This window comes from Pseudarthrobacter sp. NPDC092419 (assembly GCF_044755045.1).
Taxonomy (GTDB): Bacteria; Actinomycetota; Actinomycetes; order Actinomycetales; family Micrococcaceae; genus Arthrobacter.
The window spans coordinates 332,045-387,260 of sequence record NZ_JBIVQF010000002.1; the positions used below are offsets into that span (position 1 = coordinate 332,045).

52 protein-coding genes, 1 tRNA gene and 1 other RNA gene (2 of these 54 cut by a window edge) are annotated in these 55,216 nt (G+C 66.7%); 25 read left to right on the plus strand and 29 right to left on the minus strand.

What is annotated here, in order from left to right:
- Positions 1-5, minus strand: the 5' end (the start) of a protein-coding gene (locus ACIQC0_RS04955; protein ID WP_400533036.1) for a hypothetical protein. It extends 619 nt beyond the left edge of the window; 5 of the gene's 624 nt are visible here — the first part of the coding sequence; its start codon is at positions 3-5; its stop codon lies beyond the left edge, outside the window.
- A gap of 14 nt (positions 6-19) precedes the next feature.
- Positions 20-544 (minus strand): DUF1990 family protein, encoded by a 525-nt coding sequence (locus ACIQC0_RS04960; RefSeq protein ID WP_400533038.1) that lies wholly within the window; start codon positions 542-544, stop codon positions 20-22.
- A 75-nt stretch (positions 545-619) separates the two neighbouring features.
- Here ACIQC0_RS04960 and ACIQC0_RS04965 point away from each other — a divergent pair, with 75 nt between their 5' ends.
- Both ACIQC0_RS04965 and ACIQC0_RS04970 read left to right on the plus strand, forming a co-directional pair.
- Positions 620-1,654, plus strand: a complete 1,035-nt coding sequence (locus ACIQC0_RS04965) for an isopenicillin N synthase family dioxygenase (RefSeq protein WP_400533040.1) — start codon at positions 620-622, stop codon at positions 1,652-1,654.
- Between the two features lie 13 nt (positions 1,655-1,667).
- On the plus strand, positions 1,668-1,961 hold the full coding sequence (locus tag ACIQC0_RS04970) for a DUF503 domain-containing protein (protein ID WP_400533042.1): 294 nt from the start codon (positions 1,668-1,670) through the stop codon (positions 1,959-1,961).
- A gap of 93 nt (positions 1,962-2,054) precedes the next feature.
- On the opposite strand, the gene purL is transcribed toward ACIQC0_RS04970, so the two are convergent.
- The 3 genes from purL to purS are packed head-to-tail and all read right to left on the minus strand — an operon-like array spanning position 2,055 to position 5,387.
- Positions 2,055-4,364: a phosphoribosylformylglycinamidine synthase subunit PurL gene (gene purL / locus ACIQC0_RS04975; protein WP_400533044.1), complete on the minus strand. Its 2,310-nt coding sequence runs from the start codon at positions 4,362-4,364 to the stop codon at positions 2,055-2,057.
- The gene (purQ, locus tag ACIQC0_RS04980) at positions 4,361-5,134 is read right to left on the minus strand and encodes a phosphoribosylformylglycinamidine synthase subunit PurQ (RefSeq protein WP_400533046.1); all 774 of its coding nucleotides are present in this window, start codon (positions 5,132-5,134) and stop codon (positions 4,361-4,363) included. Before purQ ends, purL begins: the two co-directional genes overlap by 4 nt.
- 1 nt (position 5,135) lies before the next feature.
- Complete coding sequence (gene purS, locus ACIQC0_RS04985; RefSeq protein ID WP_045730009.1) at positions 5,136-5,387, minus strand: phosphoribosylformylglycinamidine synthase subunit PurS; 252 nt, start codon at positions 5,385-5,387, stop codon at positions 5,136-5,138.
- Positions 5,388-5,598: 211 nt separating this feature from the next.
- On the opposite strand from purS, the gene ACIQC0_RS04990 reads away from it, so the two are divergent.
- Together ACIQC0_RS04990 and ACIQC0_RS04995 are read left to right on the plus strand one after the other, a co-directional pair.
- The gene (locus tag ACIQC0_RS04990; protein ID WP_377216859.1) at positions 5,599-5,784 is read left to right on the plus strand and encodes a hypothetical protein; all 186 of its coding nucleotides are present in this window, start codon (positions 5,599-5,601) and stop codon (positions 5,782-5,784) included.
- A gap of 283 nt (positions 5,785-6,067) precedes the next feature.
- The gene (locus ACIQC0_RS04995; protein ID WP_400533282.1) at positions 6,068-9,100 is read left to right on the plus strand and encodes a S8 family serine peptidase; all 3,033 of its coding nucleotides are present in this window, start codon (positions 6,068-6,070) and stop codon (positions 9,098-9,100) included.
- Between the two features lie 99 nt (positions 9,101-9,199).
- On the opposite strand, the gene ACIQC0_RS05000 is transcribed toward ACIQC0_RS04995, so the two are convergent.
- From ACIQC0_RS05000 to ACIQC0_RS05010, 3 genes are read right to left on the minus strand one after another with little or no spacing between them, the layout of a single operon-like run.
- Complete coding sequence (locus ACIQC0_RS05000) at positions 9,200-10,108, minus strand: 3-methyladenine DNA glycosylase (protein ID WP_400533284.1); 909 nt, start codon at positions 10,106-10,108, stop codon at positions 9,200-9,202.
- Positions 10,095-10,670 (minus strand): SSI family serine proteinase inhibitor, encoded by a 576-nt coding sequence (locus ACIQC0_RS05005; protein ID WP_400533048.1) that lies wholly within the window; start codon positions 10,668-10,670, stop codon positions 10,095-10,097. Before ACIQC0_RS05005 ends, ACIQC0_RS05000 begins: the two co-directional genes overlap by 14 nt.
- Before the next feature lie 50 nt (positions 10,671-10,720).
- Complete coding sequence (locus ACIQC0_RS05010; protein WP_377216863.1) at positions 10,721-11,173, minus strand: MarR family winged helix-turn-helix transcriptional regulator; 453 nt, start codon at positions 11,171-11,173, stop codon at positions 10,721-10,723.
- Between the two features lie 78 nt (positions 11,174-11,251).
- Between ACIQC0_RS05010 and ACIQC0_RS05015 the strand changes: the two genes are divergently transcribed.
- Together ACIQC0_RS05015 and ACIQC0_RS05020 are read left to right on the plus strand one after the other, a co-directional pair.
- Positions 11,252-11,494, plus strand: coding sequence for a hypothetical protein (locus tag ACIQC0_RS05015; protein ID WP_400533050.1), 243 nt, complete (start codon positions 11,252-11,254; stop codon positions 11,492-11,494).
- A gap of 149 nt (positions 11,495-11,643) precedes the next feature.
- Positions 11,644-11,859 carry a hypothetical protein gene (locus tag ACIQC0_RS05020; RefSeq protein ID WP_377216865.1) on the plus strand — a complete coding sequence of 72 codons (216 nt, stop codon included), beginning with the start codon at positions 11,644-11,646 and terminating at the stop codon, positions 11,857-11,859.
- Positions 11,860-11,953: 94 nt separating this feature from the next.
- Here ACIQC0_RS05020 and ACIQC0_RS05025 read toward each other — a convergent pair whose 3' ends face one another.
- Positions 11,954-13,306 carry an aspartate kinase gene (locus tag ACIQC0_RS05025; RefSeq protein WP_400533052.1) on the minus strand — a complete coding sequence of 451 codons (1,353 nt, stop codon included), beginning with the start codon at positions 13,304-13,306 and terminating at the stop codon, positions 11,954-11,956.
- Positions 13,307-13,913: 607 nt separating this feature from the next.
- On the opposite strand from ACIQC0_RS05025, the gene ACIQC0_RS05030 reads away from it, so the two are divergent.
- On the plus strand, positions 13,914-14,657 hold the full coding sequence (locus tag ACIQC0_RS05030) for a hypothetical protein (RefSeq protein ID WP_400533054.1): 744 nt from the start codon (positions 13,914-13,916) through the stop codon (positions 14,655-14,657).
- Here the strand turns inward: ACIQC0_RS05030 and recR are convergent.
- The 4 genes from recR to ACIQC0_RS05050 all read right to left on the minus strand — a co-directional run bounded on the left by recR (position 14,650) and on the right by ACIQC0_RS05050 (position 18,895).
- Positions 14,650-15,249 carry a recombination mediator RecR gene (gene recR, locus ACIQC0_RS05035; RefSeq protein WP_400533056.1) on the minus strand — a complete coding sequence of 200 codons (600 nt, stop codon included), beginning with the start codon at positions 15,247-15,249 and terminating at the stop codon, positions 14,650-14,652. The genes ACIQC0_RS05030 and recR overlap by 8 nt on opposite strands.
- A gap of 54 nt (positions 15,250-15,303) precedes the next feature.
- Entirely contained in the window at positions 15,304-18,357 is a 3,054-nt protein-coding gene (locus tag ACIQC0_RS05040) for a DNA polymerase III subunit gamma and tau (protein WP_400533058.1), read from the minus strand.
- Between the two features lie 50 nt (positions 18,358-18,407).
- Positions 18,408-18,504: signal recognition particle sRNA small type (gene ffs / locus ACIQC0_RS05045), an RNA gene on the minus strand.
- 64 nt (positions 18,505-18,568) lie between these two features.
- Positions 18,569-18,895, minus strand: coding sequence for a hypothetical protein (locus ACIQC0_RS05050; protein ID WP_377216870.1), 327 nt, complete (start codon positions 18,893-18,895; stop codon positions 18,569-18,571).
- A 299-nt stretch (positions 18,896-19,194) separates the two neighbouring features.
- On the opposite strand from ACIQC0_RS05050, the gene ACIQC0_RS05055 reads away from it, so the two are divergent.
- A tRNA-Ser gene (locus tag ACIQC0_RS05055) sits at positions 19,195-19,279 on the plus strand.
- A 269-nt stretch (positions 19,280-19,548) separates the two neighbouring features.
- On the plus strand, positions 19,549-19,923 hold the full coding sequence (locus tag ACIQC0_RS05060; protein ID WP_400533060.1) for a VOC family protein: 375 nt from the start codon (positions 19,549-19,551) through the stop codon (positions 19,921-19,923).
- 57 nt (positions 19,924-19,980) lie between these two features.
- Here the strand turns inward: ACIQC0_RS05060 and ACIQC0_RS05065 are convergent, their stop codons facing one another.
- Positions 19,981-20,901: an oxygenase MpaB family protein gene (locus ACIQC0_RS05065; protein ID WP_377216613.1), complete on the minus strand. Its 921-nt coding sequence runs from the start codon at positions 20,899-20,901 to the stop codon at positions 19,981-19,983.
- 179 nt (positions 20,902-21,080) lie between these two features.
- Here ACIQC0_RS05065 and ACIQC0_RS05070 point away from each other — a divergent pair, with 179 nt between their 5' ends.
- From ACIQC0_RS05070 to ACIQC0_RS05080, 3 genes are all read left to right on the plus strand, one after another.
- Positions 21,081-22,460: a M23 family metallopeptidase gene (locus ACIQC0_RS05070; protein ID WP_400533063.1), complete on the plus strand. Its 1,380-nt coding sequence runs from the start codon at positions 21,081-21,083 to the stop codon at positions 22,458-22,460.
- Entirely contained in the window at positions 22,423-22,905 is a 483-nt protein-coding gene (locus ACIQC0_RS05075) for a glutathione peroxidase (RefSeq protein ID WP_400533065.1), read from the plus strand. Before ACIQC0_RS05070 ends, ACIQC0_RS05075 begins: the two co-directional genes overlap by 38 nt.
- 115 nt (positions 22,906-23,020) lie before the next feature.
- Positions 23,021-23,944: a phosphodiesterase gene (locus ACIQC0_RS05080; RefSeq protein WP_400533067.1), complete on the plus strand. Its 924-nt coding sequence runs from the start codon at positions 23,021-23,023 to the stop codon at positions 23,942-23,944.
- Between the two features lie 70 nt (positions 23,945-24,014).
- On the opposite strand, the gene ACIQC0_RS05085 is transcribed toward ACIQC0_RS05080, so the two are convergent.
- Together ACIQC0_RS05085 and ACIQC0_RS05090 are read right to left on the minus strand one after the other, a co-directional pair.
- Positions 24,015-25,430: a stealth family protein gene (locus tag ACIQC0_RS05085; RefSeq protein WP_377216744.1), complete on the minus strand. Its 1,416-nt coding sequence runs from the start codon at positions 25,428-25,430 to the stop codon at positions 24,015-24,017.
- 244 nt (positions 25,431-25,674) lie between these two features.
- On the minus strand, positions 25,675-26,601 hold the full coding sequence (locus tag ACIQC0_RS05090; protein ID WP_400533069.1) for a hypothetical protein: 927 nt from the start codon (positions 26,599-26,601) through the stop codon (positions 25,675-25,677).
- A 146-nt stretch (positions 26,602-26,747) separates the two neighbouring features.
- Between ACIQC0_RS05090 and ACIQC0_RS05095 the strand changes: the two genes are divergently transcribed.
- The gene (locus ACIQC0_RS05095; RefSeq protein ID WP_377216618.1) at positions 26,748-27,047 is read left to right on the plus strand and encodes a type II toxin-antitoxin system VapB family antitoxin; all 300 of its coding nucleotides are present in this window, start codon (positions 26,748-26,750) and stop codon (positions 27,045-27,047) included.
- Complete coding sequence (locus ACIQC0_RS05100; RefSeq protein WP_400533071.1) at positions 27,040-27,705, plus strand: LytR C-terminal domain-containing protein; 666 nt, start codon at positions 27,040-27,042, stop codon at positions 27,703-27,705. Before ACIQC0_RS05095 ends, ACIQC0_RS05100 begins: the two co-directional genes overlap by 8 nt.
- A gap of 66 nt (positions 27,706-27,771) precedes the next feature.
- Here ACIQC0_RS05100 and ACIQC0_RS05105 read toward each other — a convergent pair whose 3' ends face one another.
- Positions 27,772-28,419 carry a TetR/AcrR family transcriptional regulator gene (locus ACIQC0_RS05105; protein WP_377216620.1) on the minus strand — a complete coding sequence of 216 codons (648 nt, stop codon included), beginning with the start codon at positions 28,417-28,419 and terminating at the stop codon, positions 27,772-27,774.
- A gap of 39 nt (positions 28,420-28,458) precedes the next feature.
- Positions 28,459-29,151: a DsbA family oxidoreductase gene (locus ACIQC0_RS05110; protein ID WP_400533073.1), complete on the minus strand. Its 693-nt coding sequence runs from the start codon at positions 29,149-29,151 to the stop codon at positions 28,459-28,461.
- Positions 29,152-29,331: 180 nt separating this feature from the next.
- On the opposite strand from ACIQC0_RS05110, the gene ACIQC0_RS05115 reads away from it, so the two are divergent.
- Together ACIQC0_RS05115 and ACIQC0_RS05120 are read left to right on the plus strand one after the other, a co-directional pair.
- Positions 29,332-30,393 (plus strand): glycosyltransferase family 4 protein, encoded by a 1,062-nt coding sequence (locus tag ACIQC0_RS05115; protein ID WP_400533075.1) that lies wholly within the window; start codon positions 29,332-29,334, stop codon positions 30,391-30,393.
- Positions 30,394-30,447: 54 nt separating this feature from the next.
- Positions 30,448-32,610, plus strand: coding sequence for a glycogen debranching N-terminal domain-containing protein (locus tag ACIQC0_RS05120; RefSeq protein WP_400533077.1), 2,163 nt, complete (start codon positions 30,448-30,450; stop codon positions 32,608-32,610).
- A gap of 31 nt (positions 32,611-32,641) precedes the next feature.
- Here ACIQC0_RS05120 and ACIQC0_RS05125 read toward each other — a convergent pair whose 3' ends face one another.
- The 5 genes from ACIQC0_RS05125 to ACIQC0_RS05145 are packed head-to-tail and all read right to left on the minus strand — an operon-like array spanning position 32,642 to position 37,308.
- Complete coding sequence (locus tag ACIQC0_RS05125; RefSeq protein ID WP_400533079.1) at positions 32,642-33,175, minus strand: GNAT family N-acetyltransferase; 534 nt, start codon at positions 33,173-33,175, stop codon at positions 32,642-32,644.
- Positions 33,176-33,209: 34 nt separating this feature from the next.
- Entirely contained in the window at positions 33,210-34,211 is a 1,002-nt protein-coding gene (locus ACIQC0_RS05130) for a sugar phosphate isomerase/epimerase family protein (RefSeq protein WP_400533081.1), read from the minus strand.
- Between the two features lies 1 nt (position 34,212).
- Complete coding sequence (locus ACIQC0_RS05135) at positions 34,213-35,424, minus strand: Gfo/Idh/MocA family protein (protein ID WP_400533083.1); 1,212 nt, start codon at positions 35,422-35,424, stop codon at positions 34,213-34,215.
- Positions 35,425-35,434: 10 nt separating this feature from the next.
- Positions 35,435-36,565, minus strand: coding sequence for a Gfo/Idh/MocA family protein (locus ACIQC0_RS05140; RefSeq protein ID WP_400533085.1), 1,131 nt, complete (start codon positions 36,563-36,565; stop codon positions 35,435-35,437).
- On the minus strand, positions 36,562-37,308 hold the full coding sequence (locus ACIQC0_RS05145; protein WP_400533087.1) for a sugar phosphate isomerase/epimerase family protein: 747 nt from the start codon (positions 37,306-37,308) through the stop codon (positions 36,562-36,564). Before ACIQC0_RS05145 ends, ACIQC0_RS05140 begins: the two co-directional genes overlap by 4 nt.
- Positions 37,309-37,456: 148 nt before the next feature.
- Between ACIQC0_RS05145 and ACIQC0_RS05150 the strand changes: the two genes are divergently transcribed.
- The 7 genes from ACIQC0_RS05150 to ACIQC0_RS05180 all read left to right on the plus strand — a co-directional run bounded on the left by ACIQC0_RS05150 (position 37,457) and on the right by ACIQC0_RS05180 (position 45,260).
- A complete protein-coding gene (locus tag ACIQC0_RS05150) occupies positions 37,457-38,677 on the plus strand; it encodes an ROK family protein (protein WP_400533089.1) in 1,221 nt (406 codons plus the stop codon).
- A 297-nt stretch (positions 38,678-38,974) separates the two neighbouring features.
- Positions 38,975-40,264, plus strand: coding sequence for an ABC transporter substrate-binding protein (locus ACIQC0_RS05155; protein ID WP_400533091.1), 1,290 nt, complete (start codon positions 38,975-38,977; stop codon positions 40,262-40,264).
- Between the two features lie 2 nt (positions 40,265-40,266).
- Complete coding sequence (locus ACIQC0_RS05160) at positions 40,267-41,199, plus strand: carbohydrate ABC transporter permease (RefSeq protein ID WP_400533093.1); 933 nt, start codon at positions 40,267-40,269, stop codon at positions 41,197-41,199.
- Entirely contained in the window at positions 41,199-42,098 is a 900-nt protein-coding gene (locus ACIQC0_RS05165) for a carbohydrate ABC transporter permease (protein ID WP_377216632.1), read from the plus strand. The genes ACIQC0_RS05160 and ACIQC0_RS05165 overlap by 1 nt, the downstream gene beginning before the upstream one ends.
- Positions 42,099-42,159: 61 nt before the next feature.
- Positions 42,160-43,254: a Gfo/Idh/MocA family protein gene (locus ACIQC0_RS05170; protein WP_377216633.1), complete on the plus strand. Its 1,095-nt coding sequence runs from the start codon at positions 42,160-42,162 to the stop codon at positions 43,252-43,254.
- A 1-nt stretch (position 43,255) separates the two neighbouring features.
- Positions 43,256-44,005 carry a ThuA domain-containing protein gene (locus tag ACIQC0_RS05175; RefSeq protein ID WP_377216634.1) on the plus strand — a complete coding sequence of 250 codons (750 nt, stop codon included), beginning with the start codon at positions 43,256-43,258 and terminating at the stop codon, positions 44,003-44,005.
- Between the two features lie 61 nt (positions 44,006-44,066).
- The gene (locus tag ACIQC0_RS05180) at positions 44,067-45,260 is read left to right on the plus strand and encodes a CynX/NimT family MFS transporter (protein WP_377216635.1); all 1,194 of its coding nucleotides are present in this window, start codon (positions 44,067-44,069) and stop codon (positions 45,258-45,260) included.
- Between the two features lie 245 nt (positions 45,261-45,505).
- Here the strand turns inward: ACIQC0_RS05180 and aceB are convergent, their stop codons facing one another.
- On the minus strand, positions 45,506-47,158 hold the full coding sequence (aceB, locus tag ACIQC0_RS05185; protein ID WP_400533096.1) for a malate synthase A: 1,653 nt from the start codon (positions 47,156-47,158) through the stop codon (positions 45,506-45,508).
- 97 nt (positions 47,159-47,255) lie between these two features.
- Complete coding sequence (aceA, locus tag ACIQC0_RS05190) at positions 47,256-48,572, minus strand: isocitrate lyase (protein WP_377216637.1); 1,317 nt, start codon at positions 48,570-48,572, stop codon at positions 47,256-47,258.
- 176 nt (positions 48,573-48,748) lie between these two features.
- Here aceA and ACIQC0_RS05195 point away from each other — a divergent pair, with 176 nt between their 5' ends.
- Together ACIQC0_RS05195 and ACIQC0_RS05200 are read left to right on the plus strand one after the other, a co-directional pair.
- Positions 48,749-50,236, plus strand: coding sequence for a helix-turn-helix domain-containing protein (locus tag ACIQC0_RS05195; RefSeq protein ID WP_400533099.1), 1,488 nt, complete (start codon positions 48,749-48,751; stop codon positions 50,234-50,236).
- A gap of 218 nt (positions 50,237-50,454) precedes the next feature.
- Positions 50,455-51,483: an ornithine cyclodeaminase gene (locus ACIQC0_RS05200; protein ID WP_400533101.1), complete on the plus strand. Its 1,029-nt coding sequence runs from the start codon at positions 50,455-50,457 to the stop codon at positions 51,481-51,483.
- A 13-nt stretch (positions 51,484-51,496) separates the two neighbouring features.
- Here ACIQC0_RS05200 and tgt read toward each other — a convergent pair whose 3' ends face one another.
- The 4 genes from tgt to ACIQC0_RS05220 all read right to left on the minus strand — a co-directional run.
- The gene (gene tgt, locus ACIQC0_RS05205; protein WP_377216640.1) at positions 51,497-52,783 is read right to left on the minus strand and encodes a tRNA guanosine(34) transglycosylase Tgt; all 1,287 of its coding nucleotides are present in this window, start codon (positions 52,781-52,783) and stop codon (positions 51,497-51,499) included.
- Positions 52,784-52,811: 28 nt separating this feature from the next.
- Positions 52,812-53,549: an SRPBCC domain-containing protein gene (locus ACIQC0_RS05210; RefSeq protein ID WP_400533103.1), complete on the minus strand. Its 738-nt coding sequence runs from the start codon at positions 53,547-53,549 to the stop codon at positions 52,812-52,814.
- A gap of 48 nt (positions 53,550-53,597) precedes the next feature.
- The gene (locus ACIQC0_RS05215; RefSeq protein WP_377216642.1) at positions 53,598-54,671 is read right to left on the minus strand and encodes a DUF6707 family protein; all 1,074 of its coding nucleotides are present in this window, start codon (positions 54,669-54,671) and stop codon (positions 53,598-53,600) included.
- Positions 54,672-54,759: 88 nt separating this feature from the next.
- On the minus strand, positions 54,760-55,216 hold the 3' portion of the coding sequence (locus ACIQC0_RS05220) for an NUDIX hydrolase family protein (protein ID WP_400533105.1). The gene runs 83 nt beyond the window's last position; the window shows 457 of its 540 coding nt (coding positions 84-540); its start codon lies off the right edge, out of view; its stop codon occupies positions 54,760-54,762.

Here is a 55,216-nt window from a genome sequence, read left to right on the forward strand (position 1 = left end):
AGCATGTACCTTCTCCTGATCAGCTTTCACCTGCGGCGAGTGTGCGTGCCCCTTCAATGTACCGGGAGGTCACGTAGCGCTGCGCCGCGCGGGTGGCCAGCGTGCCCGCAGCGTAGAACCAGTTGGCCGGTCTGCTGAACGCGGTGATCTTCAGGACTACCGTCCCGGCGGCGTCGATCGCCACCTCGAATGCCTCCTCGCCCCGGGCCGGGTGCCCGGGCAGGGTCCCGTATCCGAAGCCCGCCGACTGGGCCCCTTCTGACGCGGCCGGGTGGTGCACCCACACCACCTCGCACGGCGCGTCCAGGCGAAAAGGGCCGACGCCGAAGCCGCTCACCACGCGCGCTCCGGGGGTGGCGACGGCCGCATCAGCACGGACCCGCAGTCCCGCGCGCCGTTGGAGTTCCCAGCCCAGGATGCCGCGGACGACGCGGAGGTAGACGTCCCTGCCCTCGCCCAGGTACGCCTCGCGGACCACGCACGGGTATCCCTCCGGCACGCGTCCGTCTTCGGTGAAACCGATGCCCGGATAGTTGAGCTGCATGTGCCTGGTCTTCCTTCCGGGCTGCCTCATCCTGCGAGCCTACAAAGGCACCCTGCTCGATGCTAGTCTGCCAAGATGCCACACGATCAGGGGACCATACCTGTCCTGGACCTTAGTACAGCACGCCGGGCCGACGGGTCCTTCAATCCAGATTTCATCGAGCAACTTCGCTACGCCACGCACAACGTGGGATTCTTCCAAGTGACGGGCTACGGCGCCGCGCCCGGACAGGCCGAACACCTCCTGGAGGTGATCCGCCGTTTCTTCGCGCTGCCCCTGGAGCAGCGGATGAAGCTTGACAACAGGCTCTCGCCCCACTTCCGCGGCTACACCCGAATGGGCACGGAAGTCACCCAGGGCCGGGCGGACGCACGGGAACAGATTGACTATTCGCCGGAGCGCGCACCCGTTCCGGGCTACCCCGCGGACCAGCCCTTCTGGCTGCTCCAGGGCCCCAACCTCTGGCCGGACGAGTTCTTCCCCGAACTCAAGCCCGCCGCCATGGAGTGGGCGGAGCTGATGTCTTCCGTGGGCATGGAACTGATGCGGGCCATCGCGGTCACGTTGCGTCTGCCGGAGGACTACTTCGACGAGCCGTTCCAGGGCACCCCGGCCTGGATGGGCAAGCTGGTGCACTACGTGGGAGGCGTGGTGGAGGCCGCCGGCGACCAGGGCGTGGGCTCGCACGCGGACTACGGCTTCGTGACCCTGCTGCTGCAGGACGACGTCGGAGGCCTGGAGGTGCTGCCCCCCGGCGCCACTGAATGGGCTCCGGTGGAACCCATCGAGGGCGCCTTGGTGGTGAACCTCGGCGAAATGCTGGAGGTAGCCACCGAGGGCTACCTGGCCGCCACCATCCACCGGGTGCAGGCTCCGCCGCCGGGGGTGGACCGCTATTCTGTGCCGTTCTTTTGGTCGCCGCGGCTCGATGCGGTGATCGATCCCGTGCCGCTGGATCCGGAGCTTAAGGCCGCGGCCCGGGGCATCACGGACGATCCCGCAAACCCGCTGCTGTCCTCCTTTGGCATGAACATGCTCAAGGGCAGGATGCGCGCGCACCCGGACGTGACAGAGCGGCACTACCCGGACCTGGTGCTGCCGGGACGGTAAAGGGCCGCGGAACATGTGGATCGGCTGGATCGAGTTCGACATTCTCCTCGGCGATGTGCACAGCCTGAAGGAGAAGCGGTCCGTGGTGCGCCCCTTGCTGGCAGAGATGAAGCGCCGGTTTGAGGTTTCCGTGGCCGAGGTGGGCGGCCAGGAGCAGTACCGCAGGGCCCGGCTGGGCGTTGGTTTGGTGGCTGGAGACCGTGCGCACCTCGCCGAGGTGCTGGCCGCCGTCGAACGCTTCGTTGCCGCCCGCCCCGAAATTGAACTCCTGAACGCCCGCCAGCGCGAACTCCACAGCGAGGACTAATGGCTTAACGGAAAATCCGCGCCGGTTCCGGACATCCGCGCCCCGGGTCAGGGGTGCGCTTGTCCGGAACCGCCGCGGATTCCTGATGGAGGGTTAGCCGAAGTACTTCGGCAGGGTCCCTTCGTGGGCCTCGCGGAGGGCGTCCAGGGACAGGCCCTCCACGCCGTTGATCTCCAGCTTGCCGCTGGCCGCATCCACCACGCCGATGCGGGTGTGGGCGAAGCCGCGGGCGGTGCACATGTCCGTGAAGCGGACCTCCTCCGAGCGCGGCACGCCCACGACGGCGCGCGCCTGGGACTCGGAGAACAGTGCGGTGAACAGGTCGACGCCGTCGCGGTCCATAACGTCCTGCAGCGCGATCCGGGCGCCCACGCCGTAACGCAGCGAGGACTCCACCAGGGCAGCTGCAAGGCCGCCCTCGGAAAGGTCGTGCGCAGAGTCGATCATGCCATCGCGGGAAGCGTTGATCAGGATCTCGCCCAAGGCTCGTTCGGCCTCCAGGTCAACCTTCGGCGGCTGTCCGCCCAGGTGCCCGCGCATGTTCGCCCACTCGGAACCGTCGAGCTCTGCAGCGGTGGTGCCGAGCAGGTAGATGGCCTGGCCATCCTCACGCCAGCCCGACGGCGTACGGCGGGCAACGTCGTCGAGCTTGCCCAGGACTGCCACCACGGGGGAGGGGTGGATGGGGGTGGTGCCCGTCTGGTTGTACAGCGAGACGTTGCCGCCGGTGACCGGGATGCCCAGCACCATGCAGGCGTCGGACAGGCCGCGGATGGCCTCGGCCAGCTGCCACATGACGTCCGGGTCCTCGGGGGAGCCGAAGTTCAGGCAATCGCTGACGGCCATGGGCACCGCGCCGGAGGTGGCAACGTTGCGGTAGGCCTCAGCCAGCGCCAGCTGTGCGCCGTGGTACGGGTCCAGGTAGGTGTAGCGTCCGTTGGCGTCGGTGGCCAGCGCCACGCCCAGGCCCGTTTCCTCGTCCACGCGCACCACGCCGGCGTCGTCCGGGAACGCCATGGCGGTGTTGCCACCCACGTACCGGTCGTACTGGTTGGTGATCCAGGACTTGGAGCACATGTTCGGCGATGCCACGAGCTCAGTCACGGCGGCAGCCAGCGAGGCCGGGCTTTCCGGGCGGCCGGCGTCCTGCACGGAACCGGTGAAGGTGTCCGCCTGGACGGCGTCCTGCCACACCGGGCGGGCGTACGGACGGTCATAGACCGGTCCGTCGTGCGCCACCGTGCGGGGATCGACGTCGACGATCACGTCGCCTTCCCAGGTGATGATCAGGCGGCCGGTGTCCGTGACTTCGCCGAGCCAGGAGTACTCCACGGCCCACTTGTCCATCACGGCCTCGAACGCTTCCACGTTCTCGGGGGTGACCACGGCCATCATGCGTTCCTGCGACTCGGACATCAGGATCTCGCCCGGAGTCAGCGTGGGGTCGCGCAGCAGGACTGAGGTCAGCTCAACCTGCATGCCGCCGTCGCCGTTGGAGGCAAGCTCGGAGGTGGCGCAGGAGATGCCGGCGGCGCCGAGGTCCTGGATGCCTTCCACCAAGGATCCCTTGAACAGCTCCAGGCAGCATTCGATCAGGACCTTCTCGGCGAAGGGGTCGCCCACCTGGACGGCGGGGCGCTTGGACGGCTTGGTGTCGTCGAAGGACTCGGAGGCCAGCACGGAGGCGCCGCCGATGCCGTCGCCGCCGGTGCGCGCACCGAACAGGACCACCTTGTTGCCCTTGCCGGAGGCGTTGGCCAGGCGGATGTCCTCGTGGCGCATGACGCCAACGGCGAGGGCGTTGACCAGCGGGTTGCCCTGGTAGACGGAGTCGAACACCATTTCGCCGCCGATGTTCGGCAGGCCCAGAGAGTTGCCGTAGCCGCCGATGCCGGCCACGGCACCGTGCATGACGCGCGCCGTGTCCGGGTGGTCGATCGCGCCGAAGCGCAGGGGGTCCATGACGGCCACCGGGCGGGCGCCCATGGAGATGATGTCGCGGACAATGCCGCCGATGCCGGTCGCGGCGCCCTGGTAAGGCTCAACGAACGACGGCGAGTTGTGCGATTCGATCTTGAAGGTCACGGCCCAGCCGTCCCCCAGGTTGGTGACGCCGGCGTTTTCGCCGATGCCCACCAGCATGTCCTTCTTCATTTCCTCGGTGACCTTCTGGCCGAACTGGCGCAGGTGGTTCTTGGAGGACTTGTAGGAGCAGTGCTCGCTCCACATGACCGAGTACATGGCCAGTTCCGCGCCGGTGGGGCGGCGGCCCAGGACCTTGACGATCTCGTCGAACTCGTTCCGCTTCAGGCCCAGCTCGGCCCAGGGCAGTTCGGTGTCCGGAGTCTTCGCGGCGTGCTCGACGGTGTCGATGTTGAACTTCTTGGTGGTTTCCGTGGTCACTTGTCGCCTCCCACAATCTTGGTCAGTACGGAGGTGAAGAATCCGAGCCCGTCGGTGTCGGACCCGCCGATGCCATCAAGGGACTCGGGGCCGAAGCCGGGCTCCACGGCGTGCTCGGGGTGCGGCATGAGGCCCACCACGTTGCCGGAGGCGTTGGAGATGCCGGCAATGTCGCGGCGCGAGCCGTTCGGGTTGAAGCCTACGTAGCGGAACACCACGCGGCCCTCGGCCTCAAGGGCGTCCAGGGTCTTCTCGTCCGCGATGTACTGGCCGTCCTGGTTCTTCAGCGGAATGGTGATCTCCTGGCCCGCCTGGTAGTCCACAGTCCACGCCGTGTTGCTGTTTTCAACGCGCAGCACCTGGTCGCGGCACAGGAACTTCAGGTGGTCGTTCTTGATCATCGAACCGGGCAGCAGGTGCGACTCGGTGAGGATCTGGAAACCATTGCAGATGCCCAGCACCGGCAGCTTGGCGTCGCTGTTGGCGGCGTCGATGATCTTCGACATCAGCGGTGCGAAGCGGGCGATGGCGCCGGCGCGCAGGTAGTCGCCGTAGGAGAAGCCGCCCGGGATGATGACGGCGTCCACGTCGCCAAGCTGGGAGTCGCCGTGCCAGAGTTCGACGGCGGTGCCGCCCGCCAGGCGGACGGCGCGGGCGGCGTCGCGGTCGTCAAGGGTGCCGGGGAAGGTGACGACGCCGATCCGGGCACCGGCGAGGCGGGGTTCCGCCGCGACGGCGACGGCCTCGCCGATCAGGGGAAGTTCAGTCATGTCAGGCCTCGACGACCTCGACGTTGACGACGTCCTCGATCACGGGGTTGGAGAGGAGCGTCTCGGCGGCATTGCGGGCCTGTGCCAGGATTTCCTCGGTCACCTCGCCGTCAACGGTCAGTTCAAAGCGCTTGCCCTGACGGACAGAGCTGAAGCTGGTGAAGCCCAGCCGGGGGAGGGCCCCGACGATCGCCTTCCCCTGCGGGTCCAGAATTTCGGGCTTGGGCATGACGTCAACAACGATCCGGGGCATCCGGTAACTCCTGTGCGTGAGCTTGGGTAAGGGCGCAGCGGAGTGGTGCCGTCTTACGCCGTACCGACTGTCGGGGACCTTCAGGGTGAACAGTGTGGACGGGCGCTCCGCGAGCTTGCTCCATTATTCTACCGGCCGCGGCGCGCTCTCTGTATTCGGGCTGCCCCCGGATGCTCTGGAGTAGTAGCGGGCGGCTCACTAGGATTACCGGATGGCTGAGAACTCCAAATCTGTGCTGTTGCCCGTGGTTGCCGCGGCAGTGTTCGCCGGGTTGGGCCGGATGGTCCTGCAGAAGATCAAGGCGGACAGGCTGGCCCGCAACAACCGCACCGCCGGACCTGTTGACGAGAAGACCCGGCAGTGGATCAGTGAGGTGGTTCGCACGCCGCGGGAGTAGCCGTCGGAGCAGGATGTGACAAGCAACAAATTTCAAAGTGTGCTCTATGTCATATTTGGCTCTCACTATGTACTGTGTGAATCGACCGGTCGCATGGGATTACAAAATCTGTAATGCCTGATGTATGCCGGTCGATTTTCCGGCCCCCGCTCGTGGCTGGGCCGGGTACATCGTGAAAGGGTCGCATGTGAAATCACCTAGAAAGAGCCCCGTCCGGGGCGGGGGACTCCGGAAGGCGGCCACGCTGGCCGTTGGGGTACCGCTTCTCCTCTCGTCGCTGTCCATGTTGCCCGCCAGCGCGGCACCGGACAGATCCGAGGGAGAAGCCGTGGCATCCGCCCAGGGAACACCCCAGTACGAGGACGGACGCTACATCGTTGTCCTGACGGGTGCCGCAGCCGCGGCTTACGAGGGACAGACGGCAGGGTTGGACGCAACGAAGCCCCGGGAAGGCCGAAAACTGGACGCCCGAAGCGCCAACTACAAGGCGTACGACGCGCACCTGCGCCGACAACAGCAGGCCGTGGCGGCAGACCAGGGTGTGACGCTGCAGAAGCAGTTCACCGCCGCGCTCAACGGGTTCAGCGCCGAACTGACCGCCGCGCAGGCAGCAGCGCTCGCCAAAGACAGCCGTGTGCTGGCCGTGGAAAAGGACGTTGAGAACGCTCCGGACTACACAACCACCGACTTCCTCAAGCTCACCGGCCCCCAGGGGGTCTGGGCCACGCAGTTCGGCGGCGAAGCGAACGCAGGCAAGGGCGCAGTGGTCGGCGTCATCGATACCGGCTACGCGCCGGACAACCCCTTCCTCCAGGGTGAGCCAGTCAAACCGCTGGAAGGCGCCCCGCAGGTGGGCGTTCCCTACCTGACCGGCGAGGGCCGGATCGCCATGCTCAAGACGGACGGCACCACGTTCGAAGGCGAATGCCAGCCGGGCCAGGGCACCGGCGCGGAGTTCGACGGTTCTGAGTGCAACTCCAAGGTGATCGGCGCCCGCTACTTCGCGGACACGTTCCTGCAATACGTGCCGGAAGCGAACCGGGCTCCCGAGGAGCTCATCTCCCCGGTGGACGTGGGCAGCCACGGCACGCACACTGCCAGTACCGCGGCCGGCAACGCCAATGTCCAGCAGGTCATTGATGGCGCGGACTTCGGCAAGAGCTCCGGCGTTGCACCGGCGGCCAAGGTCTCCGTGTACAAGGTTTGCTGGGAGGACACCAACCCCAACACCGGCGGCTGCTACAGTTCCGCCTCGGTGGAAGCCATCGAAGCAGCCATCAAGGACGGCGTGGATGTCCTGAATTACTCCATCTCCGGGAACAACAACAGCACCACCGATCCCGTGGCGCTCTCCTTCCTGAATGCCGCCTCCGCGGGTGTCTTCGTCTCGGCCTCGGCCGGGAACTCGGGCCCCACTGCCTCTACGGTGAACCATGCATCGCCGTGGCTCGCCTCCGTAGCAGCATCTACGTTCCCCAGTGACCTGCTGGGCACCGTGAAGGTGTCCGACGGATCGCTGTACCGGGGCGCGTCCATCATGAAGACCGAAGTGGCCAACGCATCCGTGGTGATCGCAGCCGACGCCGCAGCCGCCGGCGCGGCGGACGCCAACCTTTGCGTAGCCGGATCCCTGGACGCCGGCAAGGTGGCCGGCAAGGTAGTGGTCTGCGACCGTGGAGTGGTGGCCCGGACAGAAAAGAGCCAGGAAGTCCTCGACAAGGGCGGCGTGGGCATGGTCCTGCTGAATCTCACCAGCAGCTCTGAGGACGCAGACAACCACGTGGTCCCCACCGTCCACGTGAATGCGCCCAAGAGTGTGGAACTGAAGTCCAAGCTCCAGGCCGATCCGGCCCTGACGGTGAGCCTGCTCAAGGGCGATCTGACCGGAGAGGCTCCGGCACCTGCCCCGCAGATCGCCGGGTTCTCCTCGCGCGGACCCACCCTCGCCGCAGGCGGAGACCTGCTGAAACCCGATATCGCCGCACCGGGTGTCAACGTCCTGGCCGGCGTCTCCACCATCGGCAACGCCGGCGAGCAGTTCGGCTTCATGTCCGGTACGTCCATGGCGGCACCGCACATCGCTGGCTTCGGGGCCCTGGCCCTGGCCAAGCAGCCCAAGTGGACCCCCGCCATGGTCAAGTCGGCCATGATGACCACTGCGTACCCGCTGGTGAACGCTGACGGCTCAGCCAACAGGGACCCGTTCCAGGGCGGTGCCGGGCATATCGATGCCAGCCGGTTCACGGACCCCGGCCTGGTGTATAACTCAGGTGTCAAGGACTGGCTGGCCTACCTCAACGGCCAGGGCGTGGCAACGGGTGCACCGCAGGCAGGCACCATCGCAGCACGTGACCTGAACCTGCCCTCCATTGCCCTCGGCAGCCTGGTGGGAGAAGTACAGGTCAAGCGTCAACTGACGGCGCTTGTCCCGGGGCTTTACCGCGCCGAGGCCAGCGTCCCGGGCGTCAGTATCGATGTTGAACCGAAGGTGTTGAACTTCTCCAAGGCCGGCCAGACGCGCGAGGTCACCCTAACCATCCGCAACACCAGCGCCCCCATGGGCAAGTTCGCCACCGGAGCCGTGACCTGGAAGGGGCCGCGGACCGTCAGCTCGCCCATCGCGGTCCGTCCGGTTGATGCACAGATCGCCCCGTCCTTCTCCTTCACCTCGGATGCCGGGACCGGCAGCGGAACCATGCCGCTGGTCTCCGGTTCGGACAGCCCCATTGGTGTGGCCGTTGAGGGACTCGCTCCGCTGAATCAGACCGCGATCAGCAAGACTCCCGGACCGTACGCGCCGACGAACGATGCCCACAACGCGCTGCTGCGGGTCACAGTGCCGGAAGGCACCACGTTTGCCCGGATGGGTGTGCAGGCAGAGTCCGAGGATGTGGACTGGGATCTGGTGGTTTACGTCCCCAACGGCTCCGGCGGGCTGACCCCTGTCCAGCGTGCCACCGCCGCGGCCAGCGAATTCCTGGACCTGGAGTCGCCCCGCGCCGGAACGTACTACGTGGTGGTCAACCTGTACTCCACGCCGGACGGCGGTGCGGCGAACGCAGCAGTTCAGGCCGTGACCTTCAATGGTGACGCCGGAAACCTCGTGGTCGATCCGAACCCCATCGTGGCTCCGAATGGGTCGGCCACCTCGGCCACGCTGAACTGGTCGGGCCTGTCCGAAGGGTCCTACCTGTCCCGCCTGAACCTGGGCGAGAACGGGATCAAGACCTGGGTCAATGTCCGGGTGGGCGGCGGAACGGCCGCTCCCGCCGGGGCTCCCGAGCTGGCACCGGCACAGGCCATCCCTGCGGACTGACGCCGGATAACAGTGGGAACCAGGATCCCCGGGCGGCCACGCTGCCCGGGGATCCTGTCTGTCCGCCCCTCCAGTCTGTCCGGCCAGTGGCCGCGCATTTCAGCGGACAGCGTCCAGCGCATTGGCCAGGCGTTCGCGGAGGCCGGCGGCCTCTGCGGCGAACGACCTTTGGTGCTCCACATAGGCGGCCTTGCCCTGCGCCGTTTCGATGGCGATCGGCGGGTAGCCCCAGGCTTCCAGATCGTAAGGGGACGCCTGCATGTCCATGGCGCGGATCCGCCAGGACAACTCGAAGCAGTCCATGACCAGCCCGCTGGGCAGCGCAGGCAACAGCTTGTACGCCCACTTGTAGAGGTCCATGTTGGCATGCAGGCAGCCCGGCTGCTCCATGGTCCGCTGCAGTTCCCGGGTGGGCTGCAGTTCGTTCAGCGGCAGGGCATCCGGCGTGTAGAAACGGAACGCGTCGAAGTGCGTGCACCGGATCCGGTTCTCCTCCACGACCCGGTCCGTGCCGGAGGAGCCGAGACGCAGCTGCAGGTACTCGTGCCGCCGGTCGAACCGGTCCTGGCGGTAGACCATCGCCCATTCGTGCAGGCCAAAGCAGCCGAACTGTGCCGGACGTGCAGCCGTGCCGCGCAGGATGATTCCCGCGAAATCCACCGCATCCTTGCGGTCGGCCAGGAACGCGGCCTGGTCAAAGGTGACCGCGGTGCTACCCGAAGGCAGGCCCAGGGAGGTGAGTTCGCCGTCGTCGAGCGCCCTGTAGTGTTTCCACCCCAGGCGGTCCGCGGCCTCCGGCCCGGCCAGGACGGCGCCGGCGCCGGGGTGCCAGCGGCGCAGCTGGCCGGGCTTCTGCGTGTAGTAGGTGAAGAGGAAATCCTCAACCGGATGCTTGCGGCCGGCGGCGCGGCGGGCAAGATAGGGGTCTGCGTAGCGGCTGACGCGCCGGTGGTGGGCACCTTCCAGGGCCCGCCACTCGTTCGCCGCCAGGACGCTAAACTGCTCCACCGGCAGGGCCCAGGACAGCTTTGGCGGCGTCCCAGGCTGAGATTTCACAGCCGTCCGTGCGGCTGAAGGACGTTTCCACCGGGACGCCGTCCACCACGCCGGAGACCGTTGCTTTCTGCGGCCCTCCATACTGCTGAGTGCAGGCGCGGTCGGGGCTCTTGGCTGGCGGTGCGAGCAGGGCGGCGTTGGCTTTGAGGGCGGCGCAGGCGGCGGCCGCGGAGGGGTGCTGGCTTTCGGCCGCGGGTTCCCCGTCCTGGCAGACCAGGGTGTAGTTCACGGCCGGCTGGCCCTCGTCCGGGACCACGGAAATGGCCAGTTCGGCGTTGCCCTTGCCCGGGCCGGACGGGAGTGCGGAAGGAGTCTCAGGCGACGGGGCCGGGACGGTACTTTCAGCGTCGGGGGCGGGCCCTGTGGGGGGCGGGGATGTGGTGCCGGGGGAGGAGGAAGCACCCGACGGCGGCGCGGAGGGGGATGCGGAACCGTCACCGGGAGAGCCGGTGCAGGACGTCAGGAGCAGCACTGCCAGTGCCGCGAACGCCAGGTGCAGCCGTAGAGTACGCATCACGCCGAGGCCTCCTTCATTCCTTCGATTCTAGCCCCCGCAGGAGGGTTCTACTCAGTGGTGGCGGCGATCAGGGCCATCATGGACGCATGCAGTTCGGCGACCTGGCTGCGCGTCAGGCCCAGCCGCTCCATCATGGTTCCCGGAACTTTCAGGGCCTCCTGGCGCAGGGCGGCACCTGCCGGGGTGAGTTCGACGGCGAGTGCCCGCTCATTTCCCTCGACCCGGCGCCGAGTGAGGTAGCCGGCCGCCTCGAGGCGCCGCAGCAGCGGGGAGATGGTGGCAGGTTCCTGGGCTAGGGCCTGGCTGATGTTGCGGACCGTCCGGGGGCTTTCCTCCCACAGGCTCAGCATGACCAGGTATTGCGGATGGGTGAGGTTGAGTCGTTCGAGCACCGGCTTGTACGCGCCCACCACGCTGCGTGCCGCGACGGTAAGCGCGAAGCAGAGCTGGTGTTCCAGGAGGAGGTCGTCCTCCCGGGTTTCGCTGGACGTGGCAGTCATGGGTCCCTCCGATTGTTAGTGCACTAACAATTAGCGTACACTCCAAGCAGGAAAAGGCATGGATGGAAGGAACGGTTCATGGGCAGGGCGGGCTCGGCTGGCAAGGAAAACGCGGCGCAGCGGTTCATGCGGGCCACGGGCAGGCTCCGGGCGGTTTTTGGCCCGGCCAACAGTTCCGCGCTGGGCCACGACATGACCGAAGAAAACCGCCGGCTGCTGGAACAGCGCCAGGCCGAAACCCAGCAGTGGGAAACCGTGACCCGGCCCGACGGCAGCACCTACGTGGTCCCGAAGAACCCGGGGGACAAGTCGCTGCGCTGATCCCATCGCGTCATGGCGCGCCGGTTTCGGAATGCGCCGAGTTCCGCCCGGGCCGGGTCCTTTCCCGGGCCCCGGGCGTAAAATGGGCTCACTGGCCGCCTGCGGAGGCGGCCGCACTTTCCCCGATGCACGGGAAGGAGGTGGAAACAGTGGCACATGTACTCAGCGGCTTCATGAGCCTTACGGACAGGCTCCGCTTCCTGTTCGGACCTGCCACCCGGCTGGACGCCGATACGCCGGTGGTGCACAAACACGACGAATTTGAACAGGCTTCGGAAGAGGACCTCTCGCACTTCATCGTGGAAAGCGATTCCTCCGGCCACCATTACGCGGTGCGCCGCGAAGACCTCGAGAAACTGGCCTAGGAGCCGTAGGCATGCAAAAGGCGCCCGGGGAATCCCGGGCGCCTTTGCTGTGGCCGCGCGGTTCGGCTGAAGAACCGGGCAGATGCAAACCTGGCTACCGGCCCGTGCCGCCGTACACCGTGGCTTCCGCTTCGCCGTCGAGCTCGAACGCGTTGTGGATCACGCGGACGGCCTCGTCCAGCAGGTCGGCGTGCGTCACCACGGAGATGCGGATCTCGGAGGTGGAGATCATGTTGATGTTGATGCCGGCATCGGACAGGGCCTTGAAGAACGTGGCGGAAACACCGGGGTGCGAGCGCATGCCGGCGCCCACCAGGGAGAGCTTGCCGATTTTCTCGTTGTATTCGATGCTCTCGAAGCCGATCTGGTCCTGCGCCGCATGCAGGGCAGCCAGGGCGTCAGCGCCTTCCACGATGGGCAGCGTGAACGAGATGTCCGTCCGGCCGGTCCCGTGCGTGGAGACGTTCTGCACGATCATGTCGATGTTCGAGTGCGCATCCGCGATGACTTGGAAGATCGCGGCGGCCTTGCCGGGAATGTCCGGGACGCCCACCACGGTGACCTTGGCTTCGGAACGGTCATGTGCAACGCCGGAGATGATGGGCTGTTCCAAGGCGACTCCCTCTTGTGTGGTGATCTTGTCTTCGGCGCTGGGGATGACCCAGGTGCCTTCGTGGTGGCTGAATGAGGACCGGACGTGCAGCGGGACCCCGAAACGGCGGGCGTACTCGACGCACCGCAGGTGCAGGATCTTGGCGCCGGACGCGGCGAGCTCCAGCATCTCCTCACTGGAGATCTTTGAGACCTTCTGCGCGGAAGGAACCACGCGCGGGTCTGCGGTGTAGATGCCGTCAACGTCCGTGTAGATCTCGCAGACGTCCGCCTCAAGCGCCGCGGCCAGCGCAACCGCCGTGGTGTCCGAGCCGCCGCGGCCCAGCGTGGTGATTTCGTTCGTGGAGCGGCTCATGCCCTGGAAGCCAGCCACAATGGCGATATTGCCCTTGTCCAGGGCAGTGCGGATCCGGTGCGGGTCGACGTCGATAATCCGCGCCTTGCCGTGGATGCCGTCGGTGATCATGCCTGCCTGCGATCCGGTGAAGGATTGCGCAGAGGCGCCGAGCTTGTTAATGGCCATGGCCAGCAGCGCCATGGAGATGCGTTCCCCGGCCGAGAGCAGCATGTCCATTTCGCGGGCGGGCGCCGAATCGGTGACCTGCGCGGCAAGGTCCAGGAGTTCGTCGGTGGTGTCGCCCATGGCGGAAACCACCACCACCACCTCGTTGCCGGAACGCTGGGCGGCCACCACGCGTGCGGCAACGCGTTTGATGCCGTCCGCGTCGGCCACAGAGGAACCGCCGAACTTCTGCACGATGAGCTGTTTAATCACCGCACGGCCCGCGGGCAGCTCCTGCGTTGCGTTGTGCACTTCGGTAGTGGGCGTACTCATGCGCGTACCTTCACTGGGTCATTGGGGGTTCTGGCGGCCGGGCAGCCTGACGCCTAAGGCGGCGGGACTTCTCCGGACAGTTTATCGCCGCCCACTGCCGGGCGCTGAATTGTGACCGAATCCCGGCCTCGGGATCGTCGGGGATGCTGATCCGCATCACGTCTGGACAGCCGCGGGTAGCGGGACCACCATGGAGGCAAGGCGGGGCTGGGGCCTGTGCGTGGAAAGGCGGGCGGCCCGTGGCCAGCAACCAGAAGCCATCCCAGGATCCCGTCTGGGAGGACTACTTTGAGCCGATTGGTGCCGGGATCGAGCCCATATCCGGGCCGGTGAAGGAGTACGACGGCGGCGAGCACCGGCGCGCTCCCATCGTCCGGGTGGCGGTGCTTGGGGGAGAGCCCGCTGGGTGGGAAGCCTGGGCAGCTTCCGGTTTTGGGCGACGGCCCTGGGGATGCTTTGTGCCACGTGGGCAGGTGCGGCCGGCCTGGTGATATTGGCAGGACAGGGCGGGGACGCCACCGCGTGGCTGGCGCCGCCTGTGCTTACGTATCTGCTCGCGTGTTCACTCCTGCCAGGGGCTGCAGCCGTTGCTGCTACGCACTGGGGGATGTCCGCCTACCGACTCCCCATGCCTGGCGGCCGCGCGGGCGTACGCATTCTTGGCGCAGCCGTGACGGCAGGGCTGCAGGGGCTGGTCCTCGCCCTGCTCATCCTGGTGACCCTGCTGGTGGAGGCCGGCGCTGCCCGCCAGCCGGGTGCTGTGGCCGCGGTCTCAGCGTTCGTCGCGGCCGGGGAGGGCTTCGTCTTTGGCGGTATGGGTGCTGCCGTTGCGGCAATCGGACGGACCCCCGTCCTGAAGCGTATCGTCGGATGGGCGCTTGCGCTGTTCCTCGTCGCGGGCACCGTGGCTGCAGCGGCGGCACTGGCCCCGGCGACGCGCAGTGATGAGCCGGTGACGGTGGCACTCAACGTGAAGCATGCACCGGACGGGATCTCCGTCTCCTACCAGTGCTCGAGCGTTGCCGCCGGCCTCAGGGAGGTCTACCATACGGACCGCATCATGTGGCTGCCGGCAGCCAGCCCGAGTGTGCTGTTTGTGATGCTGGCCGGACAGTCCTACGGCAATGAAGGTCTCCTTGGCTGGCTTTCCGGAACGCTGCAGGAGGCGGCGGACGGGACCGCGGTTCCCTGTGTCAACGGCGAACCCCGGAGCGGGGACGCCCTCGGAATGCCGGTGGCCGCCGTCGGACTCCTTCTGCAGGCAGGCATTGCAGCCGGGCTGATCGGCTGGGCGCACGCCCTCTCCGGAAGGCGCGCGGAACCCGCACCGCCTGATGGTGCTGCTAGCTGAGGGCGTTGCGGCGGCCTTCGAAGGCCCGGCCGAGGGTGACCTCGTCGGCGTATTCAAGGTCACCGCCCACGGGCAGGCCTGAGGCGAGGCGTGTGACGGTGATGCCAATCGTCTTGAGCATGCGGGCCAGGTAGGTTGCCGTCGCTTCGCCCTCAAGGTTCGGGTCCGTGGCGATGATGACTTCCTGGATGGCGCCGTCGTTCAGTCTTGTCAGCAGTTCCCGGATGCGCAGCTGTTCCGGTCCTACGCCCGCAATGGGATTGATTGCGCCGCCCAGCACGTGGTAGCGGCCGCGGAAGCTGCGCGTACGCTCCACCGCGAGCACGTCCTTGGACTCCTCCACCACGCAGATCACTGCCGGGTCGCGCCGCGGGTCGCGGCAGATGTTGCAGAGTTCTTGCTCCGTGACGTTGCCGCAAACCGTGCAGAATTTCACGCGGTCCTTAACAGTGGTGATCGCATCGACCAGCCGCTTCATGTCCTGCGGATCCGCTTCGAGGATGTGGAACGCCAGCCGCTGGGCGGATTTCGGGCCCACGCCGGGAAGGCGTCCGAGCTCGTCGATCAGCTCCTGGACAGCACCTTCGTACACAATTTCCTCTTTAGCTTGGTGTGGATGGGCGGAACCGGGTCAGTGGGCGGCGCATCAGTAGCGGCGTGCGACCGGGCTGCCGTCGGCGGACCGTTCCTCAATCAGTTTCCCGCCCAGAATACGCTCCACCGCGGCCCGGCCGAACACGCCCGACTCCTCGATGGTTTCGTCATCCGCGCTGGGGACGTCCTGGACGAACGTGGCGGCCGCGGCGACTGCACGGGCCGGAGCCTTGGCCCGGCCCGCTTCGGCTTCGGGGCTGTTGGACAGCCGCTGGTACAGGCTTTGCCGGGTCTGGTGCCGCGCCTCGGACTGGGACGGGGGAGACATGACGGTGGAGGTCGCAGGAGCTGTTGCAGTCAGCGTCGCCGTTGACGGGCCAGGCGCCATGCCGGGTGCCGACGCCATCGCGTATTCCCTGGCAGGTTCAGCCGAAGGGTTCACCGGAATGGACGGCGGGACCTGGGCAGTCGCTGGCTCGTAGTGGGGTGCCGGCGCCGGGTCTTTCGTGGCCGGAACGTTCGACGGCGGCTGCTTGCCTACGTTACTGGCCTCACCGACCACCCACACACCTGGAGCTTGTTCCACGGCATGCGTCCAGGGATCGGCTTCCGGACCGTTGCTGGCCGCACCCGGCCGGGACGGGGTTGTTTGGGCGCCCGATGTGTCCTCGGCGCGCTGCCGTGAAGAGGGCACCCAGTCCATGGGCGGCTCTTCCTCGAGCGGGGGTGCGTCCTCGTCCCGCGGCGGACCCCAGTCGTCATCCGAATAGGAGTAGTCGCCAGCCAAGGACGCCGGCTGCGCAGCGGGAGCCGGGCCGGACTCCGGCGCTGGCGTCGCTGCCGCCCGTGGGGCCGTTGCCGGTGTGTGCGGCACTGATGCCGCTTCCCGTGCCGGTTCCGCTTCCGTTTTCGGCGCAGCCGCAGGCGCAGGCGAAAGCGAGGGTTCGGGTGCGGGTGCGGGTCTAGGTGACTGGGCGGCAGGAGAAGCGACGGGATCGGTGGTGACCCGAGTGCTGTCCAGCGGTGCCGACGCGCCGGCAGGTGTCTGGACGGGAACTTTGGCAGGGGCGGGAGCCAGTCCCCACGCGACGTCAGCCGAAGTAGGCGTCGCCGTCTGACCGGCGGACGCCGCCGGACTGGCCGCCACTTTTGGGTTTGGCTCAGAGCTCGCCCGGCCCGCGACAGCGCTCCCTGCAGCACCGTTCCCGGCAGCCGCGTTGATCTGGCAGTCGATTCCCGTCGTCTTGTGGATGGCTTGCCTGAGGTTCTCCGAGTGGTCGGCCCGGCCAAAGGCACCGGCCAGTCCAGGCGTCGCGAAGGCGAGGGTGAGGACCTGGCCGTCGAATGCGCTGACCTGGGCGTTCGGTTCCACCAGAGCCCACGTGCTGCGTTTGATGCCGGCAAGGGTCTGCAGCACGTCCGGCCATGCCCGGCGCAGCACCTCCACGTCGCCCGACGGGCCTGCTGGAGTAGGCGTAGCGGGCTGTGTGGGCTGCGCGGGCTGCACGGGCTGTGCGGCCGGCGCGGTGGGCTGCGTGGGAGCCGCCCCTTGCGGGTCGGGTTCACGGGGCTGTGTCTGGGCGGCCGGCGCAGCCGCAGCGGCGGGCTGGTCCACGGGCCAGTCATTGGTGCTGACGCGCGGAGGAGTCAGGGGAGCCCTGCCACCTGCCTGCGGGGTCTCCGGTGCCGGCTGTACGGCAGGTTCCCCAGCCGGGGTAGCCTTCGGTGCAGGTGCAGGTGCAGGTGCAGGTGCAGGTGCAGGTGCAGGTGCAGGTGCAGGTGCAGGTGCAGGTGCAGGTGCAGGTGCCGCAGGTGCAGGTGCAGCCTGCGTCGGTGCAGCAGGCGCGGATGCCTGTGGCCCGGGCGTGTGCGGCGCCTGCCCGTCACCTGCCTCGGCGCTGGCACCTTGGGCGGCGGGAGCGCCGACGTCGTTCCCTCCGTAGCTCAGCCGGCGCTCGACGCGGTCAATCCGCGCGGCGATGCCGCGTTCGTTCTGTTCCGAGCTGGGCAGGAGGATACGTGCGCACAACAATTCAAGGTGCAGACGGGGAGACGTGGCTCCGGTCATTTCCGTCAGGGCGGTATTGGTGACGTCCGCCGCGCGGGAAAGCTCCGCGGACCCCAGATTGTGCGCTTGGTTCTGGAGCCGGGCGATCTGGTCGGCGGGCATGCCGCGCAGGATGGTCTGGGCGCTCTCCGGCATGGCCTTGACGATGATCAGATCGCGGAAGCGTTCCAGCAGGTCCTCCACGAAGCGGCGGGGATCGTGCCCGGTCTGGATGACCCGGTCCACCGCCCGGAACACCGTGGCGGCATCCGAAGCGGCGACCGCTTCCACGACGTCGTCCAGCAGCGAGGCGTGGGTGTACCCGAGGAGCGCGACGGCGAGCTCGTAGTCCAGGCCGTTGGGACCGGCCCCGGCCATGAGCTGGTCCAACACGGACAGCGAATCACGGACGGAGCCGCCGCCCGCGCGGATGACGAGCGAGAGGACGCCGGGCGCAACGGGCACGTTCTCCTGGTTGCAGAGGAGCTCCAGGTACGCCATCAGCGGTTCCGGCGGCACCAGCCGGAACGGGTAATGGTGCGTGCGGGAGCGGATGGTCCCGATGACCTTGTCCGGTTCCGTGGTGGCGAAGATGAACTTGATGTGTTCCGGCGGCTCTTCGACGATTTTCAGCAAGGCGTTGAATCCCGCCGAAGTCACCATGTGGGCTTCGTCGATGATGAAGATCTTGTACCGGTCGCGGACCGGGGCGTACGTGGCGCGCTCGCGGAGATCCCGGGCGTCATCGACGCCGCCGTGGCTCGCGGCATCGATCTCGATGACGTCCAGGGAACCAGAACCGCCGCGGGCCAGTTCAACGCAGCTGGGGCATGTGCCGCAGGGGGTGTCTGTGGGACCCTGGGCGCAGTTGAGGCAGCGGGCCAGAATGCGGGCTGAAGTGGTCTTTCCGCAGCCCCTGGGACCGGAGAAAAGATATGCGTGGTTGACCCGGTTTTTCCGCAGAGCCGTCATCAGCGGCTCCGTGACGTGTTCCTGCCCGATAACGTCGGCGAAGGAGTCCGGACGGTATCTGCGGTAGAGGGCGGTAGTAACGGTCACAGAGAAACCCTACCAATCCGGGCTGACAACCTGCCGCCCTGTGGGGGAATAGTAAAGACCCCCCATGCACCCGCCAGAGCCCATTTACCCTTGCTACCTTCCGGTCCTGGGGGAGTTCAACAGGATGACGCCACATGAGGGGCCGTCAGATACTTTACCCGAGATCCGGGTGTGACTCGAATCGGATTGGCCCGTGGTGCTCCGCCGCACTTCAACGGCGCCAGCCGTCTACCGGCCAGGTCATGAATGCCGGTTCCTCGTAGGGGTGGACTGCCCGCAGCGCGGCCACTACCGCCGCGAGCAGGGGTTGCTCCACGACGCACTCCACCCTGTCCTCGGACACCGTTTCGGGGCTGCCCACCCTGCCCAAATAGGGGTCCGCTCCTTCCAGCGGTGTGAAGCGGCCGGTTCCCGGGGTGACGAAGGAGCAGTGCGAGTAATCACCGATCCGTCCCGCTCCGGCGTCTCCGACAGCGGCCAGGATCCGTTCAGTGTGGGAAGCAGGGACATAGATCACCAGTGCATGCAGCTCCGTCATGGCTTCCATCGTGCAACATCGCGTTCCACGAATCACCGCATTCCGGGATAAATCGTTGCTTATCCCGCTAACACCACTGATCATGGGTATGTACACCGAATGGGGCAATCTCAAGGTTGTGAGCCGCAGGGCCTGGAAGGCGGGGGCGGACCCGGCAGCTCAACGGTGTGCCGCGAAGTGGGCGCATTGGGGGCGTCCATTTCCGCGTTAAGGACCACCGCAACGGCCTCTGGCCCCTCAATTGGGCGATGCGGGAATCTTCAGGTACTCTAGTATCTGCTTTTGATTCAGAAGCAACTGGAGAATTCGCCTAGCGGCCTATGGCGCACGCCTGGAACGCGTGTTGGGTTAACGCCCTCGGGGGTTCAAATCCCCCATTCTCCGCCCATGTGATGAGTCGAGACATCCTTCACGGATGAGTCGGGTCATCGGTTACACCCCCGGTCTTCGGACCGGGGGTGTTCTTGTTGTCCGGGCCCTTTCAAAGTCCGTCCTGTTTTCGACGCGCATATTCAAGGGCGCTGCGCATGTCCCCTGACGCGCCCCATATGTGGGCGTCGACAGCGAGGATGCGCCTCGGCCACAAGTTTGCGCGTCGAAACCCGACGCCGCAGGACCTGTTTCCCGGCTTGCGGGCTCCGTACACTGGGCCCATGTCATGCCGAATCAGCGAACTTGTCCTCGACTGCTCCGACCCCGAACTGCTCGCCCGCTTCTGGAGCGACGTCCTTGGCTATGTGGAGCTTGGCCGGGAAGGGGGTGCCATCGAGATTGGACCGCCGGAGGGATTCGGCGGCCTGCAGCCCACGATCATCCTGAGCCCCAGCATCGATCCGCGGACGGGGAAGCTGCCGCTGCACATTGACGTCAACCCTGTGGACCGGGACCAGGCTGCGGAGCTGGACCGGCTGCTGGCCTTGGGCGCCCGGCCGGCCGATGTGGGACAGACCGGTGACGAGCAATGGCACGTCCTCGCCGACCCCGAGGGCAACGAGTTCTGCCTCCTCCGCAAGCGATTGGACGCCTGAGCCCGCCTCTACCCTGAAACCCCGCCCCATTCTGGGACCGCGTCGTGCGCAGCGCTCTCAGGCGTCGGCTGCGGGCACTCCGAGGCGGCGGAGCCGTTCCCGGGCGGCCAGTTCACTGGGGCCCCTCGGTCCGAGCATGAGACGGACGACGCCGAGGACTGCCCGGGTGCCAAGCCGCACCGGAAGCGGGAACGGGCCAAGCCGCGGCGGAGTCAGCCCCAGCATCCGCTGGAACCTGGGCTCCAGGCTGTACACCGCGCCTGCGAACAGGACCCGGTAGCCCGGCCGCAGCAGGGGATGCAGGGGCGGGTTCCGGATGAACTCCACGGTTTCGGCCACGCGGGCGTCCGCCCGGAGCTCGCCGCTGCGGTACCAGTCATCCAGCTGCCGGCGCAGCTCCGCCTCGCTCATCGGCGGACCAGCGACGCCCATGAGCCTGCCGGCCTGCGACCACTCCCGGACGTAAGCGTCGGGTCCGCCGGGAATCGGTTTCCCCCAGATCCTGTGTGCCGCCAGGAACCCGTCCGTGAACGCCAGGTGGATCCACGCCCCGAGCACGGGATCGTTGGCGCTGTAGTCCCGAAGGCTCCCGTCATTCCCGCGGTAACTGCCCTGCACCGGCCCATGCAGCACGCGGACCCGGCGGGAAGCCTCTTCCGCAGCGGCCCGGGAGCCGTAGGTCACGGTGAAGATCCAGCGGATGGTGGCGGCCAGCCGCGCCAGCGGATCCGCGCGGAAGTCGGAATGCTCGTGGACGCCTGCCAGTGCCCCGGGGTGCAGGGACTGCATGAGGAGGGTGCGGATTCCGGCGACGATCGTGGACATGGAGCCATGCACGGCCCACACCGCTGAGCCCGGCAGGTGATAGCCGGCGTCGTCCCCGTCGGCCAGCCGCAGCGCCCACTCGGGCGGGGTGTCCGATTTGCCTGTGAACGTCTTCCTCAGTTCGTCCCGCCAGATCCGAAACAGTCCTCGCATACATCATTGTGGTCAGGCGGGAGCGCGGATATCCACATGATTCCCGAAGGGGTTCCCACGGCGCCGAAGCGTGTGGTCCCATGGAAATTACCGTCGAGACAGCGTGCGGGCCGACACGTCCTGGAGTCAATCGGTTGGGCAAGGTACGGGGTCACAACAGAGCCGAAAAGGGCCGGCAGTTGCCGGGGAATGCCGCGCGCATTCCGGAAGCGGTGCGTGCCGTCGCCCGTGCCGGCGCAGCCGGTGCACTGTCCCTTGCCCTGGGCATGTTGATCCTGCCGGGCGGGAACGGCAACGGGCCGGCGCCCCAGCCAGGCGTGCCGGCCGTCGTGGCCGGGACCGGACGGCACGCCGCCGGCGTGGTGGGTGCCGGAATGCTGCCTGCCGCCCTCACCGCAGACCACCGTGCGGCGCTTGACTTCCCGCGCACGGCGGTGGCTGCCGACGGAATTCCGTTGCGGGATTCAAAAGCCCGGGGCCCGGACGCCCGGAACGCACGGAACCCGAGTGGGCTCACGGTCATGCCGGCCGGAACGGTCAGGCTGCCTGCCGGCTACCTGCTGGCCCCGCTGGAGGTCTTGGTGCCAACGTCCCCGTTCGGTCTCCGGGCGAGCCCGATCAGCGGCCTGCCCGGAGATTTCCACCTCGGCCAGGACTATGCGGCCGCGTGCGGCACGCCGGTCTACGCCGCCGATTCGGGCTTGGTGCGCGCCGCCGGCTGGCATCCCTGGGGCGGCGGGAACCGGGTGGAGGTGGACCACGGCAACGGGCTCATCACCACCTACAACCATCTGGATTCGAGCACTGTCCGTGCCGGCGACGTGGTGCGGGCCGGGCAGGCCATCGCCCGCGTCGGCTCCACGGGGTGGTCCACGGGCTGCCACCTGCACTTCGAAACCATCCTCAACGGGCGCCACGTCAGCCCCCTGTCCTGGATACTCCTGCCGCTGTCGGCGCTCGCCGGCCTGCCGCCGGCCAGGCCGGGCGGACCATCTTGGGACGATCATCCCGGGGTCAGCACAGCGGGTTACGCACCTTGGGGCGTGCCGCCCCTACCTGGAAGTACGACGACGGCGCCCGCCCCTCCGGCGGCATCGCCACCATCGGCGGCGCCTCCACCAAACGCATCCGCGCCGCTATCGGCTGCCCCGTCACCAACAGCAGAACCCGCACCTGTGCCATCCTCTGCACCTGACTTGCCTCCGGCGGAACCCGACCCTGCCCCCGCGGCCCCTGCCCAGCCGGAACCCACCGAACCCTCGGAGCCAGCTCCGGCAGAGTCACCCCCGGGAGAGTCACCCCCGGCAGAGTCACCCCCGGTAGAACCGGCCCCCGCGGAACCGCTGCCCCCCGAGCCATCACCCAAGCCGGGCGTCGCAGGGAAGGGGGCGCCGCCGTCGTCCGCTGCCCGTGAGACAACTGCCCCCTCGAAGTGCGGTCAGGGAATTCCCAGCCGGGACCAGTACGCTGGACTGCCAGTTACGAACCATGAGTATGGACAACTTCGTGAGGACGCAGCCTGTGACATCCCTGTACCAGATACCCCTGACGCTGAATGACGGAACCGGCACGGATTTCAGCCGGTTCCGGGGGAAAGTCGTGATGGTGGTAAACGTCGCCTCCCAATGCGGGTTTACTCCGCAATACACGGGACTTGAAGCGCTCTACGAAAAGTTCCAGGACCGCGGGTTCGAAATCCTGGGGGTGCCGTGCAACCAGTTCGCAGGGCAGGAACCGGGCAGTGACAGTGAAATTGCGGAGTTCTGCCAGCGCAATTTCGGTGTGACCTTTACCCTTACGGCCAAGGCCGACGTCCGGGGCAGGGCCCAGCATCCGCTCTACGCGGAACTGACCAAATTCAAGAACGGACCGCTGCCAGGCCTGGTGAAGTGGAACTTCGAAAAGTTCCTGGTGGGCAGGGACGGAAGGGTGGCTGCCCGGTTCGCACCCACCGTCGAACCCGATTCGGCCCAGGTCATCGACGCCATAGAGGCACTGCTTTAACTTTTTTCCACAAAGGAAGCCGCAATTTGCCCAAAATTTACCGAATGTCTGATTGGATAAACCTTACTGAAGGGTACAAGGGAAGAGCGGCTTCCCACCGACCACAGAGGTAGCAATGGAGCACATCGAGGCCGAACATCCCCGGCCACGCCACTTCCTACTCCACCTGAGCGATCCCCATCTGGTAGGCGGGCCCGAGCCCCTCTACGGCGCTGTTGACAGCGAAGCCCGGCTCATCCAGCTCTTTGAAGAAGTTAAAGAGTCAGGCGCGCGTCCCGAGGCCGTTATCTTTACCGGTGACCTGGCAGACAAGGGCGACCCGGAAGCCTATGCCAAGCTGCGCGCCATCGTGGAACCGGCCTGCGAAGAACTGGGCGCGGATGTCATCTGGGCCATGGGCAACCACGACAACCGGGCCAACTTCCGCAAGGGACTGCTGGACCAGCCCGGGACGGACGCTCCCGTGGACCACAGTTACTTCATCAACGGCCTGCGCATCATCACCATGGACACCTCGGTCCCCGGCTACCACCACGGCGAACTCAGCGCCGCGCAGCTCGAATGGCTCGCCGCTGAACTGGCCACCCCAGCCCCGGATGGCACCATCCTGGCCCTGCACCACCCGCCCGTGCCGTCCGTGCTGGACCTGTCCGTCCTGGTGGAGCTCCGGGACCAGGGCTCCCTCGCCGCAGTGGTACGCGATTCCGATGTCCGCACCATCCTGGCCGGCCACCTGCACTACTCGACCACCGCCACGTTCGCCGGAATTCCTGTCTCCGTCGCTTCGGCCAGCTGCTACACCCAGGACCTGAACGTGCCGGTGGGCGGAACCCGCGGCCGGGACGGCGGGCAGGCATTCAATCTGGTCCACGTCTATGAGCACACCATCGTCCACTCCGTGGTTCCAATGGGAAGCTCGGCAACCGTGGGGGAGTACGTGACCCCGGCCGAGACGGCGCGGCGTCTCGAGGCTGCAGGCATCCGCATTCCGGAGACCGCCAAGCAGCGCCACACGGCCACCGTCCCGTCGCCGCGCTAGCTCGGGAGCCGCGGCAGCGGCGGGAGCAGGATCGCTGGCCCCGTGAGCGCGGACGACGGCGGTCGTGCGGCTACTTCTCCCAGGGCGCCTTGATGGGGTAGTACTTCTCCAGGAAGTCCGTGACCAGCGCGGCGCGTTCATCGGAGTCCACTTCGGGAAAGCTGCCGTCGTTCAGGCAGAACATGTCCATGTTCCGTTTGGCCAGCAGCTTGGGCAGGTAGTTCAGCCCGGACCGCATGGTGGTGTCCACATAGCGGACCTTTGCCGCTGTCTGGGTCACGGCACGGCCGGTCAGCAGCGCGTAGTAGTGGTAGAAGGAATTGGTGACGGAGATGTTGTCCGCGGCCCGGAAGCGGCTGGCCGCCGTCTTCCGGAACTCCTCCGGGAACTCCTGCTCCATGGTCTCCACGACGCTCCGGCGCAGCGGGGCGGCAGTGTGCTCCAGGTGCCGGGTGGTGATCCGGCCGAAGCGGTTCCACAGCAGCTTGCGGTTGACGCGTGCCGCGTTCTCGAAGCCGCTGCGCTCCGCCGCGTTCTCGCCGAGCCCGATCCTGGTCTCGGCCTCAATGAACTTGGTGATGCCGCCGGGGGTGAAGAACAGGTCCGGGCTGACGGGGCGGCCGAAGAACATGTCGTCGTTCGAGTACAGGAAGTGCTCGGACAGGCCCTCGATGTGGTGCAGCTGGCACTCGACGGCCTGCGAGTTGTGCGTGGGCAGCACGGAAGGATCGGCGAAGAACTCCTCGCTGCGCACGATGGTCACGGCGGGGTGGTCGGCCAGCCACTCCGGCGCCGGAGAGTCGGTGGCGATGAAGACCCGCCGGATCCAGGGCGCGAACATGTACACGGACCGCAGCGCGTACTTGAGTTCGTTGATCTGCCGGAAACGGGCTTCGTGGTCGTCGCCCTCGCCCAGGACCGCGTCCTTTTGCTGGGCTCGGCGGGCCGCGATGTACTCCGGTGAACTGCCGTCCACCCAGGAGAACACCAGGTCGATGTCGAAGCTGATGTCGCTGGCGTGGTCCGCGAACATGTTCTCGATGGTGGGCCACGTGTGCCCGTACCGCTCCACGGTGCCGCGGACCGCATCCTGCCGCAGGAGGGTCCGGCGGGTCAGCGAGTTCTCAATGGGGAGGATCAGTTCTTCACCTTCGAACGACCACAGCTCGATCTGCACACCAGCAGACGCGCCGAACTCGAAGCCGCCCTCCGGCTCCACCCGGGGCCGGTAGATGCGGAAGATACGGGCCTGCCTGCTCGGGGAGAGCTCGCCGTCCGCCACCAGTACCGAGGTCTTTTTCTTGGCGTCCACGGTCATGGAGTAGAACGGCTCGTCGAGGCACGCCTCCACCATGGCGGCCCGGAGCTTCTTCCGGTCCTTCCAGTCCAGGGCGATGACCGGCCGGTCGTTGTTGCCTCGAACCAAGAGGTATGCCAGCCCGGCGTTCGCCAGCACGTTACGCAGGAACAGCAGGTCCTCCACCATCGCCTGGTAGGGCGTCCGGTTGTGGTTGATCAGGGCATAGCGTCCCTTGTGGCGGATCACATCGGGGCGGGGTTTGAGGCGTTTCTCCGCTGCCGCCGACGTGATTTCGTCATGGAATGGCTCCGCCACTGACGCCTGGGCGCCGTAGTAGACCTCGTCCTGGACCGCTGCTTCTGTAATGGTGGGCTCCGTGCTGTGAGGGGTAAATGTTCTTACTTGGATGATAGTCCTGTCCGGAAGGGGCTCAGATGCCCAGCGCCTCCCGCCAGCTGCGCAGGAAGGCCGCGCCGGCGTCGTCGTGGATCACCGTGTCCGGCAGCCCCAGGTCGGCGGCGGTGAGAATGGTGTAGGGCTTGACCGGGACCCCGTCGGCCGGGCGGACGTCCACGTGTTTGACCGGGTGGTCGTTGTGGTGGAGCCAGTCGGCCATGGCGTAATCGGTGCGGGAATCTCCCACCGTCCGCCACGCCTGCGGGGTGATGTGCTGGGCGGCGAGCAGTTCCACCGCGCGGCTGGCACCAAGATCCTTGCCCAGCCGCACCGACTCGATGTCTGTGGAAATAATGGTGGGATCCACGCGGTAGTCCACCTCGTCGTCGGAATTGGGCGCATGGTGATCCAGCCGCACCACGCCCAGGCCGTGGCGGACCATCAGCTCCATGGCCTCGGCGTCGAACAGTGCCTGCTCTGCCAGATAGTCGGCGTTGGGGACCTCGATGTGCTGCTCTACGGAGACCATGGCGCGCTTGGTCTCGTCGAAGAACATGTGCGCTGCGTAGTCCTCGGCCACCAGCCGCCGCACGTCATCGCCATAGGCGGACGGGACGGCCAGGTCGTGGTCCACATGGACCGGGCCCGGGCCGGCAGAGGTGAAGCTGAACCACACCGCGCCCTTCTCGCACACGGCGTGGATGACGGTGCCGGACGGAATTCCTGCCTCGATCATCGGTTCCATGACCTGCTGGCGGATGAAGGCATCGGACCGGCCGGTGTTGAAGACCACCGGGATGCCGGCGGCGGCCAGCGCCACCAGGTCACCGATGATCCCGTCGGTGACGTCCCGGGTGACGGGGCTGGCGATGGGGCCGTCGACGTCGAGCAGCAGCGCGAGCGGCGGCGTAGCCGGCAAGGTGGTTCCGGGCGCGGGAACAGCAGGAAAATCCGAGGTCATGCACCTATTCTGTCAGCCGGTGACAGCACCGGAAGGCTCCGACGGCGAAGATCGCCGCGTGTGACATGGTTACCTTTTGGCTACAACCTGGCGCCGGGCCGCGGATGATGCTTTCCCCGGGCCTGCCGCTTGCCTAGGGTGGCAGGGTGATCTTTAAAGCTGTGGGCGAGGGACGCCCCTACCCCGACCATGGTTACAACACGCCCAAGGATTGGGCGGCCCTGCCGCCACGTCCGGTGCGCCTGGACGAACTGGTCACCACCAAGCGCACCTTGGACCTCGAAGCACTCCTGGCCGAGGACTCAACATTCTTCGGCGACCTGTTCCCGCACGTTGTCCAGTACCAAGGGACGCTCTACCTGGAGGACGGGCTGCACCGTGCCGTCCGTACCGCGCTGCACCAGCGCACCGCGATCCACGCCCGGGTCCTGGTGCTTGATGGCTAGGAAAGTGCAGGATCCCAGCATCCTCCACGGCCACCACGTGGTCACCGGCCCTGAATTGCGCGCAACGTTCGAAGCAGCCCGCGCAGACCAGACCGCGCGGGTCCGGCGCCGGGCCCTGCACGGCGTTGTCCTGGTCCTGCTGCTGGGCCTCATCGCGGCCGGGATCATCACCGCGCTCGCCGTGCTGGACGAAAGACTCAAAATCCCCACGGCCGGCCCGGCGGAAGAGACCGTTTCCACCTGCCCCGACGCCACCTTCGACTACGTGTCCCCGGACAAGGTCAACGTGAATGTGTTCAACTCCACCAGCCGGCCGGGCCTGGCCGGGACAGTGGGCAAGGAGCTCCTGGCCCGCAAGTTCGTGGTGGGGGCCGTGGCCAACACCGAAGCCAACTACCGGGGCGTCGCCGCGGTGGTGTCCGGCGCGGCCGGGCAGTCCGCGGCATTTACCGTGCAGCGGCACCTGCCCGGGTCTGACTACTTCCAGGACAGCCGGACGGACGGCAGCGTGGACGTGATCCTGGCACAGCAATACAGTGCGCTCACGCCGCCGGACCTGGTGGACCAGACTCCCGGCACCCTCAGCTGCCCGCGCGACAGCCGGCGCGTCGCCGACGACGACAAGTGGCCGGTGGTTCCGTCCGCGGCAGCCGGCTGACAGCGTTGCTCTATCAGTTTTGGTTCCCAAAAGGGCCTCTTAGGGACTACAGGTGATAGAGCAACGTCAGTTGGCGGCGGGAGGCGGGCCGAGCCGCACGGGCCGGCCGTCGTCGTCGAACCTTGCTCCCGCGCCCTGCTGGATGAATCGCACCGTGCGCGCCACCCGCGCCTCCAGTTCCGCCGGCTCGTCGCTGCCGCGTGCCGCGCTTGAGGACAGCGTCCCAAGGATCAGCTGGGCCTGCTGCCCCACGTCCGCCGGGGGCAGGTAACCCTGCTCCATCCCGTCGCGCAGGATGCCCTGCAGCAGGACGCTCAGCTCGCCCACGTGGTCGGCCAGTTTGGCAAAGGACGACGGCGAGAGCACCGCCCCCATGGCAGGTCCCGGCGGGAGGTGGCGGCGGCTGAGGTCCACCACCTGGGCGCGCACGTACAGGGCGAGCCGCTCCACGGGGTTCTCGAGCCGGGCGAGGGAGTCACGGAGCTCGGTGAGGAACTTTTCGGTCTCATCCAGGGCGTAGGCGATGAGCAACTCTTCGATGTCCGCATAGTAGTTGTACACGGCGGTGCGGCCGATCCCGGCGTGCCGGGCGACGTCCGTCATGGTCAGGCCCGGAAGGCCGTGCGAGAAGAGGAGCTCGCCGAAGGCCGTGAGGATGCGGCGTTGGGTATCCGCGCGTTGCTCCGCGTTGCTCGCCGCTGAAATCCTTGGCATACGGACACTTTACCGCGATGTGTCACCAAAAATTCTGCGTCAGGGGGTGCAGCCTTCCGGACCGCAGGCCTCGCCCGCTCCGACCATGACCAGGGGATTGGCTTCGTTCCAGGCCTGGTTCAGGGCTGCGGTGAAGGTTTCCTTGGGCTGCGCGCCGGACAGTCCGAATTTCCGGTCCAGCACGAAGAACGGGACGCCGCTGATGCCCAGGGTGCGGGCCTCGTCAAAGTCCGCCCGGACCTCGTCGGCGTATTTGTCGGTGGTGAACAGCTCTTCGACGTCCGCCGGGTCCAGGCCGAGGTCAGCGCCCAGTTCGGTCAGGTACTCGCGGCTGCCGATGTCCTTGCCGTGCTCGAAGTGGTCGCTGAGCAGTCGTTCCTTGGCGGCGTCCTGCAGCCCGTGGGCGGCGGCAAGGTGCAGCAGCCGGTGCGCAGTGAAGCTGTTGGCGACCACCACCTTGTCGAAGCGGTAGTTCAGGCCCACTCCTGCGGCCTGTTCGGCCACGTGTTCGAACATTTGCGAGACCTGCTGCGGGGCCAGCCCCTTCCGGGTGCTCAGGTACTGCAGCTCGGTGCCGTCGTAGTGCTCCGGGAGGGTGGGATCGAGCTGGAAACTCCGCCACGTGACCTCCACGGACTCCCTGTGGTCGAATTCGGCCAGGGCAGCTTCGAACCGGCGCTTGCCGATGTAGCACCACGGGCAGGCGACGTCTGACCAGATCTCGATCTTCATGATTAAGCTAACGGGCCTGCGCCGGCGGCCATTCCGCCGTCGTCCTGTTACTTCCACCACAGCGGGCTTTGCGGCGCGGCGGATGGTGGGCAATAGTCGGGTGTAGGTCAAGCAGTGGCCCACGGCATAGATGCCAGGCCAACTGGGGGCCCGGCCAGTCATGATCCTGGGAGGCCTGGGATGCGGATTGGACTGGTTGCAGGACCATGGATTCCTGTCCCACCGCCTACATACGGTGGTATCGAACGAGTAGTGGACAGCCTGGCGCGCGGGTTCGCCGCCGCAGGCCACGAGGTGGTGCTGGCCGCGCCGTCGGACAGCACCTGTCCCGTCCGGCTGGCGCCCGGGATGCGTCCGGCCGCGGTGGAGGAACTGGGCTGCACGATGTCGGAGCTCAGCCACGTGGCCCGGGCATACCAAGGGCTTCGCGGCATGGACATCATCCATGACCACACCCTGGCCGGGCCGCTGTACCTCCACCGGCCGCGGGAGGTTCCAGTGGCCACCACCATCCACGGCCCGCTGCACGCGCAGGCCGTGGATATCTACCGCGCCATGGCAAGGGATTCGGCGATCATCGCGATCTCCCGTGACCAGGCCTCCCATGCCCCGGACGTCCCGGTATCCCGGGTGATCCACCACGGCATGGACGTGCAGGCGGTGCCGGTGGGGTCCGGACGCGGGGGTTACCTGTGCTTCGTGGGACGGTCCTGCCCGGACAAGGGGCTGCTCGAGGCCATCATGCTCGCCCGCCGCGCCGGGATGCCGCTGCGGATCGCCGTCAAGATGCGCCAGCCCGACGAATTGCGCTATTTCCGCGAGGTGATTGAACCCCTGTTGGGCGCCAATGAGGATTTCGTGGGCGAGGTGGGCGACGGGGAAAAGTACGCGCTGATGGGCGAAGCCCTGGCCTTCCTCAATCCGATCCAGTGGTCCGAACCCTTCGGGCTGGTGATGATCGAGGCGCTTGCCACGGGCACCCCGGTGATCGGTACTCGCATCGGCTCAGCGCCGGAAATCGTGGAGCACGGCCGCACCGGATTCCTGGGTGCGACGGAGAACCTGGCGGAATTCGTGCCGGCAGCAGCGGGGCTCAGCCGGGAGCTGTGCCGCAATACTGCGGAGCAGCGCTTCAGCGAGGAGCGCATGGTCAGCGAGCATCTGGAGCTTTTCCGCGAACTTCTTGGGGGTAAGGGCCCGGGAGGGGTTCCCGATGCTGTTGGTGTGCACCAGAATCAATAAGGTGCAGGCGCTGGTCCGCCGGCACTTACCCGACTTTGAGGAGGAACACCGTTCATGACCGCATGGAACGAAGATACCGAGGCCGCCGCTTCCGAGACCGGTTCGGTCACCGTGGTGGAGGGCTCCTCGTTCTGCATCTCGTCCGGAAGCGGTGACATCAGTTCCGACGGCGGTACGAACGGCGCGTTTTTCCAGGACACCAGGATTATTTCCCGGTGGGTCCTGCGCATCAACGGCTCGCTGCGCGAACCGCTGGTGGCCCAGCGGCCCCAGCCGTTCGGGGCTACGTTCGTGGGCCGGGCCAAATGGCCGGACGGCCGGTTCGACAGCCCGCTGGTGGTGCGCCAGGTGCGGCACATCGGCCCGGGACTCCAGGACGACATCACCCTGGAGAACTATTCGGGTGAGCCGGTGGAGTGCGAAATTGAGCTGCTGCTGGATGCGGACCAGGCGGACCTCTTCGACGTCAAGGGCGGCCGCACCTCGGACGGTCCGCGGCCTTCCCGCACGGTCCAGGACGGCCAGTTGGTCATCGAAACCAGCCGCAACGGGCAGCGCCGCGGCACCGCAGTCCGGGCCAAGGGCGCGGACGTCATGACCGACGGGCTGCGCTTCCGGGCCACGGTCCCGGCCCGCGGCAAGTGGGCCACCAGCGTCATCGTCGTGCCGCTGATCAACGGCGAGGCCCCGGCGGAGGCATTCACCGAATCCGGGCAGCCGCACCACCGGCAGGGAGTGCGGCGGCACCGGGACTGGGAGCAAAACGTCCCGCGCGTCACGGTAGGGGACAGCAACCTGCAGGCGGCGCTGAACCGCAGCCAGAGCGACCTGGGTTCGTTGCGTATCTTCGACCCCCACCACCCGGACCGCGCAGCGGTGGCTGCCGGTGCGCCGTGGTTCATGGCGCTGTTCGGCCGCGACTCGCTGCTGGCGTCCTACATGTCCCTGATGGTGGACCCCAATCTTGCCGCCGGCACCCTGCAGACCCTCGCCGGTCTCCAGGGGACCAAGGTGGACAACGATTCAGAGGAAGAACCGGGCCGCATTCCGCATGAGGTCCGGCTGGGCATCACCGCGGGCCTGTCGCTGGGCGGCACTGCCTACTACGGCACGGCTGACGCCACGCCGCTGTTTGTTGGCCTCCTGGGTGAACTGAGCCGATGGGGCCTCTCGGCCGACATCATCGAGTCCCTCCTGCCCCATGCCGACCGGGCGCTTGAGTGGATCGACAACTACGGTGACCGTGACGGCGACGGATTTGTGGAGTACCTGCGCCCCAACGACCATGGCCTGGTCAACCAGGGCTGGAAGGACTCTTGGGACGGCATCAACTTTGCTGACGGCACCATGGCGGAGGCGCCCATCGCCCTCTGCGAGGTGCAGGCCTATGTCTACTCTGCCTATGTGGGCCGTTCGCAGCTGGCCCGGTGGAGCGGGGACCAGGAGCTGGAACAGCACTGGGCGGGACGCGCCGCGGAGCTGAAGAAGGCGTTCAACGAAAAGTTCTGGCTGCCGGAGAAGGGCTACTTCGCCGAGGCGCTGGACAAAGACAAGCGCCCTGTTGACGCGCTGACCTCCAATATCGGCCACTGCCTGTGGGTGGGGATCGTGGACGAGGACAAAGCCGCGCAGGTGGTGGAGCACCTGATGTCCCCGCAGATGTTCACGGGGTGGGGGATCCGGACGCTTGCCTCCGACATGGGCGCCTACAATCCCGTCAGCTACCACAACGGCTCCGTCTGGCCGCACGACACGGCGCTGGTGGCCACGGGGTTGATGCGTTACGGCTTTGTGGAGGAAGCCCGGCGCGTGGCACAGGCCATTTTCGACGCCGCCGAGCACTTCGACGGCCGCCTGCCGGAGCTGTTCTGCGGTTTCGACCGCGGCGAATACCCCGGCCCGGTGCCTTACCCCACGGCGTGCTCGCCGCAGGCGTGGGCCGCGGCCGCTCCGGTGCAGCTGGCCCGCATCCTCCTCCGGTTCGACCCCGACTTCACCCGCGGCGTCGTGCACCTGGCCCCCATCCTGGACCGGGATTTTGGGGAGTTCCGGGCGGAAAACGTCCTGCTGGACACCAGCCGGATCACCATCGCCGCCAACGGCGCGGAGGGCACCATCGAGGGCCTGCCGCCCGGCCTGCGTTTCCGCAGCGAACCGCGGCCGCCGCTCGAGGACCTGCTGGGCGGGCATGGCACAGGCCTTAAGGCCGGCCGATAGATTCAGCCGAGGCGCAGCAGGGCAGATATTTTCAGGGCAGGGACCGTTCCATTACGAAATCGTGTTCGACGGCGGTTCCCAGCCTGAACGTCTTGGTTCCCACCTTCCGGAAACCGGACTTTTCGTAGAAGCGGACGGCCCGGGCGTTCTGGCTGTTCACGCCCAGCCAGATGCCCGCTCCGCCGGCCTCGGTGGCAGCCAACAGGCTGGCCTGCATGAGTTCCGCGGCGGCGCCCAGGCCATGGTGTTGCGGGTGGACGTAGCACTTGCTTAGTTCCACGCACGGCAGCAGGGTCAGGGCGGCAGCCACGTCCGGGTCGGCCGCGGGGCGGTTGACCAGGAGGCTGTATCCATTCAGCGTGCCGTCCGAATCAAGGACCAGGACGATGGTGTCCGGGTCCGCGAGATACTGCCCAAAGTGCGTTTCACTCAGCGTTCCGGCAAGGTGCGCGGCAATATCCTCAGGTGACGACGACGGCGGGCAGGCCAGCGGAAAGGTGACGGCGGCAAGGGCAGCCAATGCGCCGGCGTCGTCCGCTCTTGCCCTTCGGATGGTGTGGCCCATGTCCTCCCTTTCCCGTGTCGCCTATCAGGGTACGTCAGTCCTTGGAGCTGAAGGCGGCGTCGAAGGAAGCGGTGGAAGCCGGGAAGTCGTACTTCTTCAGCGCGGCGAGGGCCTCGGGGGCACCGTGCAGGCGGTCCATGCCGGCATCCTCCCATTCGACGGAGATCGGCCCGTCGTACCCGATCGCGGCCAGGGCCCGGAAGGACGCTTCCCACGGCACGTCCCCGCGGCCGGCGGAGACGAAGTCCCAGCCGCGGCGGGGATCGCCCCACGCGAGGTGCGAGCCCAGGACCGTGTTGCGGCCGGTCTGGCGGATCTTCGTGTCCTTGCAGTCCACGTGGTAGATCCGGTCCTTGAAGTCCCAAATGAATGAGACGGGGTCGATGCCCTGCCACATCATGTGCGACGGGTCCCAGTTCAGGCCGAACGCTTCCCGGTGGCCGATCGCTTCGAGGGTGCGGACGGTGGTCCAGTAGTCGTAGGCGATCTCGGAGGGATGGACCTCGTGGGCGAAACGGACGCCGCACTCGTCGAAGACGTCCAGGATGGGGTTCCAGCGGTCCGCGAAGTCCTGGTAGCCGGCGTCGATGACCTTCTCCGGGACGGGCGGGAACATCGCCACATACTGCCAGATGGCGGAGCCGGTGAAGCCGACGACGGTGTCCACGCCGAGTGCCTTGGCAAGCCGGGCGGTGTGCTGCATTTCCTCGGCCGCACGACGGCGGACGCCCTCCGGATCACCGTCGCCCCACACCTTCGACCGGACGATGGCCTGGTGGCGGAAGTCGATGGGGTCGTCACACACGGCCTGGCCGGTGAGGTGGTTGGAGATGGCCCACACCTTGAGGTTGTACTTCTCCAGGACGGCAAGCTTGGACTCGACGTAGCCGGACTCGTCCCAGCGCCAGGCATCCAGGTGGTCGCCGGAGACGGCGATTTCGAGGCCGTCGTAGCCCCAGCCGGAGGCGAGTTTGGCCACTTCCTCGAAGGGGAGGTCGGCCCACTGGCCGGTGAACAGGGTAAACGGGCGGGGCATGTCAGGCTCCTTCGGTTGCTGCAGGGCGCGCTGCCCCGGTTATCAGGGCGGGCGGAAGCTGGATGAGGGCGCTTTTCGCGGCGGCGGACTCCTCTACGGCGCTGAGGACCCGCTGGACTTCCAGGCCTTCCTCGAACGACGGCGAGGGTGCTTCGCCTGCCGCGATGGCCACCAGGAAGTCGCGGATTTCGTGCGTGAACGTGTGTTCCCAGCCGATGATGTGTCCCTGCGGCCACCATGCCGCAACGTAGGGATGTTCGGGTTCGTTGACCAGGATCCGCCGCAAGCCCTGCTCGCGGAGGGGCACGGTGGCGTCCAGAAAGCCGAGTTCGTTGAGGTTCTCCAGGTCGAAGAGGATGGAGCCCTTGTCGCCGTAGATCTCGAGGTTCAGGGAGTTCTTCCGGCCGGTGGCCACCCTGCTGACCTCGACTGAGGCGACCGCCCCGGAGGCGAGGGACAGCGTGGCCCAGGCGGCGTCGTCGACCGTTACCTCCTCCAGTCCTTCGGCGCCAGGGCGCGAAGTCGTGAAGGTGTGGGTCCGGCCGGAGACCTCCGTGACCTGGTCTCCGAGGAGGAACAGGACCTGGTCGATGGCGTGGGAGGCGATGTCGCCCAACGCCCCGGACCCGGCCGTTTCCTTCTTGAGCCGCCACGTCATGGGTGCTTGGTCATCGGCCAGCCAGTCCTGCAGGTACGCGGCGCGAACGTGCCGGATAGTGCCCAACCTGCCTTCGGAAATGAGTTCCCTTGCCAGGGCGAGGGCAGGCACGCGCCGGTAGTTGAAGCCCACCATGGACTGCACCCCCGTTGCCCGGGCCTTGGCGGCGGCCGCCGTCATGGCTTCTGCTTCGGCGAGGGTGTTGGCCAGCGGCTTCTCCAGGAGCACGTGCTTGCCCGCTTCGAGCGCCGCGATGGCGATCTCGGCGTGCATCCAGCCGGGGGCGCAGACGTCGACGACGTCGATATCGTCCCGAGCGATCACCTCGCGCCAGTCGGTGGCCGACTCAGCCCAGCCGTATCTTGCCGCGGCTTCGGCCACCGCCGCGGCGTCCCGGCCTACCAGGACCTTCTGCTCGAAAGCGGGGACGTCAAAGAAAGCGGCAACGTTGCGCCAGGCGTTCGAGTGGGCCTTCCCCATGAACGCGTAACCGATCATGGCCACGCCCAGGGTTCCGGTGCTGTTCGAGTTGCCGGTGTCTTGGAGTGAAGTCATAGTGGTCTTCCTAAAGGGTGGCGGCTTCCGGGGCCCAGTCCTCCGGGAGGGGCGGGGATGCCGGAGCGGAGCTGTCGACGTCCACGAAGGTGCCGGACTCCATCGACTCGGTGATCGAGACCAGGCTGTCCAGCACGTGGTAAGCCAGGTCGCCGGTGGCGCGGTGGGGCACTCCGGCGCGGATGGAGCGGGCCATGTCCAGGACACCCATGCCCCGGCCGTTCGCCGGACCGGTGGCCGCAATGGTCGTCCAGTCTTCGTCTCCTGCGCGCCAGAGGCGGATATCGCCGTCGAAATAGTTGGGGTCCGGCAGCGACAGGGTGGCTTCGGTGCCGGTGATCTCCACGAAGCCCATCCGTACGCGGGGGGACTCGAAGGAGAACACGCTGTGCGAGGACGCACCGGACTCAAACTGTGCCATCGCCGAAACGTGGGTAGGCACCTCGACGGCGAACTCCTCGCCTGCCTTCGGACCGGAGCCGATCACGCGGACGTCCTTGGCCTTGGAACCGATGGCGGCCACCTTGCGGATGGACCCGAAGGCCTGGACGAGGGCGGTGAGGTAGTACGGGCCCATATCGAATAGTGGGCCGGCACCGTACTGGAACAGGAACGCCGGGTTGGGATGCCAGGATTCCGGGCCGGGTGTCTGGAACGTGGTCATGGCGGTCAGCGGGGTGCCGATGTCGCCACGCCGGATCAGCCGCAGGGCGGTCTGCAGCCCGGCGCCGAGGAAGGTGTCGGGGGCGGTGCCGAGCCTTCTTCCGGCCGCGTCCGCCTGTTTGAGCAGGCCAAGGCCGGACTCCCGGTCCAGGGAGAACGGCTTCTCGGTCCAGACGTGCTTGCCGGCGCTGACGGCGGCGGCCGCCACTTCAACGTGCGCGGCCGGGATGGTCAGGTTGACGATGATTTCGACGTCCGGGTGGTTCAGCGCCTTCTCCGGCGTTCCCCATTCCGGAATTCCGTACTCCTTGGCCCGGGCTTCCGCCGCCTCCTCGAAGAGATCGGCGATGACAAGGACCCTGAGGTCTGGGAAAACGGTCAGGTTGTCCAGGTACTGCTTGCTGATGTTGCCGGCGCCAATAATGCCGACGCCGACCGGGCCTCTGCGGACCGCTGCGGCAGCTGCGGGGGTGCTCATGCCTTGATCCCTTCGCCGGAGGCCTGCAGGAACGAGAGGCTCTGGGCGATGCCCTCGAAGATGTCCCCGGCGTAGTCATCGAACTCCACGACGCCCACTTCCAGGGATTTTGCGGCGGCGATGACGTCCAGTACCGGCAGCTTGCCTTGGCCTGCCGGAAGCTGCGCGGTGGTGTCGGTGGTGAGCGGTCCGTCCTTGATGTGGATGAATTTCACCCGGTCACCCAGTTTGGCGAGGATGTCCACCGGGTCCTTGCCGCCGACGGCCACCCAGTACGTGTCGACCTCCAGGACCACTTCCGGGTCCAGCAGGTCCGCGCAGTACTCCAGCGCGGTGCGGCCCTCGATCGTGGACTCCAGCTCCCAGGCGTGGTTGTGGTAGCCCACCCGGACGCCGTACTTGGCACCTTTCTTGGCCGCCTCGTTGAGCTTGTTGGCCGTGGCCCGGATGTTTTCGGCCTTCTGCCAGTGCTCCGCCGGGATGTGGGGATCGATCACGGTGGTGATGCCGAGCTCTTTAGCGGCGGCGAAGATTTCGTCCTGGTCATGGCTCAGCAGCGGAGCGTGGCCGGAGGGCGCGGCGAGGCCGGTCTCCTTGAGAGCGGCACCGAGTTCCTTGGCGTTGGCAACAAAGTTGTAGGGCTCAACCTGGGCGAACCCGATCTCTGCAACGCGGCGGATGGTCCCGGCGAGGTCCTCTTCCAACGGCCGCCGAAGAGTGTAAAGCTGAAGCGAATAATCCATAGCGTGCACGTCCTTGCTGCTCGAAGCCCATGTGCGGCAGCACATCGTCGCGGGGTTTTCTTCAACGTACGGCGACTTTTGACGCAAGTCAATCAAAAGTCGCAGATTTCTCGGGACTAAGCGGCGTCGGTGTGCTATTCCTTAACGCATGGCGATCGTTTCCAGGAATCAGCAGCGGCCAACACAGGAAGCCGCGCTGCTTTCGCGGACCGGTGACCTCTTTCAGTTGTTGCGGGACGGCAAGGCCCGGACGCGGTCAGAACTTGCGGACATCACCGGCCTGGCCCGGACTACTGTGGCGGCCCGGATTGACGCCCTCCTGGCCATGGGGCTGGTGGACACCGCCGGCGAGGCTGCCTCCTCAGGCGGACGTCCGCCGTCGAAATTCGCCTTCAACGCAGGCGTCAAGGTAGTCCTTGCTGCCGACGTGGGCGCCACCCATGCCTCCGTTGCAGCTACGGACCTTAACGCGACCATCCTGGCCCGCCACTCCGAGGCCATCGACATAGCCGAAGGGCCGGAGCCCGTCCTGAACAGGGTCATCGAGATCGGGCAAAAGCTCCTGGAGGACGTCGGGCGGGACCGTCGTGATCTCGCCGGGGTAGGGATCGGCCTGCCGGGGCCGGTGGAGCACAGCTCCGGTCGCCCGGTGAAGCCCCCCATCATGCCGGGGTGGGACGGCTTCGATGTGGCCAGGTATGTCGGTGAACGCCTGGCCACGGACGTCCTGGTGGATAACGACGTGAACATCATGGCCATCGGGGAGCGCTACGCCCACTGGCAGGACTTTCAGAACGTGCTGCTGGTCAAGGTGGCGACCGGCATCGGCGCCGGCATCATCAGCAACGGCGAAATCCAGCGGGGGGCCGACGGAACCTCCGGCGACCTTGGCCATGTCCGGGTGCCCGACGGCGAGGATGTGCAGTGCCGTTGCGGCAACATCGGTTGCCTCGAGGCACTCGCGTCCGGCCCCGCCCTCGCGGCCAAGCTTCGCGCCGAAGGGATCGAAGCCACCACCAGCACGGATGTGGTGGACCTGGCGGCCAAGGGCAATGTCCAGGCGATCCATGCCCTCCGCCAAGCAGGGCGGGACCTGGGGGAGGTGCTGGCGTTCTGCGTCAACCTGCTCAACCCGTCCGTCATTGTGGTGGGTGGAAGCCTGGCCCGCGCCGGTGACCAGTTGCTGGCGGGCGTCAGGGAAGCGGTCTACCGCCGGTCGCTTCCACTGGCCACGTCCCGGCTGCGCATCGAGCAGGCCAAAGCTCCGGCGGACGCCGCCATCCTGGGTGCCAGCCGGATGGTGATCGACCATGTCCTCTCTCCCGAGGTAGTGGAAACGGCCATCCGGAACGCTTCGCCGGCCAGCTGAGGGGCTTTCCGTGCGGCCCGGGCAGCGCCTTTGCCGGGGCGTACTTTTGCGTGTCTTCGGGCCATTCAACGGCATGTTGAGGACCTGAAAATTCACTTCGGATTTTGTTGACATAGATCACACTCCGTGGAAATCTGCTTACAGCGGTGAGCTTGCAGACTTTTGACTCGATTACGTTGAAAGTCGGGGCTTATCGTCCGATCTTCCCGCAAAACCGGCGAGTGAGCGGCCTGAAAGCTCGAGAGCGGCCGGTGGCGCGGATCATGCCACCCCGAAAGGAAACCCGTGAAGGCACCCATGCCAGCCAGACGCCGTCGTCTTGCCCAGAGTGTTGCAGCAACCGTAGTGGCGGGCGTCATGCTCGCCGGCTGTGGCAACCAGCCGGCCTCAAACTCAACGGAGGCGCCCGCTGCCGCCGCGGCCGATCCCAAGAGCGCGGAAGGCGCAAAGGGAAACGTCACCCTGTGCGGCGGCAAAGACGCCAGCGGCATCCACAAGAACACCACCGCCGCCTTCAGCAAAGCCAACCCCGGCATGACGGCGAAGTACACCGAGATCGGTTCCACCACGGACGAATCCCGCACCCAGGCGGTCCAGCGGCTGGAGGGCAAGTCCACAGAGTGCGACATTTTCATGACGGACGTCATCTGGACCGCGGAGTTCGCCTCGCAGGGCTGGCTGCTCGACCAGACCGAACTGATGGACGGAATTAAGGACCGGCTCATCCCGTCCACCACGGAGTCGGCAAAGTACGACGGGAAGTACTGGGCGACGCCGTTCTATACGAACGCCGGCCTCATCTACTACCAGAAGGACAAGGTGGCGAAGCCGGAAACCTGGCAGCAGCTTTACGAAGAGGCGGCCAAGGCCCCGGGCAACGGCCTGGTCTACCAGGGTAAGCAGTACGAGGGCCTGACCGTGAACTTCCTCGAACTCCTCTACAGCGCCGGGGGAGAAGTGCTGGACGATGCCGGTGAAGTGGTAGTGGACAACGACACCACGCGGAAGGTCCTGGAGTTCATGGCCGGCGGCATCAAGAACGGATCTGCGGACCGCGCCGTGCTGACCTACAGCGAGGACCCGACGCGCCTGGCCTACGAGTCCGGAAACTTCGGGTACCAGCGAAACTGGCCGCACGTCTACCGGTTGCTGAACGCCACGAAGATGGCGGGCACTTTCGGGGTGGCGCCGCTTCCGTCCTTCGACGGTTCGAGCAAGGCCAGCGGTGTGCTGGGCGGCTGGAACTTCTCCATCTCCGCGCACTCCACCAACCCCGGAGCGGCGGTCGCGTACATCAACTTTGCCACCTCCCCGGACTGGCAGAAGCATGTTGCCATGGACAACTCCCAGGCGCCGGTGAACGAGGCCGCCTACTCGGATCCGGACGTCGTAGCCAAGATGCCGTTCGCGGCTGAGCTGCTCGACTCGGTGAAGGGCGCCAAGCCGCGGCCGGTGTCCCCGGTGTACCCGCAGATCTCCCAGGCCATCAACAAGAACGTCTACGCTGTCCTCTCCGGCGAAGCCACCGCCGACGAGGCCACCAAGCGGATGGCCGAAGAGATCGAAACCGCCAAGGCGACCTTCTGACCATGGCACCCCAGGTCCTGACCCCGGGTCGTGGCCGCGCAAGCGGCCACGACCGGGCAGAACGCCGCCTGGCCATCAGGATGACGGCACCGTCGCTCATCCTGATGGCACTGGTGGCCGCTGTTCCGATCGGTTACGCCATCTGGCTGTCGATGAACCAGTACAGCGTCCGCCAGGCCGGCCTGTCCCGCTTCGTGGGGCTTGACAACTACATCTCGGCCCTCAGCAGCCGTGAGTGGTGGGCCGCGTTCGGGCAAACCTTCCTGTTCTCCGGACTCTCGGTTTCCCTGGAACTCATCCTGGGGACGGCCATGGCGCTCCTGCTCAACCTGGCTTTCCGCGGGCGGGCACTGCTGCGCACCATCGTGCTGCTGCCCTACGCGATCGTCACCGTGGTCAGCGCCATCACCTGGGAAACCATGTTCGAGCCCAACCTCGGCCTGGTCACCACAGTGCTCTCCGGGCTGGGCCTGCCGGGCGGCGATATCGTCTGGCTGGGAGAGCCGGGGTACGCCATGGCCGTGGTGGTCCTGGCCGACGTATGGAAGACGACACCCTTTGCGGCTCTCATCATCCTGGCGGGCCTGCAGGTCATCCCTGACGAAACCTATGAGGCTGCAGAACTGGACGGGGCCGGCAAATGGCAGACCTTCCGGGACGTCACGCTCCCGCTGCTGAAGCCCGCCATCGCGCTGGCCGCCATCTTCCGCACCATGGATTCGCTGCGCGTCTTCGACCTGCCGTTCGTCCTGACGCGCGGTGCCAACGGAACCGAATCGATGTCCATGCTGGCGTACAACGAACTGAGGGAGAACCGGCTGGTGGGTGAAGGCTCGGCCCTGTCCATCCTGACCTTCCTCACCGTCATGGCGGTTTCCATGGTGTACATCCGTTTCGCGGGCAGCAATATCCGCGCCGTCGCCAAGGAGGGCTGATGACTACGTTGCTTGCGGAACGTCCCGCCGGTTCCGCCCCCGCCAAGTCCAGGGCGCCCCGGCGCCGGCTGCGCGGGGAAGCGAAGCTGCACCCGCTCACCTGGCTCTTCGTCGTGGCTGTCATGGCCTTCTCGCTGGTGCCGTTCTACTGGTTGGTGAACACTTCCCTGAAGAAGGGTGCCAGCCTGGGCCAGGGTGAAATGTTCCCCAGTGAGCCGACGATCGAGAACTACCTCAGTGTGCTCCAGAACGCCGAATTCCTGCTGGCGCTGCGGAACTCGGTGATCATCGCCGTTGTCACCACCACCCTTGCCCTGGTGTTCGCGTCCTTTGCCGCGTACGCCCTGGCCCGGCTCAAGATGCGCCGGAAGGCGCTGATCCTGACGCTGGTCCTGTCCGTGACCACTTTTCCTGCAATCGCCATCGCGGCGCCGATGTTCGCCATCTGGCGGGACATCGGCCTGTACGACACCCTCCTGGGCCTCATCATCCCCAAGATGACGTTCGCGCTGCCGCTGGCCATCTACACGCTGACCTCCTTCTTCAAGGAGATCCCGCGTGAACTGGAGGAATCGGCATACATGGACGGTGCTTCACCGTTCCAGGCCTTCCACAAGGTCATCCTGCCGCTCGCAGTTCCAGGGCTGGCGACCACCGCAATCCTTGTGTTTATCTCGGTCTGGAACGAGTTCCTCCTGGCCGTCACACTCACCACGTCCCCCGAAGCACGGCCGGTCCCCGTGGCCATCGCCTTCTTCAGCGGGGCCAGTGAGTTTGACCAGCCGCTGGGCACCATCAGTGCTGCGTCAGTCCTCATCACGCTGCCCCTTGTCATCCTGGTCCTGGTCTGCCAGAAAAGGATTGTGTCCGGCATGACCGCCGGCGCCGTCAAAGGCTGACCCCGCAGTTCAACACCATTTCCTACCCAGACTCCCGTCACCAAAAGAGAAGGATCTACCCGTGAGCAACCAGCAGCCGGAAACCCTGAAAGTGGGCGTGGTCGGCATCGGATGGGCCGGCCAGCAGCACATCAAGGCCTACAAGGCGATCGACGGCGTCGAGCTCGTGGCCGTTGCCGCCATGGAAGCGGACCTTCTGGCCAGCCTGAAGGATGAATACGCCATCCCGCATACTTTCGCCCGGTGGGAGGACCTCCTCGAGCTGGAAGGGCTGGACGCCGTCAGCGTGGCCGTCCCCACCTTCCTGCACGCCCCGATCGCCGTCGCGGCGCTCGGGAAGGGCCTGCACGTCCTGAGCGAAAAGCCCTTGGCGCGCAACGGCGTCGAGGGCCAGGCGATGGTGGACGCCGCACGGAAGGCCGGCAGGGTGCTGGATGTCGCGTTCAACCACCGCCGGCGCGGCGACATCCAGAAGCTGAAGGGCATCATTGACGACGGCGAACTGGGCCGGCCGTACTACGCCAAGGCCTCGTGGCTGCGACGGTCAGGGATCCCGATGCTGGGCAGCTGGTTCACCAACCCGGAACTGGCCGGCGGCGGCCCGCTGGCAGACATCGGGGTGCACGTGCTGGACTACTCGCTGCACCTGCTGGGTGAACCGAAAGTTCTCTCCGTCTCGGCCGCCACCCACTCGGAGCTGGGGCCGCGCGGACTGGGAGGCAACGCCCGCTACACCGCCATGAAATCCAGCCACAAGTTCGAGGTGGAGGACTTCGCCACAGCCTTTATCCGGCTTGAGGGCGGCGGCACGCTCATCCTCGAAGCCGGCTGGGCAGCCTACCGCGAAGAGGCCGACCTGCTGGACTTCACGGTCTACGGCACGGAGGGCGGGGCCGAACTGCGTGCCGTCGGCGCGTCCATGACCCCGGTGGCGGACCTGCGGATCTTCAAGGAAAAGGACGGCGAAAACGCCGACTACGACGTACTGGCCGAGCCGGGCCGGGCCCACCAGGCCGTGGTGGAAGACTTCATCGACGCAGTCCGCGGCGGTGAGCAAGTATGGCCCCAGCATGACGGGTCCGTGGCCCTGAGCCGAGCCCTGGTCCTCGACGCCTGCTACCGATCAGCCCTGGAACAACGGGAAGTTGCACTCTGACATGACTGAAAACCTGAACATCCTGGTCTGGAACGAAGGCGTGCACGAGGCGAACAACGAGCCTGCCACCATGAAGGAGATGTACCCGGACGGGATCCACGGCGCCATTGCCGACGGACTCCGCGCCCACCTGCCGGAGGCGGCCATCAGCACCGCCACACTGGCTGACCCGGAGCACGGACTCAGCGAGGAAGCGCTCGCTGCCACGGACGTCCTGCTCTGGTGGGGCCACAAGGCCCACGCCGAGGTCAGCGACGAAGTAGTGGACCGGGTACAGCGGCACGTCCTGGGCGGAATGGGCCTCCTGGTGCTGCACTCGGGCCACTTCGCCCGCATCTTCACCCGCCTGCTCGGCACCACCTGCTCGCTCAAGTGGCGCAATGAGGGCGAACGTGAGCTGGTGTGGACCGTCAAACCGTCGCACCCCATTGCGCAGGGCATCCCGAACCCGCTGATCATCCCGCAGCAGGAGATGTACGGCGAGCTTTTCGACATCCCGGACCCGGACGACCTCATCTTCATCAGCTCCTTCGAAGGCGGCGAGGTGTTCCGCTCGGGCGTCACATTCACGCGAGGCAAGGGCCGGATCTTCTACTTCAGCCCGGGTGACCAGGACTACCCGGTCTACCATCAGGCCGAAATCCGGCAGGTGCTGGCCAACGCCGTCCGCTGGGCGGCCCAGCCGGAAATCTCCCGCGAGCAGCCGGCCGTGAGCAACCACGCACGCGGGTGGTACGTGCAGGAATCCTGAACCACCCGCTGGCCGTGATAGCAATGGGGGTGATGAACATGCCGTACGCCCGGCCCCGCGCATGAGCGGCCGGCTCCTCGCCCGAGTCCCCAATAGCTGGATCCTGCTTGCCTGCATCGGCCTGCTGGCGCTGAACCTGCGCGGTCCGTTCGTTGCCGTGGCGCCCGTGGTGGGAATGATGCAGGCGGACCTGGGGTTCTCGCCGGCGACGCTGGGCGTCCTTACCAGCATTCCCGTCCTCTGCTTCTCGCTGGCCGCCCCGCTGGCCTCCCTCGCCGCGCGCAAATTCGGCGCCGAGTTCGCCGTTACGCTGACCATCCTGGGCGTCCTGGCCGGGGTGCTCCTGCGCTCCGCCGGCGGCCCGGCCCTGGTCATGGGCGGCACGGTGGTGATCGGCCTGGCCATCACCATCGGCAACATTGCCGTTCCGCTGATCATCCGGCGCGACTTCGCCCCTGCCCGCCAGGGCACCGCGATGGGCATCTATACGGCCGCGCTGAACATCGGCTCGTTCCTCACCTCCGTGACCACCGCACCGCTCGCCGCCGTCGCGGGCTGGCAGGTGGCGCTGGCATCCGTGGCGCTGCTGGCTGTTGCGGCGGTCGTGTTCTGGACGCTCGCCGTAGGGGCGCGGCGCGCCTTCCTGATAGCGCCCGACGACGGTTCCGGCACCCGATTGCCACCGGTCGCCGGGGCGCGGTGGACCACGGCGGGCCTGACGGCAGGCTTTGCGGGGCAGGCCTTCTCCTACTACGGGGTCACGGCCTGGCTGCCCACCTTCCTCTCGGATGAACTCGGCATGGCACCCTCGGCTGCCGGCGCCGGGTCTTCACTCTTCCAGATCCTGGCCATCGCGGGCGGACTGGGGGTTCCGCTGGTGGCACGGCTAGCGAGTACGACGACGGTTGCCGTCACCATCGGCGTCATGTGGCTGACCGTCCCCGTGGGCCTGCTGCTGGTGCCGCAGGGCTGGTGGCTGTGGTCCTCCCTGGGCGGCATCGCGCAGGGCGGCGGGATCACGCTGATCTTCATCGCCATCATCAAGATTGCCCGCGACCAGGCCTCCGCAGGGCGGATGTCCGCGGTGGTGCAGGGGGTGGGTTACTCCATCGGTGCCGCAGCTCCACCGCTGCTGGGCTACATCCACGGGCTGTCCGGCTCCTGGACGGTGCCGATGCTGCTAGTCCTGGGCTCGGTGCTCACGTTCTTCGTCAGCACTACCCTCTCCGTGCGGCGGGTGCCCAAGGGGCGCTAGCCGGGCGCCGCCGTCGGCCTTTCTGCACCCCGCCTCCGCACGCTCTCTCACTCGACGCCCGTTAACGGCCGACGCTCTCTCACTTTCACGGGGAAAAGTGAGAGAGCGTCGTTGCAGAAGCGACATCGAGTGAGAGAGCGTCCGGGTGAGGTGCTCCGTCGCCGGCCCGGCTCCCGGATTTCGGGGTGCCTGTTGCGGTGGGCATGCCGGCCCGGCGGACGGAAGTGTGTGCTGCTGCGGCCAAGTCAGGCCGCGGCGAGCTCCTCCAGCGTGGCCCGTTCGCGGGCCTCGGTGAGGTAGCGGGCGTAGGCGGGCAGGGTCAGGAAGGTCGGGAACTCCCGGGCCATGGTGACCTCCTCGAAGATGTCGCGGGCGTCTTCGAACCGGTCGCCGTCGAACCGTTCCAGGCGTGCAAACTCCTCGTCCAGCAGCTCCTCAACCCAGTGGTGGGTGATGATTTCTCCCTGGTCCGTGATGGCACTGGCGTACATCCATTGCCACAGCTGGGACCGGGAGATCTCGGCGGTGGCGGCGTCCTCCATGAGATTGTGGATGGCCACCGCACCGTTGCCGCGCAGCCAGGACTCGATGTAGCGGATGCCCACCTCGATGTTGTTCCGGATGCCCTGCTCGGTGATGGTGCCGGTGGTCGCGGCCACGTTGATCAGGGACCGGTCATCGGGGATGACGTCCTCGCGCTGGCGGTCCAGCTGGTTGGTGCGCTCGCCGAGGGCGGCGTCGAACACTTCGCGGGCCACCGGAACCAGGTCCGGGTGCGCCACCCAGGAGCCGTCGAAGCCATCGCGGGCTTCGCGGGCCTTGTCCGCCCTCACCTTCTCGAGTGCGATGGCGTTTGCTTCGGGGTCCTTGCGGTTGGGGACAGCGGCCGCCATGCCCCCAATGGCCATGGCGCCGCGCTTGTGGCAGGCCCGGACCAGCTGTTCGGTGTAGGCGCGCATGAAGGGCTGGGTCATGGTCACCTGGCCGCGGTCGGGCAGGACGAAGCGCGGGCCGCGGGTGCGGAAGTTCTTGATCAGGGAGAAGATGTAGTCCCAGCGGCCGGCGTTCAGGCCGGCGGCGTGGTCGCGGAGTTCGTAGAGGATCTCCTCCATTTCGAAGGCCGCGGTGATGGTTTCGATCAGGACTGTGGCGCGGATGGTCCCCTGCGGGATGCCCAGCAGGTCCTGGGCGATGATGAAGATGTCGTTCCAGAGCCGTGCCTCGAGGTGGTTCTCGATCTTGGGCAGGTAGAAGTATGGTCCCTTGCCCTGGGCGAGCAGCCGGCGCGCGTTGTGGAAGAAATACAGGCCGAAGTCCACGATGCCGCCGGCCACCGGGGCGCCGTCGATGAGCATGTGCTTTTCCGGTAGGTGCCAGCCGCGCGGACGCACCACGATGGTGGGCAGCTCACCGGACGGGCGCAGCTTGTACTCCTTGCCCTCCTCGGTGGTGAAATCGATCCGGCGCTCCAGGGCATCCGTGAGGTTCAGCTGGCCTTTGATGACGTTCCGCCACGTGGGGGTCAGGGAGTCCTCCATGTCCGCCAGCCACACCTTGGCGCCGGAGTTCAGCGCGTTGATGGCCATCTTCCTGTCCACCGGGCCGGTGATCTCCACGCGGCGGTCCTCCAGGCCGGGGGCCGGGGGAGCGACGCGCCAGGACGGGTCGTTGCGGATGTGCTCGGTCTCGCGAAGGAACCGCGGGTCGGCGCCGGCGGCGATCTCAGCCCGGCGGGCACGGCGTGCCTTGAGGAGTTCCTGCCGCCGTTCGGCGGTGGCCCGGTGCAGCTTCGCGACGAAGGCCAGCGCATCAGGCGTGAGCACCTCGTCCTGCCGGCAAATCGGCTGCGCGGTCAGAGTGATGCCGTTGATCGTAAAAGAGTCGGTGAAGCTGTTCATGGGAGTTCTCCTTGCAAGGTCCCAACTGGGTAGCAGTAAGTGCCGTTTTGAGCCTCCAAAACGGCACTTAGTGCTACTTACTTGGGGAGGGGTGGGGTTAGTGGAACTGGCCTTCTTCGGTGGATCCCACCAGTGCCAGGGTGGATGCGTTCGGGTTGAGCGCAGTGGCGATGTCGTCGAAGTAGCCGGTGCCGACTTCGCGCTGGTGCTTGGTTGCGGTGTAGCCGCGTGACTCGGAGGCGAATTCCTTCTCCTGCAGCTCGACGTAGGCGCTCATGCCTTCGCGGGCGTAGCCGTGGGCGAGGTCGAACATCGAGTAGTTCAGGGCGTGGAAGCCGGCCAGGGTGATGAACTGGAAGGTGAAGCCCATGGCGCCGAGTTCGCGCTGGAACTTGGCGATGGTGGCGTCGTCCAGGTGCTTCTTCCAGTTGAAGGACGGGGAGCAGTTGTAGGAGAGCATCTGGTCCGGGAACTCCGACTTGACGGCTTCAGCGAACTTGCGGGCCAGCTCCAGGTCCGGGGTGCCGGTTTCCATCCAGATCAGGTCCGAGTAGGGGGCGTAGGCCTTGGCGCGGGCGATGCAGGGTTCGATGCCGTTGCGGACCTTGTAGAAGCCCTCGGCGGTGCGCTCGCCGGTGATGAACTCGCGGTCTCGCTCGTCGACGTCCGAGGTGATCAGGGTCGCTGCCTCGGCGTCGGTACGGGCAATAATGACCGACGGCGTTCCGGCAACATCCGCTGCCAGGCGGGCTGCGTTGAGGGTACGGACGTGCTGCTGGGTAGGGATCAGCACCTTGCCGCCGAGGTGGCCGCACTTCTTCTCGGAAGCGAGCTGGTCCTCCCAGTGAACGCCGGAGGCGCCGGCCTGGATCATGGACTTCATCAGCTCGTAGGCGTTCAGCGGTCCGCCGAAGCCGGCTTCGGCGTCGGCGACGATCGGAACCAGCCAGTCTTCAACGGTCTGGACGCCTTCGGAGTACTCGATCTGGTCGGCGCGGAGCAGGGCGTTGTTGATGCGGCGGACAACCGTGGGGACCGAGTTGGCGGGGTAGAGGGACTGGTCCGGGTAGGTGTGGCCGGAGTTGTTGGCGTCTGCGGCGACCTGCCAGCCGGAGAGGTAGATGGCGCGCAGGCCTGCCTTGACCTGCTGGACGGCCTGGTTGCCGGTCAGGGCGCCGAGGGCGTTGGTGTACTTGCCGGTGGCGTGCTCTTCGGTGAGCTGCTTCCAGAGCTTCTCGGACCCCCGGCGGGCCAGGGTGTGTTCCTCGGAGACGCGGCCGCGGAGGCGGACGACGTCCGAGGCTGAGTAGTCGCGGGTCACACCTTCCCAGCGGGGATTGGCGGCCCACTCGAGCTCCAGGGCCGCAGCCTGCTCTTCGGGCGTCTGCTGGGTGGGCTCAAATGCTGCAGTCATCGTTGATCTCCTTGGTTGAGCTCCGGATGGAAGAGGCGGGAGCCGCGTCGTTGAGGCTCCCACCGGCTTGTCCGGTGCGGTGTTTCTTTCCGTGAGGACTACTTTTCTGCACTTTCAACCACCTTTCTAGAGGAAAACTCTGGAAAGAAACGCACTTCTTCGCGTATTCTTCAGAAATGTCGCCTTCAAGCTGGAACAGGGAAGTTTTACTGCCCCCGTCCGCCCCCGCCGCCCCGGAACTGGACGTCATCTCGCTGGGCCGCCGCGTGCGCCATCTGCGCAAGCAGGCCGGGCTGACGCTCGATGACCTGAGCGCCGCCGTCGGCACCGCTCCCAGCCAGTTGAGCCTGATCGAGAACGGCAAGCGGGAACCCAAGCTGGGCCTGCTGCAGCAGCTCGCGGGGGCCCTCAATGTGGGAATCGACCAGTTGCTCGGGGCCGAACCGCCCAGCCGCCGGGCAGCCCTGGAAATCGAGCTGGAACGGTATCAGCGCGGGCCGCTGTACGAGTCGCTGAACCTGCCCAAAATCCGCATCAGCTCGCGGCTTCCGCTGGATGTGCTGGAGGCCCAGGTGGGCCTGCTGCACGAGCTCGAACGGAAGATGAACGAACAGGTTGCGACCCCCGAGGAAGCCCGCCGCGCCAACGGTGAACTCAGGGCCATGATGCGCGAGCGCGGCAACTACTTTCCGGAGTACGAGGCCGAGGCGCAAAAGGTTCTCAAGGAGGTTGGATACACCACCGGCCCGCTCAGCCAGCACGTCATCGCGGACATCGCAGCGCACCTCGGATTCAGCCTCCACCACGTGGGCGACCTGCCGCACTCCACCCGCTCAGTGACCGATTTGAAGAACCGCAGAATTTACCTGACTCAGAGTCAGCGGCAGGACCATGACCCCCGCTCGGTGCTGCTCCAGGCCCTCGGTCACTACGTCCTGGGCCATGAGACCCCCAAGAACTACGGCGACTTCCTGGCCCAGCGCGTGGCCACCAACTACTTCGCCGCCGCTCTCCTCCTTCCTGAGCAGGCCACCCTGGAATTTCTGCAAAAAGCCAAGGCTGCCAAGGAAATTGCTGTTGAGGACATCCGGGATGCGTTCGCCGTGTCCTACGAGACCGCGGCGCACCGCTTCACCAACCTGGCCACTAAGCACCTGGGCATCACGACGCATTTCCAGAAGACGCACCAGAGCGGCATCATCTACAAGGCCTATGAGAACGACGGCGTGAACTTCCCGCAGGACCACACCGGGGCCATCGAGGGCCAACCGTCGTGCAAGGCATGGACGTCGCGGGCCGTGTTCGACGTACCGGACAAGTTCAGCGCCTACAGCCAATACACTGACACGCCCTCCGGTACGTACTGGTGCACCGCCCGCACTGAGCGCTCTGCCACCGGGCAGTTTTCATTGAGCATCGGGGTTCCGTACCAGCACGTGAAGTGGTTCCGCGGGCGGGAGACGACGGCGCGGGCCACCTCCAGTTGCCCGGACCCCACCTGCTGCAAGCGGCCGCCGGAGTCCCTCACGTCAGAGTGGGCGGGTAACGCCTGGCCGTCGGCGCGGGCACACTCGCACCTCCTGGCCGCGATGCCGCCGGGCGCCTTCCCCGGCGTGGACGAGACCGAGGTGTACACCTTCCTGCAGGCGCATTCGGGAGCGTAACTCCGGGACCCTCTCTCACGTGATGAGGTTTCCGCCAAGCGGACGGCCGGGCAGCGGTCACGCGGGCCATCAGTTGGTACGTCGCAGACGACGATGGCACGCGGGAATCTTCGGAGCATTCCGCGGACTTAGGGACCGGCCGGCGGAAGGCTGTTGTCGTTTGGCGCCCGCAAGGTTAGCCTTAGGCAACATTTGTTTACCAATCCCAAGGAGGCGCAATGACGCGCTTTGTCGACGTCCGCAACATGGTCCGCTGGGTCGCCTCGACCGGCCCCGAGCCCATTATCGCCGGCATCATGGAGTATCTTGAAGCCGACTTCCGCCGGTGGGAGAGCTTCGACAAATCGCCGCGCGTTGCCAGCCACACCCCCTTCGGCGTCATCGAGCTGATGCCCACCAGCGATCATGAGACCTACGGCTTCAAGTACGTCAACGGCCACCCTTCCAATCCGTCCCGCGGTTTCCAGACCGTCACCGCCTTCGGTGTGCTGGCCGATGTCCACAACGGCTACCCCACGTTCCTCACGGAAATGACCGTACTCACGGCGCTCCGGACCGCAGCGACGTCCGGCATGGTGGCTCGGAAGCTGGCGCGGCCGGGTTCCAGCGTGATGGCCATGATCGGCAGCGGCAGCCAGTCCGAATTCCAGGCCCTGGCCTTCCGGAGCGCGCTGGGCATCACCACTCTGCGGATGTGGGACACGGACCCCGCCGCGATGGACAAGTTCCGCCGCAACATGGCCCCGTACGGCTTCGATATCACGCTGGCCACCTCTGCAGCGGACGCCGTGGCGGGCGCGGACGTGATCACCACGTGCACAGCGGACAAGGCCAACGCCACCATCCTTACCGCGGACTTGATCCGGCCCGGAGTCCACGTCAACGCTATCGGAGGCGACTGCCCCGGTAAGACCGAGCTGGATGCGAGGATCCTGGAGCTGGGCGAGGTGTTCGTCGAATTCCCGGAGCAGACGCGCATCGAGGGCGAGATCCAGCAGATGCCCGCGGACTTTGCGGTGACCGAGTTCTGGCAGGTCCTCACGGGGAGGGCCGCCGGCCGGACATCCCCGGAACAGGTGACGATCTTTGACTCCGTGGGTTTCGCGATCGAGGACTTCTCCGCCCTGCGGTACGTGCGGGACGCTGTTGCCGGCACGGACTTCTACGAGGACATCGACCTCGTGGCCAACCCTGAGGACCCCAAGGACCTCTTCGGCCTGGTGGGCGCGCTCTCGCCGGTAGGCTGAGCGGCAGAGGGCCTTAGGAGTAGTACCGCCCCAGCGTCTCGGCCTTGAAATCGAAGAATGTGCCGGATTCGATGGCCAGCCGGGCGTCATCCACCATCTTCACCACGAACCGCTCGTTGTGGATGGAAATCAGCGTGGCGGAGACCATCTCCTTCGCCTTGAACAGGTGGTGGATGTAGGCCCGGGAGTAGTTCTGGCAGGTGTAGCAGTCGCAGCCGTCCTGCAGGGGACCGAAGTCCCTTTTGTACTTGGCGCCGGAAAGGTTGAACCGCCCATAGGGTGTGTAGAACGCGGAATTACGGGCAACCCTGGTGGGGGAGACGCAGTCGAAGGTGTCGGCACCGTTTTCGATGGCGGTGAAGATGTCGTCCGGCTCGGAGATGCCCAGCAGGTGGCGCGGCTTGTCCTCGGGCAGTTCCTCGTTGCACCAGCGGACAATCGTGCCGAGGTTCTCCTTCTCCAGGGCGCCGCCGATCCCGAACCCGTCGAACGGCATGGCGCCAAGGTCCCGGCAGGCCTTCCGGCGCAGGTCCTCGTACTGCGCGCCCTGGATGACGCCGAACAGCGCCTGGTATGGCTTGCCGGCGCGCTCAGCGGTCAGCCGGAAGTGCTCATTGATGCACCGCTCAGCCCACAGCCGGGTCCGCTCCAGCGAGTCCTCCTGGTAGCCGCGCGAGTTCTGCAGCGTGGTGAGCTCATCGAACGCGAACATGATGTCCGCGCCGATCTTGTGCTGCACCTGCATGGAGATCTCGGGGGAGAAGCGGTGCCGGTCGCCGTTAAGATGCGACTTGAACCAGACCCCGTCGTCATCGATGTGTGCCAGGCGTTCCTTGCCGGGCGCCACGGCGTCGTCGGGGCCCGAGGCATCCACCGATTTCATGTCGATGACCTTCTTGAACCCCGAGCCCAGGCTCATCACCTGGAACCCGCCCGAGTCAGTGAAGGTGGGCCCGGGCCAGTTCATGAATGCGCCCAGCCCGCCGGCCTCGTCCAGGATGTCGGCGCCGGGCTGCAGGTACAGGTGGTACGCGTTGGCCAGCAGCGCCTGTGCACCGAGGTCCGCCATGGACTCGGGCAGCACGGCCTTGACCGTCGCTTTGGTACCGACGGCGATGAACGCTGGCGTCTGGATCTCGCCGTGCGGGGTGGTGATGGTGCCGGTGCGGCCCAGGAATTCCCCGCCGTTCCCTTCGATCTGGGCGGACGACGGCGGGCACGATTCAGTCAGGCGGGTGCCCACCTCGAAGGAAAACTGTGACTGGACCGCAGGGACGGCGGGGGCGGGGTTGGCTGGCACCGTACCAGTGTGCCAGCAAAAACGAAGCTCAGCTCACGGGCCCGGATGACGGGTAATTCTCTGCACGCCACGAGTCCCACGAGGAGCGGATCGAATCCAGTCTGCCCGCGCCGAGGTCATACGTGGATGCCACCACGATGGATCCGTTGTCCGGCTGCACGTCCTTGATTTCCGGATGGTCCGCCACGATCAGCAGGCCTTCGCCGTGCTCGGCATAGTCGTGCACCGTAAGTCCAACCTGGTGGCCGGTGCGGAACCACACCTTGCCGGAAATCTCCTCGCCGGTCGCAAGGGTCAGCCGGTAATCTTCGCCGGGAGCGGGAAGGTCCGTCAGCCCCAGCTTCTGGATGGCTCCGGAACCGGCCCCGGAATCCCCGCCTGGCAGCTGCAGCGTCAACGTGTGGCGTTTGCCGTGCGGATGCCGTTCCAGCGCGAACCGCAGCTGCTGCAGGAACATGAGCCAGCCCTGCGTGATGTCCTCGTCCCAGGCTGCCCATTCGGAATTATGCTCGCGGGCCCCCCGGGTCACGCTGACCCGGGTGCCGCCCGGAACCGGATGCAGCTCGAACGTGTCCCCGCCATGAACGGACAGGCTGGTGTGGTCCGCGGATTCCTCCACGTCGCCGGAAAAGTAGATCTCCTTGATCTCGGCATCCAGGTTTTCGGCCTGCCAGCCGTGCCATTGGGCTACTCTTGACGGTTCGCGCAGCATGGTCCAGACCTGCGGCGCGTCAGCGTTGATCAGTACGCTCAGATTGTTCGTCATAGCCCCGAATGTACAACTCCCGCCGGGCCGCGGGTAGGGGTTATTTGCTCAGCTGCGGACTGCGTCCAGTTCGTTGCTGATCCGTCGTTCCAGCTCCGAGGCGCCGATGGTCTCCGATCCACCGTGCGCGCGCAGGAACAGCAGCGATTCGAGACGCAGCAGCCGCCACTCGCGCTCGGCGTCGTGGTTGGAGTTGTCGATGGAGCGGAAGATTTCCTTGTCGTACAGGTTGGGCTCGTTCAATGACCGCTGCCGCACTTTGGCCGCCATCCGGGCCTTGAACGGGTCGGTTTCCTGGTTTTCCGGGGTGCGCAGGAGCTTCTCGTACACAGCGGCGCGTTCGTCGTGGCCTTCCTGCCGGCAGATGTAACTGGCCAGCGCCAGCGCGGCCTCCACCGACGACCACCGCCCGGGGTTCCCGTCGTACGGCAACACGGTGATCAGGTCCGCAACCGAGAGAGCCGTGTCCGGATCCTTGAGCGTGATGAACAGTTCGTGCGCCAGGTCGCTGAGGTCCTTTAGGCAGCTTCCCGACTTCACGTTGACGCCCTTGGCCAGCCGGTCCGCCAGCAGCAGGACGCCCTCGGAGTCGGGGTGCGCTTCCGCGGCGGCCTCCACCACGGATTCGGGCGTGCCCTGCGGCACCGGGATCAGCGCCAGGTCCTCCTCGCTCGGTCCGGGCAGTACTGGCGGCGCCGGAGGAAGTGGAGGTACGACGACGGCGGGGGCCCCGGCCGCCGGAGCCGCCTTCGCGCCGGGTTGCCCGGGCCCGTCCCCGGCAGGTGCGGCTGTGGCGGCTTCCCCGGTCCCAGTCTGGGCGGAGGGCGGGCTTGGGGCTTCTTCATCGGCCAGCACGCCGGGCGCGCCGGCGAACGGAAGCCGCCGGACGACGTCGTGATCCTGTTCCAGGACCGTCACCGCGGTACCCACGGCGATGCGCAGCGTGCCTCCGCCGGCCAGGCTGGCGAGCACCAGTGCGGGCGCGCCAAAGTCATCAAGTTCCAGGTCAACGCGGTGGATTTCCGCGGTCCGTTCACCGTCCGGCAGGACGATGGTGCTGCCGGCGGCCAGGGCCCCTGCCTGCTGTTCACTGTGGCGCCTCGCGGCTGGTGATTCGGTCATGGGAGTCCTTACGTTCTCTTGCGGTCCGCCCTACAGTCTACAAAGACGGCTGACCGGACGTGGGGACCCCGCGGGCCCGGCGACGGCCCTAAAAGCCCACGCCGGCGAAGGCAAGGGCCTGCCGGATCAGTCCGCCGCGGCCGCCGCTGAACTCCAGCTGAACGCCGGGGCTGAGGACTTCCTCCGGGGTCATCCACGTCAGTTCCAGCGCGTCCTGCCGGGGTTCACATTCGCCGGTGACGGGGATGATGTAGGCCAGGGACACGGCGTGTTGCCGGTCGTCCGTGAAGCCGGTTTGCGAGGGTGCGGGGAAGTATTCGGCCACCGTAAACGGCACCGGGCTGATGGGCAACTGCGGAAACGCCAGCGGGCCCAGGTCCTTTTCCATGTGGCGGAGCAGTGCGGCGCGGATGGTTTCGCGATAGATCACACGGCCTGACACCAGGGAGCGGACCATGGTCCCGTCCTCGTCCGCCTGCAGCAGCGTGCCCACCTCGTTGACGAACCCGAGCGGATCCAGCCTGACCGGGACAGCCTCCACGTAG

What these genes read in the sequence shown, in the direction of transcription:
- ACIQC0_RS05120 (WP_400533077.1), top strand. Translation starts at nt 30,448, where the DNA reads ATGACCGCATGGAACGAAGATACCGAGGCCGCCGCTTCCGAGACCGGT.
- ACIQC0_RS05215 (WP_377216642.1), bottom strand. Translation starts at nt 54,671, where the DNA reads ATGACCGAATCACCAGCCGCGAGGCGCCACAGTGAACAGCAGGCAGGG.
- ACIQC0_RS05080 (WP_400533067.1), top strand. Translation starts at nt 23,021, where the DNA reads ATGGAGCACATCGAGGCCGAACATCCCCGGCCACGCCACTTCCTACTC.
- ACIQC0_RS05145 (WP_400533087.1), bottom strand. Translation starts at nt 37,308, where the DNA reads ATGGATTATTCGCTTCAGCTTTACACTCTTCGGCGGCCGTTGGAAGAG.
- ACIQC0_RS05050 (WP_377216870.1), bottom strand. Translation starts at nt 18,895, where the DNA reads ATGACGGAGCTGCATGCACTGGTGATCTATGTCCCTGCTTCCCACACT.
- aceA (WP_377216637.1), bottom strand. Translation starts at nt 48,572, where the DNA reads ATGACTGCAGCATTTGAGCCCACCCAGCAGACGCCCGAAGAGCAGGCT.
- ACIQC0_RS05155 (WP_400533091.1), top strand. Translation starts at nt 38,975, where the DNA reads ATGCCAGCCAGACGCCGTCGTCTTGCCCAGAGTGTTGCAGCAACCGTA.
- ACIQC0_RS05110 (WP_400533073.1), bottom strand. Translation starts at nt 29,151, where the DNA reads ATGAAGATCGAGATCTGGTCAGACGTCGCCTGCCCGTGGTGCTACATC.
- ACIQC0_RS05060 (WP_400533060.1), top strand. Translation starts at nt 19,549, where the DNA reads ATGTCATGCCGAATCAGCGAACTTGTCCTCGACTGCTCCGACCCCGAA.
- ACIQC0_RS05015 (WP_400533050.1), top strand. Translation starts at nt 11,252, where the DNA reads ATGGGCAGGGCGGGCTCGGCTGGCAAGGAAAACGCGGCGCAGCGGTTC.
- ACIQC0_RS05150 (WP_400533089.1), top strand. Translation starts at nt 37,457, where the DNA reads ATGGCGATCGTTTCCAGGAATCAGCAGCGGCCAACACAGGAAGCCGCG.
- ACIQC0_RS04995 (WP_400533282.1), top strand. Translation starts at nt 6,068, where the DNA reads ATGTTGCCCGCCAGCGCGGCACCGGACAGATCCGAGGGAGAAGCCGTG.
- ACIQC0_RS05200 (WP_400533101.1), top strand. Translation starts at nt 50,455, where the DNA reads ATGACGCGCTTTGTCGACGTCCGCAACATGGTCCGCTGGGTCGCCTCG.
- ACIQC0_RS05025 (WP_400533052.1), bottom strand. Translation starts at nt 13,306, where the DNA reads ATGAGTACGCCCACTACCGAAGTGCACAACGCAACGCAGGAGCTGCCC.
- ACIQC0_RS04970 (WP_400533042.1), top strand. Translation starts at nt 1,668, where the DNA reads ATGTGGATCGGCTGGATCGAGTTCGACATTCTCCTCGGCGATGTGCAC.
- ACIQC0_RS04990 (WP_377216859.1), top strand. Translation starts at nt 5,599, where the DNA reads ATGGCTGAGAACTCCAAATCTGTGCTGTTGCCCGTGGTTGCCGCGGCA.
- ACIQC0_RS05115 (WP_400533075.1), top strand. Translation starts at nt 29,332, where the DNA reads ATGCGGATTGGACTGGTTGCAGGACCATGGATTCCTGTCCCACCGCCT.
- ACIQC0_RS05085 (WP_377216744.1), bottom strand. Translation starts at nt 25,430, where the DNA reads ATGGTGGAGGACCTGCTGTTCCTGCGTAACGTGCTGGCGAACGCCGGG.
- aceB (WP_400533096.1), bottom strand. Translation starts at nt 47,158, where the DNA reads ATGAACAGCTTCACCGACTCTTTTACGATCAACGGCATCACTCTGACC.
- purQ (WP_400533046.1), bottom strand. Translation starts at nt 5,134, where the DNA reads ATGACTGAACTTCCCCTGATCGGCGAGGCCGTCGCCGTCGCGGCGGAA.
- ACIQC0_RS04965 (WP_400533040.1), top strand. Translation starts at nt 620, where the DNA reads ATGCCACACGATCAGGGGACCATACCTGTCCTGGACCTTAGTACAGCA.
- ACIQC0_RS05135 (WP_400533083.1), bottom strand. Translation starts at nt 35,424, where the DNA reads ATGACTTCACTCCAAGACACCGGCAACTCGAACAGCACCGGAACCCTG.
- ACIQC0_RS05065 (WP_377216613.1), bottom strand. Translation starts at nt 20,901, where the DNA reads ATGCGAGGACTGTTTCGGATCTGGCGGGACGAACTGAGGAAGACGTTC.
- ACIQC0_RS05165 (WP_377216632.1), top strand. Translation starts at nt 41,199, where the DNA reads ATGACTACGTTGCTTGCGGAACGTCCCGCCGGTTCCGCCCCCGCCAAG.
- ACIQC0_RS05175 (WP_377216634.1), top strand. Translation starts at nt 43,256, where the DNA reads ATGACTGAAAACCTGAACATCCTGGTCTGGAACGAAGGCGTGCACGAG.
- ACIQC0_RS05125 (WP_400533079.1), bottom strand. Translation starts at nt 33,175, where the DNA reads ATGGGCCACACCATCCGAAGGGCAAGAGCGGACGACGCCGGCGCATTG.
- ACIQC0_RS05130 (WP_400533081.1), bottom strand. Translation starts at nt 34,211, where the DNA reads ATGCCCCGCCCGTTTACCCTGTTCACCGGCCAGTGGGCCGACCTCCCC.
- ACIQC0_RS05010 (WP_377216863.1), bottom strand. Translation starts at nt 11,173, where the DNA reads ATGACTGCCACGTCCAGCGAAACCCGGGAGGACGACCTCCTCCTGGAA.
- ACIQC0_RS05180 (WP_377216635.1), top strand. Translation starts at nt 44,067, where the DNA reads ATGAGCGGCCGGCTCCTCGCCCGAGTCCCCAATAGCTGGATCCTGCTT.
- ACIQC0_RS04960 (WP_400533038.1), bottom strand. Translation starts at nt 544, where the DNA reads ATGCAGCTCAACTATCCGGGCATCGGTTTCACCGAAGACGGACGCGTG.
- ACIQC0_RS05030 (WP_400533054.1), top strand. Translation starts at nt 13,914, where the DNA reads ATGTCCGCCTACCGACTCCCCATGCCTGGCGGCCGCGCGGGCGTACGC.
- ACIQC0_RS05090 (WP_400533069.1), bottom strand. Translation starts at nt 26,601, where the DNA reads ATGACCTCGGATTTTCCTGCTGTTCCCGCGCCCGGAACCACCTTGCCG.
- ACIQC0_RS05100 (WP_400533071.1), top strand. Translation starts at nt 27,040, where the DNA reads ATGGCTAGGAAAGTGCAGGATCCCAGCATCCTCCACGGCCACCACGTG.
- purS (WP_045730009.1), bottom strand. Translation starts at nt 5,387, where the DNA reads ATGCCCCGGATCGTTGTTGACGTCATGCCCAAGCCCGAAATTCTGGAC.
- ACIQC0_RS05195 (WP_400533099.1), top strand. Translation starts at nt 48,749, where the DNA reads ATGTCGCCTTCAAGCTGGAACAGGGAAGTTTTACTGCCCCCGTCCGCC.
- ACIQC0_RS05005 (WP_400533048.1), bottom strand. Translation starts at nt 10,670, where the DNA reads ATGCGTACTCTACGGCTGCACCTGGCGTTCGCGGCACTGGCAGTGCTG.
- ACIQC0_RS05210 (WP_400533103.1), bottom strand. Translation starts at nt 53,549, where the DNA reads ATGACGAACAATCTGAGCGTACTGATCAACGCTGACGCGCCGCAGGTC.
- ACIQC0_RS05105 (WP_377216620.1), bottom strand. Translation starts at nt 28,419, where the DNA reads ATGCCAAGGATTTCAGCGGCGAGCAACGCGGAGCAACGCGCGGATACC.
- ACIQC0_RS05160 (WP_400533093.1), top strand. Translation starts at nt 40,267, where the DNA reads ATGGCACCCCAGGTCCTGACCCCGGGTCGTGGCCGCGCAAGCGGCCAC.
- ACIQC0_RS05140 (WP_400533085.1), bottom strand. Translation starts at nt 36,565, where the DNA reads ATGAGCACCCCCGCAGCTGCCGCAGCGGTCCGCAGAGGCCCGGTCGGC.